Here is a 57,671-nt window from a genome sequence, read left to right as displayed (position 1 = left end):
ATCAGATCGAGATCAAGAAGTCCCGCTTCCTCACCGTGCTGCAACGCATCAACCACGAGGACGACGCCCAAGATCTCCTGGCCGATTTACGCCGCGAGTTCCATGACGCCCGTCACCAGTGCTCAGCCTGGGTTGTGGGCTCGGATCGCCGCATCCAGCGCTCCTCCGATGACGGCGAACCATCCGGCACAGCCGGCATCCCCATGTTGGAAGCCATCACCCAACGGCGGACCGGCGGGGGTGATTCACCCCGAGAAGAAGTCTCAGACCTGTCGGATGTGTGCGCCGTCGTCGTCCGGTGGTTCGGTGGAACGCTGTTGGGTGCGGGAGGTCTGGTACGGGCGTATTCGGACTCGGTGTCCCAAGCCCTGGACCGCGCGGAGTTTGCGCAGCGCGCCCGGCTGGGAGTCTATGAGGTCAATGCTCCGCTGGCTCAGGCGGCACGCTGGGAGAACGAGCTCCGCACCGCATCCGTCACCGTCATGGGAACCGACTGGTCCGCAAACGGGGCCACCTTGCGCGTGGCCACGGACGACACCGAGGAGGCCGTGGCCAAATTACGGGCCCATGTGGCGGAACTCAGCTCCGGGAATGCGTACCTGACCCCGGTGGGAACCGACTGGGTGGACCTCCCCTCCTCCCCCGCCGAATAGGCCGTTTGATCGCCGCTGAGCGTGTCAGGGGCGATCAAACGGCCTATTCGGCGGACAAGGGCGAGGAAAGTGTTCACTCGGCACGAGACGGGAGAGTCGCGCGCAGAGCCCGAGCTGACAAGGGGAAGGCCCCGTCATTCACCAGGAGTGACGGAGCCTTCGAGTCCGGTTGATCAGAAGATCAGTTGCCGGTCAGCTTCTCGCGCAGGGCGGCCAGAGCTTCGTCGGAAGCCAAGGTGCCCTCGTCCTCGGCCGGAGCCTCGGAGGAGTAGGAGGTCGGGGCGGCAGCGGTTGCCACACCGGCGCCGGCCACAGCGGCCTCGGCGTCCTCGTTCAGGTGACGGCGCACCTGCTCCTTGTGAGCTTCCCAACGGGTCTGGGCATCGGCGTACTGCTGCTCCCAAGCGGCGCGCTGCTCCTCGAAACCTTCGATCCACTCGTTGGTCTCGGGATCGAAGCCCTCGGGGTACTTGTAGTTGCCCTCTTCGTCGTACTCGGCAGCCATGCCGTACTGAGCGGGATCGAACTCGGTGGACTCGGGGTCAACACCTTCGTTCGCCTGCTTCAGGGACAGGGAGATCCGACGACGGTCCAGATCGATGTCGATGACCTTGACGAACAGGTCCTCGTTGACGCCAACAACCTGGTCTGCCAGATCCACGTGGCGCTGAGCCAGCTCGGAGATGTGCACCAGGCCCTCGATGCCGTCCTCGACGCGAACGAACGCACCGAACGGAACTAGCTTGGTGACCTTGCCGGGCACAACCTGGCCCAGGGCGTGGGTGCGGGCGAACAGCTGCCAGGGATCTTCCTGGGTGGCCTTCAGCGACAGGGAGACACGCTCGCGGTCCATGTCCACGTCCAGCACCTCGACCTTGACTTCCTGGCAGACCTCAACAACCTCACCCGGGTGGTCGATGTGCTTCCAGGACAGCTCGGAGACGTGCACCAGGCCGTCAACGCCGCCCAGGTCCACAAAGGCACCAAAGTTGACGATGGAGGAGACATGGCCGGAACGGACCTGGCCCTTCTCCAGCTTGTTGAGGAAGTCGGAGCGGACCTCGGACTGGGTCTGCTCGAGCCATGCACGGCGGGACAGGACCACGTTGTTGCGGTTCTTGTCCAGCTCGATGATCTTTGCTTCCAGCTTCTGGCCGATGTAGGGGGCCAGGTCGCGGACGCGGCGCATCTCAACCAAGGATGCGGGGAGGAAGCCGCGCAGCCCGATGTCGATGATCAGACCACCCTTGACAACCTCAATGACGGTACCGGTGACAACGCCGTCTTCTTCCTTGACCTTCTCGATGTCGCCCCAGGCGCGTTCGTACTGAGCACGCTTCTTGGAGAGGATCAGACGGCCTTCCTTGTCCTCCTTGGTGAGGACCAGGGCTTCGACCTCATCGCCCACGGTCACGACCTCATCGGGGTCGATGTCGTGCTTGATGGACAGCTCGCGGGACGGGATGACACCTTCGGTCTTGTAGCCGATGTCGAGGAGGACCTCGTCACGGTCAACCTTGACAACAGTGCCTTCCACCAGATCGCCGTCGTTGAAGTACTTGATGGTCGCATCGACGGCTGCGAGGAAGTCTTCCTCCGAGCCGATGTCGTTGACGGCAACCTGCGGGGTGGTGGTGGTCATGTAGTAGGGACTCCGATGAATTGATTATGGTCAGTGAAGCGTCCAAGGGCGGGAACCGCTGGGGCTTCGACGTCTGTGGACAGTGCGCGCAGAACACACACTCGGCTAGTTTAGGCCCCGCAGGGAGCCTGAATCAATACCATCCGGGCGTGTGTCAGCCAGAACACGGTGGGTCCAACCCACGGTGAACTCAGTGGGCGGCCGCGTTCCAATCCGGCCCCACGCCCACGTTCACTTCCAGCGGCACGGAGAGCTCAATGGCCGAGCCCATTTGCGTACGCAGGATCTCACTGACCTTCTCCACCTCACCGGTGGCAGCCTCCACCACGAGTTCGTCGTGGACCTGCATGAGCACCCGGGAACGCAATCCCTGGCCCTGGAACTCACGGTCCACCAGGATCATGGCCTTCTTGATGATGTCCGCAGCTGACCCTTGGATGGGCGCGTTCAGTGCCATGCGCTCGGCGGCCTGCCGCAGCTGGCGGTTGTCACTGGTCAAATCCGGCAAATAACGACGACGACCGTCGATGGTCTCCGTGTATCCGTTCTCCCGTGCCACATCCACCACACCGCGCAGGAAGTCGCGCACGCCGCCGAACCGCTTGAAGTAATCGGACATCATGGTCCGGGCCTCGTCCACGGAGATGTTCAACTGCTGGGAGAGTCCGTAGGAGCTCAAGCCGTACACCAGGCCGTAGCTCATGGCCTTGACCTTGGAGCGCATCTGGGCCGTGACGTCTTCCGGTTCCACGCCAAAAACCTTGGAACCCACGTAACGGTGGAGGTCCTCGCCGTCCCGGAAGGCTTCAATCAGGCCTTCGTCCTTGGAGAGGTGTCCCATCACCCGCATTTCGATCTGCGAGTAGTCGGCGGTCACCAAGGCCTGGAACTGGTCCTGACCATCCGTTCCCACCACAAAGGCACCGCGAATTTGGCGGCCCTCCTCCGAGCGCACCGGAATGTTCTGCAGGTTGGGATCCGTGGAGGACAACCGGCCGGTGGCAGCCACGGTCTGCTGGTAGTCCGTGTGAATGCGGTCATCGTCCTTGATGGCTGAGCGCAGCCCCTGGACGATCTGCTTGAGCTTGGTGGTGTCACGCCACCGGCGCAGAGCCAACAGGAACTGGGCACCCGGAGACTCCGGGTCCACCTTGGTCAACAGTTCCTCCAGGGCGGCTGCGGAGGTGGTGTAGCCGGTCTTGATCTTCTTGGTGGGCGGCAGCTCCAAGGTCTCGAACAGCACCGTCTGCAACTGCTTGGTGGAACCCAGCTTGATCTCCGGCTCACCCTCCTCGCGAGGCACCAGGGCCTGCGCGGCGTCCCAAGCCTGCTGGATGGGGCCCTCCAGGCTCTTGATCAAGGCATCCACGCGTTGCCGGTCCACGGCCACGCCGGTCAGTTCCATCTGCCCCAGGATCTTGGCCAGCGGAAGGTCCATGCCGGTCAGCAGAGCCGTCTGCCCATCATTCTCCAGCTTCCCGCGCAGGAACCCAGACAACTGCAGGGAGGCCACGGCCAGTTCTGCCTCACGGAGAGCAACCTCAGCAGAGGTCCTGGGGCCATCGGCGCTCTCCCCCGCAACATCCAGTGCCAACTGGTCATCCTTGGCCTGCGCGCCGGCATCCCCCAACGGGGCAACCTGCAGGTCCAGGTGATCTGCCAGCAGCGCTTCCAGCTCGTAGCTGCGGCGGGCGGGTTCAATCAGATAGGCGGACAACGCGATGTCATCCACCACGCCTTCAAGCTCCAGCCCCCGCAGGTGCAGAGACTTCCACAGATCCTTAAAACCCCAGACCACCTTGGTGTGCTCGGCATCAGCCAGCCAGTCGGCCAGAACTTGCTCCAGCTGGGAATCCGCGTCCATCAGATCCAGGTGGACAGCCGTGGCCGGATGCTCTTCAGCACTGCCACGCGCCAACAAGAGTTCGGTGACTTCCCGGCCACCTGGCTGCGGGGCGTCGTCGTCGTGGCGCAGGGGCCGTACCGCGGTCTCCCGTCCGGCCGCGGCATCAAGCCAGGCGGAAAGTTGCTGGGCAGATTCAACGGTTTCTGCCACCTCAAGACCGGAGACAGCCGTCGCGGGACCGGCCTCAGGGCCTGCGAAGGCCTCGAACACACGGCCGCGCAGCCCGGAGCCGAAGTCAAGGTCATCGAACAACGCGTTGACGGCGTCTTGATTAGGCGTCGGCAGTTCGGCCTGGTCCAGTTCGATCTTCAGGTCCAGACCCGTTTCCAACCGGTTGAGTTTGCGGTTGCGGCGCACCAGCTCCACGTTCTCCCGCAGCGCCTCACCTTTTTTGCCGGTGATCTTCTCCGCGTGCTCCAGTACGGATTCAACGTCTCCGTAGGCCTCGATCCACTTGGCGGCAAAGCCCGGACCCACACCGGGAACACCGGGCAAATTGTCCGCCTGCTCGCCGGTGAGCGCTGCCAGATCCGGGTAGTACTGCGGAGGGACCTTGTACTTCTCCATGACGGCTGCGGCATCCATCATCTTCAGATCAGACGGCGTGCGGCCCGGGTACACCACAGTCACGTGGTCATCCACCATCTGGAAAGCATCCCGGTCACCGGAGAACACCAGGACCTCAAAATCGGCAGCGGCACCACGACGGGCCAGGGTGGCCAGGACGTCGTCGGCCTCGTAACCCTCTTTGGTCACCACCGGAACCCCCAGTGCCTCCAACACAGCCTGAATGCGGGGCACCTGACCGTGGAAGGCCTCAGGGGTCTCATCCCTGCCGCCCTTGTACTCACCGTATTCCTGGGAACGCAAAGTGGGACCCTCAAGGTCGAACGAAACCACCAGGTGAGTGGGCTTCTGCTCACGCATCAGCTTGGTCATGGTGTTCAGGAAGCCGTACACCGCCTCCGTGTGCTCCCCGGATTCCGTGACAAAGGCCGGACCGTTGCCGTACTCAGCCGCACGGGACAGGGCGAAAAAGGCGCGGAAGGCCAGCGAATGGCCGTCAATCAACAACAGTTTGCGCTCCGGCCGGGACACGGGCACCGGCAACTGCACTTCCTGGGGATTCTCGGTCTTGGAACCGATCACGACGACGGCGGGCTTGGGCTGGCTCTGATCGCTCACGGACCCATCTTAGGGGTGGTCACCGACACCGTGACCGGAGACCACCCGAACCGCAAGATGTCAGGCGACCTGATTCAGGATGGCTTCCGCCACTTCCCGCATGGACAGACGCCGGTCCATGGAAGTTTTCTGAATCCAGCGGAAGGCCTCGGGCTCGCTCAGACCCATCTTGGTGATGAGCAAGGACTTGGCCCGCTCCACCATCTTGCGGGTCTCGAACTGATCCTTCATCTCAGAGACCTCGTCCTCCAGGGAAACGATCTCCTCAAAGCGGGACAGGGCGATCTCGATGGCCGGGATCAGGTCAGCTGCCGTGTAGGGCTTGACCACATAGGCCATGGCCCCGGCTTCCCGCGCCCGCTCAATGAGCTCCTTCTGGCTGAAGGCCGTCAGCAGCACCACCGGGGCAATGCGGTCGGAGGCGATCTGCTCGGCGGCGGTGATGCCGTCCAGAACCGGCATCTTGACGTCCATCAGGACGAGGTCCGGCTCAAGCTCGCGAGCCAGGTCAATAGCGCGCTGGCCGTTGTCGGCCTCCCCCACCACCTGGTAGCCCTCACCCTCCAGCATTTCCACCACGTCCATGCGGATCAGGGATTCGTCCTCAGCCACCAGCACACGCTTGCGCGTGCTGAAGGATTCCGGGGCACCGGCTCCCTTCATGGCTTCGGCCTCGGTCACGTCCACTGACTGACCCGTTCCCTGGGCGGACTGCTCGGGCTGACTGCTGTTCTGGCTCACTGCCGATGCTCCTTGAAAGCGTCTGGTGATGGGCTACGTGCTCACTGTCCAGCGTACAACCGGATGTGGGGTACACTTTTTCGCGTGCCTGGCCCAAGTGGCGGAATTGGCAGACGCGCCGCACTCAAAATGCGGTTCTTCGGAGTGTGGGTTCAAGTCCCACCTTGGGCACAAGAATCAAGACCCCTGGCAGGGCCGGTCACCGGCCACGCCAGGGGTCTCGTCAGAACCATGTCCTAGTGCTCGTCCAGGTACCAGTCAGCGCCACTCGGTGCCCCGGCGCTGGCCGGGTGCAGACGCTCCCACACATTGGTGGCAACGGTCAGCACGGCCAACCCCACCATGACTCCGGCCGCCGGAAGCCACGGAAGCCCCACGGCCAGCACCAGGCAGCCCAGAACGCCCAGGATCCTGGACCGGTGCAGCCGCCCCGTGACGGTGAAGCGCAGGTGTGTGAACACCGCGTAGAACGCCGTGGTTCCTCCCAACATGAGCAGTCCCACCACCACCGGCAGCGGTTTCAATGGCTCCAACAGGGATTCATGGACCCCGACGGCCACGGCGATGACCCCGCCCACGATCCAGAACTGGGTGTAGGTCAAGGCGCCCCGAACCGCCTCGAAGGTCACGGGTGCGGATTCCAGGTGCCTGCCCAGATACGTTGCGGAGTGGTCGAAGTACAACCACCACAGGGAGATCGTCAACACGAACGCCGCCGTGAAGGTGATGATCTCCGGAAGGCTGAATCTCATGGTCTCCGCCAGCGGTTCTCCGGTGGAGATGATGGTCTCCCCCAGGGCGATGATCACCAGCAGACCGAAGCGCTCCACGATGTGTTCGAGGTCGTAGACCAGGGTGCGCATCCTGCGGTGGTTCACCCGCGGTGCCAGGATTTCGGCCAGGGCCGCTGCCGCCCAGAGCACCTCCCGGTAGGGCGATTCCAGCAGGGCTCCGGCCACCAGCAGAGGTCCCGTTAGCAGAAGACTCACCGCGTACACGGGCCTCACGGCGGGCGTACGCCGGGCCAGGGTGACGAACACCAGCGCACGCCCGGACCAATAGGCCCCGGCGAACAGCAGACCGCGTTCCTCGAAAGCGGCGGGGATAGCCAAGGCCATCAGCAACGCGGTGAAGGTCAACCCGAAGATCACCAAGCGGTTGCCCGCCGTGCTCATCTGACGGAAGCTGGTCTGGATGGTGCTCAGCACCCAGAACCAATACATCATGGCCAGCAGGATGGCGGCCCGCAGCACCCCTGCGCATCGGGTTGCTCACGGATCAGTCCGGAGACTTCCGTGATGGCGAAAACGAACACCAGGTCGAAGAAGAGTTGGCTGGTGTCCACGGCGCGGTGCGGACCGTGATGTTTGGTGCCGGGCACCGATGTGGACGCGGAGTCAGCCATCTGGAAGGTCCCTTCGGTGTGATCCGCCTCAGAAGCAAGCGGTGGCTGCTGTCAGGTCCACGGTCGGAGGCGATGGTCAGGTGGGGTCGGGAGGCGGTCTCAGACCATGGGGGCTTCCCAGCCACCGCGGGTCTGCGCTCCGCTGGCGGCTGCCACGTCCTCCAGGCGGGACATTTCCGTGGGGCTGAGCTCAAGGGCTGCAGCCTGTGCTGCATCGTTGACCTGTTCCGCCTTGGTGACGCCGATGATGGGAATGGTGCCCTTGGTGATGGCCCAGGCCATGGCGACCTGAGGCACCGTGGCCTGATGGTCCTGGCTGATGGCGGACAGTTCCGCCAACACGGGGGTGAGCTTGGGCAGGATCGGGTTGTACGTCCTGCCCCTCTGGGAATCAGCGGGCATGGGGTGTTCGGCGTCGTACTTCCCGGACAGTGCGCCTTGTTCCAGCACCATGTAGGCGAAGAAGTCGATCCCCTCCTGTGCGCAGTACTCCACAATCCCGGCGTCTTCCGATGACCGGTACAACAGGCTGTAGTGGTTCTGGACGGCAGTGATCCGCACCCCGCTGGGTGCCAGGATTTCCTGGGCCCGCTGGAGTTGCTCCAGATTGTGGTTGGAGACACCGATGCGGCCGACCTTGCCGGTCTGCACCAGTTCCGCCAGGAACGGTGTCCAGCGTTCGACGTCGGAGGGGTTGTGGATCCAGTAGATGTCCACCGAATCCGTGTGCAGATTCTCCAGGGAGCCCTCCAGTAGGTCCCGGACCGAATTCTGTGACTCGGGTGCGATCTGCGGGGTGAACTCGGTGGAGAGGATGAGTTCTTCACGCGGATACCGGGAGGCCAGTCTTCCCAGGATCTGCTCGGAACTCCCGCCGCCGTAGACCTGGGCGGTGTCCCAGAGACGGAGACCCGCGGCCATGGCGGCGTCGAGCACCGGTTCCAGATCTGCGGTGTCCAGGTTGTTGCCAAAGATCTAGTCACCGCCGGCAGAACCTGCGCCCCAGGACCAGGTTCCCAGTGCCACGGGAGGAAGTGCCTTCGACATTTTCTCAGCTCCTTGCTGTGTTGTGCCAACAGCTGTAGCCGTTGGTGGGTGGGTGTTTCCGCGGGAGACTTCCAGGCGATCAATTGCCAGTCGGGAACGGTGTTCCACGTCAGCGCCATCCAGTCGAGGTGCAGTTCCCCCACCACGGGATGACGGAGGACCTTCATCCCCGATGTTCGCGGCGCAACGGCGTGAGCATTCCACCAGGACGCGAAGTCCGGGTCGATGGCCCTGAGCTCCTGCACCAGATGGCACAGCTCGGGGTCATCCGGTGTTGTTGCGTTCAAGGCGCGCAGTTGCTCCACGGAGATTCGCATGACCTCCTCCCTGTCCGCGTACAGCCCACGCATGGCCGGATCCGTGATGAGCAGGCGAATGAAGTAGCGCTGAAATTCGGGGATGACGGCAAAGTCCGTGATCATGGCTGCGGCCAGGTCATTCCACGCCAGGATCTCCGTCCTGGGCCCCACGACGAAAACAGGCGTCATGTGCAGGTCGTCGATGAAGGACTGCACCAAGGCCAACTGTTGTGCGTCGTGAACGGGCGGCGTGGCTGCGGGTGCCTGCGCTGTGAGTCCGGCAGTTGTGAATACGTAATCGGTGGTGGCGGCATCGAGCTGCAGGGCATCGGCCACGGAAGTCAGCACGGCGGCCGAGGGCTGGATCCGGCCCTGTTCCAGCCGCGTGTAGTAGTCCGTGCTGATGGCCGCCATCTGTGCCACTTCTTCGCGGCGCAAGCCGGGCACTCGGCGTCGTTGGGTGGGGGCGACGATTCCGAGCTCAGTTGTCCGCAGGCGGGCGCGCCGAGCTCGGAGGAAATCACCCAGTGAGTTCTCGGTCATGATCTGGAAAGTTAGCCCCGGGGCGCAACGGTATCGAGGAGAGATCTTCCCCCGTTGACTACGTGTCACGGCAAACCCGCCCCACGCGGTCACCCCGAGTGATCCGTTTCACGGGTGCAGCCGCGGGAACAGGATGTCCGCCGTGCCGTGGCACAGCTGCGTCAGGCCCGGTTCTTCCAGGTACTCACCGCCGCGGATTCGCTGGATGTTTGCTCGGACGGCTGCCGGTGGCGCATACGGCAGATCCGTGCCCAGCAGAATGTGGTCATCCGTGGTCAGGGTCCTTACCGCGGCGGCGGCCCTGGGGAAGGGCGCCGAAGACCCGACTTCGTAGAACAGTCCCTTCAGCGCCTGCTGAACATCCAGTTCGGATGGTGGATGCAGCACGTACTGTTGGAACAGGTGGACGCGGTCCGCCACGTCTGCCAACACCGCCCCGTTGTGCGGGACGATCCACCGGATGGCCGGGTACCTGGACAGCGTTGCGGTGAGAACCAGGTTGATGACGGCGCGCGTGGTGTCGAACAGGTACTCCACCAGCGGCGCGGGCCGCCCCATGTCCACGTGGGCGCAACCGGCCGGTGAGGTGGGGTGCACAAACACCACGGCCTCACGCCGGTTCAGTTCCTCCATCACGGGATCAAGACGGGCATCCCCCAGATACACCCCCTGGACGTGGGTCAGCAGGGCAAAACCGTCCGCGTTCAGGTCATCCAAAGCGTGGGCGATCTCTCGTAAGGATGCGTCGATCTCCGGAAGTGGCAAGGCAGCCAGGGGCCCGAAGCGCCCGGGATGCTCCGTCCGCTCGTCGGCACCGGATTCGCTGAGCAACCGCGCCCAGTACTCGGGGCGGCCATCCACCTCCACGCCGGGGCTGGAGGCAGAGAGCATGGCCGTGGTGATCCCCAGTTCATCCAGCGCCTCCACGTGCCCGGCCGCGGACCATTCCGGAATGGGTGAGCCATCGGGAAAGTTGATGCCTTGCTCCAGCAGCGCCTGGCGATAGGCCTGCGGCACAAAATGCGCGTGCACGTCCGTGAACCATGACGGCGTACCGGTCGCCTCCGTTCGGCCCGCACCCGGCTGCATCGTTCCCACGCCATTGCTTCCCCGTTGAACGAGTACGCGGTCACTACCGCGGACCCGCACCGTTTCCGTGGCACTGTATGACGATCTGGATGGTGACAGGGAAAGTTGCTCTCCCTCTCGGCCCCAGTCATGACGTTGCCCCGCCGGTTCCCAAGAACCCGCGGGGCAACAAGTCACAACGTCACTGACGGATCAGCGGTCGGCACTCCACGGACCCACGCTCTCGTGGTACTCCGGGGTGTCCTCAGCCACGGCACCGGCATCCTGCTGGTCACCGATCCGGTGGACCTTGACCAGGTTGGTGGAACCGGCCACGCCTGGGGGCGAGCCTGCACAGATGACCACCAGGTCCCCGGAACCGGCGCGGCCGGTGCGGTACATGTAGCGGTCCACCTGCTTGGTCATCTCATCGGTGTGGTCCACAGCCTCGGCCTGGACGGGCTCCACACCCCACAGCAGTGCGCAGAAGGCGCTGACCTTCTGATCCGGTGTGAAGGCCAGGATGGGCTGCGAGGGGCGCAGGCGGCACAGACGCCGAGCGGAGTCGCCGGACTGCGTGAAGGTTGTGATGTAGCCAATGTCCAGCTGCCGGGCGATGGTCACAGCGGCACGGGTGATGGCGCCACCGCGGGTACGCGGTTCGGACAGCAGGCCACCGATGCGCTCGGAACCGTGACGTTCCGTGGCCTCGATGATCCTGGCCATGGTCTGCAGAGCCTCGATCGGGTACTTGCCGATGGATGTCTCACCGGAGAGCATCACAGCGTCAGCACCGTCCAGCACGGCGTTGGCGCAGTCAGAGGCCTCGGCACGCGTGGGGCGCGGGTTGTCCATCATGGTTTCCAACACCTGTGTGGCCACGATCACCGGCTTGGCCCAGCGACGGGCCAACTCGATGGCGCGCTTCTGCACCACGGGAACTTCTTCCAGGGGCAGCTCCACGCCAAGGTCACCGCGGGCCACCATGATCCCGTCAAAGGAGTCGATGATCTCGTGGAGGTTCTCCACGGCCTGGGGCTTTTCGATCTTGGCGATCACCGGCAGGCGGATGCCTTCCTCGTCCATGATCTCGTGGACGCGGGAGATGTCGTCTCCGGTGCGCACAAAGGACAGGGCGATCAGGTCAACACCGGTCTGCAGTGCCCACCGCAGATCTTCCTCGTCCTTGTCGGACAGGGCCGGCACGTTCACGGCCACGCCGGGCAGGTTGATGCCCTTGTTGTTGGAGACCTTGCCGGGGATTTCCACCACGGTGGTCACATCGGTGTCGGTCACGGCGGTGGCACGCACGCGCACCTTGCCGTCGTCGATCAGCAGTTCATCGCCCACGCGGACGTCCTGCGGCAGGCCCTTGAAGGTGGTTCCGCAGATCTCCTTGGTGCCTTCCACCTCACGGCTGGTGATGGTGAAGACGTCCCCGACCTCCAGGAAGTGGGGTCCGTCCACAAAGGTGGTCAGGCGGATCTTGGGGCCCTGGAGGTCAGCCAGGATGGCCACGTTCTTGTCCAGGTCAGCAGCAGCCCGACGCAGGTTTTCGTACTGTATCAGGTGAGTTTCGTGGGTGTCGTGGCTCATGTTCAGGCGAGCGACGTTCAGTCCCGCCTGAATTGCTTCCGTGAGCTTCTCGTAGGACGAAATAGCCGGTCCAATCGTGGCAACGATCTTGGCTCGTCTCATGAGGAATGCCTTTCGGTCTAATACGGATGGGCCCATCAGGGCAACGTGCGCATCGACCCGTAACGTGCGCGGGATACAAGGGCCGACGCGGCGTCACTGCCAGGGCGTTCAGGCCGTGTCCGGCCTGCTTCACGTCCTACCCTACTCGCCTTGGGGCAGGGGCAGGGCAACGACGGCGGCGGGTTGCGTTGCTTTGCCCGCCGCCGTCGGTTTCACCGCAGGTTGATGGCCTGCGTGCTGGGGGCCACTGGGAAGGGCAGTCTGGTGCTGCCCGTGAGGAACTTCTCCACCGCTGATGCACACGCGCGCCCCTCAGCGATGGCCCAGACCACCAGGGATGCGCCACGGCCGGCGTCGCCGCAGGCGAACACTCCGTCAACGGTGGTCATGTAGGTGTCATCACGTGCCACGTTGCCGCGCTTGTCCAGATCGGTGTGGATCTGCTCCACGAGTTCATCGGATTCGTTACCGGTGAAACCCAACGCCAACAGCACCATGTCTGCGGGCACCACGCGTTCGGTGCCTTCCTTGGGCACGCGCCTGCCGTCATGCAGGTACTCGGTCTCAGCCACCTTCAGTCCGGTGACCCGACCGTTCTCCCCCAGGATCTCCACGGTGGAGGACAGATAGACTCGGTCCACGCCTTCCTCGTGTGACGAGGACACGTCCAAGACACGCGGGGTCATGGGCCACGGCTGGTCATCCGGGCGCTCCGCCGGCAACTCGAACCCGATGGCAATGTTGGTCACGGATGCTGCGTTCTGACGGTTGGCGGTGCCGATGCAGTCAGAACCGGTGTCACCGCCGCCCAGGACCACCACGTGCTTGCCATCGGCCCGGATCTGGTTGGGGACCTCGTCCCCGGCCGCCACACGGTTGGCCTGGGTCAGGTACTCCATGGCGTGGTGCACGCCGTTGAGTTCACGTCCGGGAACCCCGAGTTCGCGGGCCTCCAGGGCTCCGGTTGCCACGATCACGGCGTCGTACCGACGCCGCAGCTGGTCCCACGTGATGTCCTTGCCGATCTCCACACCGGTGCGGAAGCGGGTTCCCTCTGCGCGCATGACGTCCAGGCGGCGGTCCAGGATCTCCTTCTCCAACTTGAAGTCGGGGATGCCGTAACGCAGCAGACCACCAATGCGGTCGTCACGTTCGTAGACCGCCACCGTGAATCCGGCCTGCGTGAGCTGTTGGGCAGCGGCAAGCCCGGCGGGCCCGGAGCCCACCACGGCCACGGTCTGGCTCACCAGGCGGTCCGGGATGAACGGCTCCACAATGCCCTCGTCAAAGGCCATCTCACCGATCGCGTACTCCACCTGCTTGATGGTCACCGCAGGCTGGTTGATGCCGAGCACGCAGGCCGACTCGCAGGGGGCCGGGCACACACGGCCCGTGAACTCCGGGAAGTTGTTGGTGGCGTGCATGCGCGCCACGGCTTCACGGCTGTGGCCGCGCCACACCAGGTCATTCCATTCTGGAATCAGGTTGCCCAGGGGGCAGCCCTGATGGCAGAACGCCACACCACAGTCCATGCAGCGTGATGCCTGTTTCTTCAGGGTTGCTGAATCCGGAGCCGTCTGGACCTCGTTGAAGTCCATGATGCGTACCGGCACGGGCCGCTTGGGACGGTCCTGACGTTCGGTGTACTTGAGGAATCCGCGCGGGTCAGCCACGGGTGGTCACCTCCAGGATCTTGTTCCAGGTTTCTGTGCCGTCCGGGTCCATGCCGGCGGCTTGTGCTTCTGCTCGGATGCCCAACACGGCGGAGTAGTCGCGGGGCAACACCTTGGTCAGTCGACCCACCGTGTCCTCGAAGTTCTCCAGCAACGCCTGTGCGTGGGTGGATCCGGTTTCCTCCACGTGACGCTGCAGCAGCGTGCGCACGGTGTCGACGTCGCCTGCATCCAACTCCCCCAGCTGCAGTTCACCGGAGCTACGGGACTGCAGGTTCACGGAGGTCTCCGCCAGGTCCAGGACGTAGGCCACACCACCGGACATGCCGGCACCAAAGTTACGGCCGGTGGGGCCGATGATCAGTGCCAGACCACCGGTCATGTACTCACACCCGTGGTCGCCGATGCCTTCCACCACGGCGGTGGCACCGGAGTTGCGGACCAGGAAGCGCTCCCCCACACGTCCGCGTAGGAAGAGTTCCCCACTGGTGGCGCCGTAGCCGATCACGTTGCCTGCCACCACGTTCTCCTCGGCGGCAAAGCCGGCGTCACGCTCGGGGCGCACGATGATGCGTCCACCGGAAAGGCCCTTGCCGGAGTAGTCGTTGGCATCCCCCTCCAAGCGGATGGTGATGCCCTTGGGCATGAAGGCACCCAGGGACTGACCGGCCTGACCGGTCAGCGCCACGGTGATGGTGTCATCGGCCAGGTCATCGGTTTGGAAGGTCTTGGTGACCTGGTGACCCAGCATGGTGCCCACGGCACGGTCCGTGTTGATGATGGTGTGCTGCAGCGCCACGGGTTCCCGGTTGGTCAGGGCAGGGGCTGCTTCCTGGATCAACTGCACGTCAAAGTGCTGGTCCAGTTCATGGTTCTGGCCCTTGCCGGAACGCACCGCGCGTCCAGGCTGCTCCAGCACCGCCGAGTGCAGGATGGGGGTCAGGTCCAGGCCGTTGGCCTTCCAGTGGTCAATGGCCTTCTCCGTGCGCAACACCTCGGCATGGCCGATGGCCTCCTCCAAGGTCCGGAAGCCCAGCTGCGCCAGCAGTTCGCGCACTTCCTCCGCGATGAAGCGGAAGAAGTTGACCACGTGTTCGGCCTTGCCCGTGAAGCGTTCGCGCAGGACCGGGTTCTGGGTGGCCACACCCACGGGGCAGGTGTCCAGGTGGCACTTGCGCATCATGATGCAGCCCTCCACCACCAACGGGGCGGTGGCAAAGCCGAACTCCTCGGCACCCAGCAACGCTGCGATCACCACGTCACGTCCGGTCTTCATCTGACCGTCGGCCTGGACCACCACCCGATCCCGCAGGTTGTTGAGCATCAACGTCTGCTGGGTCTCGGCAAGGCCCAGTTCCCACGGCAGACCGGCGTGCTTGAGCGAGTTCAGCGGTGCAGCACCCGTTCCGCCGTCGTGACCGGAGACCAGAACGACGTCGGCACGGGCCTTGGTCACGCCACTGGCCACGGTGCCGATCCCGATTTCGGAGACCAACTTCACGTGCACCCGGGCCCCGGGGTTGGCGCGTTTGAGGTCGTAGATCAGCTGCGCCAAGTCCTCGATCGAATAGATGTCGTGGTGCGGCGGCGGGGAGATCAGCGAAACTCCCGGGGTGGAGTGACGCGTACGGGCCACCCAGGGGTAGACCTTCTGCGCCATCAGCTGACCGCCCTCACCGGGCTTGGCGCCCTGGGCCATCTTGATCTGGATGTCCTCAGCGTTGGTCAGATACAGGCTGGTCACACCAAAGCGACCGGAAGCCACCTGCTTGATGGCCGAACGCCGTGCGGGATCCATGAGGCGGTCGACGTCCTCACCACCCTCGCCGGTGTTGGACTTGCCGCCGATCTGGTTCATGGCAATCGCCAGCGTCTCGTGGGCTTCCTTGGAAATGGAGCCGTAGGACATGGCACCGGTGGAGAACCGCTTGAGGATCGCTTCCACGGGCTCGACGTCGTCAATGGAGATCGGTGAGCGGTTGGGATCAAAGCTCAACAGACCACGGATGGTCTTGAGCTCCTGCGACTGGTCATCCACCAGGCGTGTGTAGGACTTGAAGATGTCATAGCGGCCCGTTCGGGTGGCGTGCTGCAGGCGGAACACGGTCTCCGGGCTGAACAGGTGCGGTGCACCGTCCCGCCGCCAGTCGTACTCGCCACCGGTCTCCAACCCGATGTAGGGCTCCTTGACCCCGTCCGCCGGGTAGCCGCGACGGTGCCGTGCAGCGGCTTCCTCCGCGATCACATCAAGGCCCACGCCGTCGATCTGGGAGGGGGTGCCCGCAAAGAAGTCGTCGATCACGTCACGGGAGAGCCCCAGTGCCTCAAAGGTTTGGGCACCGCAGTAGGAGGAGACTGTGGAGATGCCCATCTTGGACATGATCTTCTGCACACCCTTGCCCAGGGCCTTGATCAGGTTGGCCACCGCCTGTTCCTCGGTGACACCGGCGATCTGACCGGTGCGCACCAACTCCTCGGCAGATTCCATGGCCAGGTAGGGGTTCACGGCGGACGCGCCGTAACCCACCAACAACGCCACGTGGTGGACCTCGCGGACATCACCGGCCTCCACCACCAGGGAGCAGCGGGTGCGGGTGGCCGAACGCAGCAGGTGGTGGTGGATGGCGCTGGTCAGCAGCAGGGAAGGAATGGGTGCCCACTGGCCGTTGGAGTCACGGTCGGAGATCACAATGAACTCCACGCCGCGGTTCACGGCGGCCGAGACCTTTTCGCAGATCTCAGAGATCCGGGCACGCAGCCCGGGGCCACCACCTTCTGGGCGGTAGAGGCCGCGGACCTTCAGGGCGATCGGCATGTCCTCGTCATCGTCCAGGTGCAGGATCTGATCCAGTTGATCGTTGTTGATCACCGGGAAGTCCAGACCGATCTGGTGGGTGCGCACCCGCTTGGTGGTCAGCAGGTTGCCCATGGGCCCCAGTGCCCCCTTGAGACTGGTGACCAGTTCCTCCCGGATGGCATCCAGCGGCGGGTTGGTCACCTGTGCAAAGGACTGGACAAAGTAGTCAAACAGCAGGTGCGGGCGGTCAGCCAGGACCGCCACGGGGGTGTCCGTGCCCATGGCGTAGATGGGCTCAGCGCCGGCAAGGGCCATGGGGCCCACGATCTTGCGCAGTTCCTCATGCGTGTACCCAAAGGTCTTCTGCCGCAGTTCGATCGAGCGGCGTGGGTGCACCATGTGCTCACGCTGGGGAAGGTCCTCAAAGCGCACCAAGTTGCCTTCGGTCCACTCCCGCCACGGCTTGAGGGTGGCCACCTCCCGCTTGAGTTCCTGGTCCTCGATGATCCGGCCCTCCACGGTGTCCACCAGGAACATGGTGCCCGGAGACACGCGGCCCTTACGCACAATGGTGCGATCGGAGAGATCCACCACGCCCACCTCGGAGGCGAAAACCACCAAACCGTCCTGGGTTTCCCAGAAGCGGCCCGGGCGCAGACCGTTGCGGTCCAGCACGGAGCCCACACGGCGGCCGTCCGTGAAGGCCACGGCAGCTGGTCCGTCCCACGGTTCCATCAAGGTGGAGTGGTATTCGTAAAAGGCCTTGCGGTCCGGATCCATGGTCTCGTGGTTCTCCCACGCTTCCGGAATCATCATCATCATGGCCTGGGTGATGGGCCGGCCCGAAAGCATCAGAAGCTCAGCCACCTCATCCAGTGACTGGGAGTCAGAAGCCCCTTCCGAGCAGATGGGGAACAGTTCCTCCGGGTTGCGGCCCAACAGCGGGGACTTCAGTTGGGACTGACGTGCCCGCATCCAGTTCCGGTTGCCCTTGACCGTGTTGATCTCACCGTTGTGCGCCAGGATACGCATGGGCTGAGCCAACGGCCAGGAGGGGAACGTGTTGGTGGAGAACCGGGAGTGGACCACGGCCAACTTGGTGGCAAAACGTTCATCGGAGAGATCCGGGTAGAACGGCTCCAGCTGGGCCGTGGTCAACATGCCCTTGTAAACAATGGTGGAGGAGGAGAAGGACGGGAAGTACACACCCAACCGGTTCTGGCTGCGCTTGCGCAGACGGAAGGCCTTCTGGTCCAGTTGCCGCTGGGCGGCCTCACCGGAGAGGTCATAGACCGGGATGTGCCCGGTGAAGGCCTCATCCGCATCCGGTGCTTCCCGTACGAACATCTGGGCAAAGTACGGCATCACGGAACGCGCTGCGGACCCCACGGCCGAGGCCTCGATGGGAACATCACGCCAGCCCAGGACCTCCAAACCTTCAGCTTCCGCGATCTTGGCCATGCCCGCCTTGATCTTCTCAGCCTTCTTGGTGCCCTGGGAGTCCGTGGGCAGGAACGCGGAACCCACCGCGTAGGAACCAAAGGCCGGCAGCTCGAAGTCCAGGACCTCCCGGAAGAATCCGTCCGGGATCTGCAGCAGGATTCCGGCACCGTCCCCGGTACCTTCGTCCCCGCCCACCGCACCGCGGTGCTCCAGGGCGCGCAGTGCAATCAGAGCCTTCTCCACGATCTCGTGGGTGGCCTCCCCCGTCAGGGTGGCAATCACGGCCAGACCGCAGGCGTCCTTCTCCTCCTGCGGCTTGTAAAGTCCCTGCTCCTCCGGAGCGGTGGAGAACTGACGGAACGGGGATTCCACCGTCTCCTGGGGCAGCGTGGTGTCCTGCTCGTCCGCGGATGCGGTCTGCGGCTGCTGTCCGGAATCGGGCTGCGTCATGAAGACTCTCCTCACTGGGTGGAACGTTGAAGGCCGGAATCACCGGCGTGGGGCGGGGCATCGGCAGAACGTGGTGCCCCCGGGGCCCGGTGCGACGGCGTGAAGCTCAGCCTCCAATCCAATCGCACACACACTACGACGACGACGTTGCGCGCTTGTTACACGGACGACATCTGAAGGTCACACACGTGCGACGTCGTCCTGGCCGGCATGGCTTCTGGCCCTAATCCGCCGCTGCAACCAGAGGAAAAGCAACAGACCCAACACAACGATGCCTGCCGCCGTGTAAACGTGAATGCGCAGACCCCACAGCATGAAGGAGGGATCGATCCGCAAGAACAGTTCGATCATCAACCGACCCAACCCGTACCAGATCAGATACAGGGCAAAGAGCCGGCCGCCATCGACCCTGTGAGCCGTGCGCACCGAATTGCTGAGCCAGATCAGAACTGCTGCCCCCAGCAGGTTCCACAGGGATTCGTAGAGGAACGTGGGGTGGAACAAAGTGTCGGCAGGGGTACCGGCCGGGAAGTTGCCAGAGGTGGTGGAGATCTCCAGCCCCCAGGGCAACGTGGTGGGTGAGCCAAAGAGTTCCTGGTTGAACCAGTTTCCCCAGCGACCAATGGCCTGGGCCACCAACAAACCCGGTGCCACACAGTCGGCGAATTTGGCAAAGGGCACGTTGTTGCGGCGGCAGATGATCCACACCGCCAGGGCCCCGAAGGCCACGGCCCCCATGATGCCCAGACCGCCGTGCCACAGCATGGGGATTTCCCGGAAACCATCCCAGGAGCCGAAGTAGTACGTGGGGTCCGTGATGGCCACGTGGTAGAGCCGTGCCCCCACAATGCCCATGGGGATGGCCAACAACGCGGCATCCAGAACGATGTCCGGATCCAGTCCGCGCTTCTCCCACCGGCGTCGGGTGATGAGCACGGCCGCCACCATTCCGGCCATGATGCACAGCGCATAGGCGTGAATGGTCAAGGGTCCCAGGTCAAAGCTGGACCAGGTGGGAGAGGGAATGGACTGGGGAAGGACAGGCATGCTCACAGATTCCGTTTCAGTTGCGCCCGGCGAGCTCAGCAGCCAGCTCGCCCACGGCGCGAGGGCCGCCGTCGGCCAGGGCCTTGACCAGGGCGGTGCCCACGATCACGCCGTCGGCATAGGCACCGATCTCCTCTACGTGCGCGCGCTTGGAGACACCCAGACCCACACACACGTTGGTCCCACCTGCGGCACGGGTTCGCTCCACCACACTGCGGGCAGCATCCGAAACCGAATCACGCGCACCGGTGACACCCATGACGGAGACCGCGTAGATGAACCCGCTGGAAGCCTGAACAGTCATCTCCATGCGTTCACGGGTACTGGAGGGTGCAACCAGGAAGATCCGGTCCAGGCCGTACTTCACCGAGGCGGCAAACCAGTCGGCAGCCTCATCCGGGATCAGATCAGGGGTGATGATGCCCGCTCCACCGGCCTCGGCCAGTTCTTGGGCGAACCGGTCCACGCCGCGCTGCATCACGGGGTTCCAGTAGGTCATCACGATCGGCACTGAGTTGGTGCGAGTGACGATGGCCTGCACCACGGTGAACGCGTCCGCCACCCGGAAACCATTGCCCAATGCCGTGGTCGTGGCGTGCTGAATCACGGCACCGTCCATCACAGGATCCGAGTAGGGAATGCCGATCTCAATGATGTCCGCACCGTTGTTGCCCAGCTCAACAGCCGCCTCAATGGATTCCTCCACGGTGGGGAACCCGGCCGGCAGATAACCGATCAGGGCGGGGCGGCCTTCAGCCTTGCATTGCTGGATGCGGTCCGCCAGGCGGGATTCGCGCGGCACCAGGGCCTCTTGAGGGATGATGCGTGAGGCCAGGTCCGTGGGCTGCATGACGGTCATCAGTGGGCCTCCTGCCCGATCTCTTCATGGTCCTGATCCACCAGTCCGAACCACTTGGCTGCCGTGGCAACATCCTTGTCCCCGCGTCCGGAAAGACAAACCACCACAACCTTCTCCCGTGCGGCCTCCCCCAGTTCCTGGGACCAGTTCTGCCCCAGCTTGAGGGCACCGGCCAGGGCGTGGGAGGACTCAATGGCCGGGATGATGCCTTCGGTGCGGGACAGCAGGCGGAAGGCGTCCATGGCCTCCGTGTCCGTGATTGCTTGATACGTGGCGCGGCCGGCGGCACTGAGGTAGGCGTGTTCCGGGCCCACGGCCGGGTAGTCCAACCCGGCGGAGACGGAATGCGATTCAATCGTCTGACCGTCTTCGTCCTGCATCAGGAACGTCTTGGCGCCGTGCAGAACACCCGGGCGGCCCAGGGAAATGGTGGCGGCATGGCGCGGGGTGTCTATGCCGTCGCCCCCGGCCTCAAAGCCCCACAGCGCTACGTCCTCATCATCCAGGAATCCGTGGAAGATCCCGATGGCGTTGGAGCCACCGCCCACGCATGCTGCCACCGCATCCGGCAATCGACCCACCTGTGCCAAACACTGCGCCCGGGCTTCCTCACCGATGGCCTGGTGGAACCACCGCACCATGGCGGGGAACGGATGCGGACCCGCTGCGGTGCCCAGCAGGTAGTGGGTGGTGTCCACGGAAGCCACCCAGTCCCGCAGGGCCTCGTTGATGGCGTCCTTCAAGGTTCGGGAACCGTTCTGCACAGCCACCACCCGCGCACCCAGCAACTCCATGCGGGCCACGTTGAGTGCTTGACGCTCCGTGTCCTCCGCACCCATGTAGACCACGCATTCCATGCCCATCAGTGCGGCAGCCGTTGCCGTGGCCACACCGTGCTGACCGGCACCAGTTTCTGCGATCAGGCGGGTCTTGCCCATGCGCTTGGCCAGCAGTGCCTGACCCAGGACGTTGTTGATCTTGTGGGATCCGGTGTGGTTGAGGTCTTCACGCTTGAGCAGCACCCGGCAGCCGGCAGCTTCGGAGAATCGTTTGGCTTCCGTGAGCAGCGAGGGCCGGTTGGCGTAATCACGGCTCAGGCGGCGGAAGTCCTCCAGGAACTCCTCATCCGCGCGGGACTTCTCAAAGGTCTCCTCCACCTGATCCAGAGCGGCAATCAGGGACTCCGGCATCCAGCGCCCGCCAAAGTCACCAAAGTACGGGCCTGGGGCATTGGCCCACTTGTGGCCCTGCGCGGCGGCTTCGCCTTCACTGCGCAAGGCAGCCCGGGCAGCAGCACCCACGGAGCGGAACACGCTGACAGTTCCCATGGGATCCCCGGCACGCACCAGTGCCTCACCGGTGAGCACGGCATCCGCCCCGTGGCTTGCGTAGAGCTCAACGTGGTCGGGTGAGGTCACACCGGACTCGGCAACGGTCACAGCGTCCTGTGGCAACAACTGTGCCAGGCGCCCAAACAGATCGGGATCGACCTCGAGCGTCTTCAAATTGCGGGTGTTCACACCCACGATCCGTGCACCTACGTTCTTGGCGCGCTCGATTTCCTCAGCAGTGTGCGCTTCCACCAGGGCTTCCATGCCCAGTGAGCGTGTAAGTTCCAGGAATCGCTGCAGAGTGTCATCATCCAGTGCCGCAACAATCAACAGGACCAGGTCAGCGCCGTGGGCACGAGCCTCCCAGATCTGGTACTCGTCCACCGTGAAGTCCTTGCGCAGCACGGGAATGCTCACGGCTGCGCGCACTGCGTCCAGATCCTGCAGGGATCCGTTGAACCGGCGTGCTTCCGTCAACACAGAGACGACGGCGGCCCCACCCCTTTCGTAGGCCGCAGCCAGAACGGCGGGATCAGTGATGGTGGCCAGCTCACCCTTGGACGGAGAGGACCGCTTGACTTCCGCAATCACTTCCAAGGAGTCGGGGTGGGGACCGCGCAGTGCCGCCACGGCGTCACGCGGGGCAGCAACAGTGGTCACCTTCTGCTTGAGATCATCCAGGAAGACCAGCTTCTTGCGTTCGGCCAGATCCTCCCGCACGCCGTCGATGATCTGATCAAGCACGGTGCCGGTGCGCTCTTCGGCAGGGAATGCGTGCTGTTGGGTCATGGTGGTCTCAATTCTGTGTGCTTGGCCGGCCGGTCAGCAGGGTGGTGAGAGCCCGTTGGTTGCCTTGAGGCGCCCACTCGATACGAACGACCAGTCCCCCAAGAAATCAGGGACTGGTCGTCACGCAGAAATCAGGGGTTCAGTGGCCGTGGCCACCGTTTTCTGCAGCACGGGCGGCATCACCTTCGTAACCCATGCCCATGCGCTTCATGACAAAACCAACCACCAGGCCCACACCGCACAGTGCAATGCCGACCCACAGCAGGATCATGACCTGAATGGTGAATCCCACGACGGCCAGCAACACACCCACCGTCAGAATGGCAATGCAGGTCCAGGCAGCGGGCGTGTTGCCGTGGCCCACGTAGCCCGTGTGGTCCAGCACGATTTCATTCTGGTTAGACATCTGTTCGGTCTCCCGTGGATCAGTGGTTCCAGCGGCGGCTGGTAACCGTTTTCAGTGAGCGCCCGTGCGCCCGGAGGGTCTGTGGTGCAATCACACGCAGTTGCTCATTCCATTGTGCCATTGTGGGCGCGCCATGACGTAGTCAACGCACCCACGGGATGGTCACCGACCTGTGGGATCTTCGCCATCGGAGAAGGCATCCCAGGTGTCAATCCCGTCACGACGAGCTGCATCAGGGTCATGCACACCCGTTGCAGGTGGCGCCTGTTGATCCGTCGCTTCCCGTTCACGGCGGTACTTGGTGGATCCACCGGCACTCCAACGGGGAATCACCACCAGGCTCCAGAGGCCGATCAACAGCAGCAGGATCGCCAGGACAAGGGCCACCCAGGGCCACAAGCTCTGGTCCGGAACCACCTCCGTGCCGACCACCCCGGCACTGTCCCCCACGGCAGTCTCCGTGGCCCGCTGCGGGTCACTGACAGCAGAAATCACGGAGAACAACACCCCGGCAGCTGCCAGTGGGATGACAACGGCCACTACCCAGCGCAGCACCCGCCCCGCGATGCTCAAGGCCAGAAAGGCCGCAGCCGCCACCAGGGACAACGCGGGCACAGCCGGGCTGGCTTCCGTGCCCCGCACACTCACCTGGATGTCCTGGACCGGGTTGGGCACCGTGACGTTGAACCACACCATGGAGGCTGCACCGAACAAGGCAGCGGCAATCACCAATCCGGTCAGGATCAGCGTGCTTTTGGAACGCAGAGCTTTCATCGCGGCGGGTCCTGGTCTTGTCCCTGGTTGTGTTGCTGGTCCTGGCCCGGGGCCGTCGTCGTATTCTCCATGCCGCCCACCGAGCGCAAGGTGCGGGCACCCAATGCGGCGCGCAAGGGTGCTGTGGCCTTGTTCAGCGATTCGGTGGCCTCGGTTTCCGGCACCGAATCGGCCACGATTCCACCACCTGCCTGGACGTAGGCCTTGCCATCCACCAACAGGGCGGTCCGGATGGCGATGGCCATGTCCATGTCTCCGGCAAAGTCCATGTAACCCACCACCCCGCCGTAAATGGAGCGACGGCGCGGTTCATAACGGTCAAGCAGCTGCAATGCCCGCGGCTTGGGGGCACCGGACAACGTGCCGGCGGGGAACGTGGCCGCCAGAACGTCGTAGGCCTCCGTGCCGGGGCGCATCTGGCCCACCACGTTGGAACACAGGTGCATGATGTGGCTGAAGCGCTCCACCTCCATGAACTCCGTGACATCCACCGTGCCGGGCACACACACCTTGGAGAGGTCATTGCGGGAGAGGTCCACCAACATCAGATGCTCGGCGCGCTCCTTGTCATCCGCCAGCAGATCCTTCTCCATCACCAGATCCTCAGCCGGAGTTGCGCCCCGAGGGCGGGAGCCGGCGATGGGGTGGGTCACCACTTCACGGTCGGTGACCGTCACCAAGGCCTCAGGGGAAGATCCCACCACGTGATAGTCCCGGCCTTTGACGTCCTCAAAGGCGTAGAGGTACATGTACGGGCTGGGGTTGATGCGACGCAGGGAGCGGTAGACGTCCAGGGGGGCTGCGGTGCAGTCTGTTTTGAACCGCCTGGAAATCACCACCTGGAAGATCTCTCCGTCCACGATGGCCTGCTTGGCCTCACCGATGGAGTCGATGAAGATCTCACGGTCCCAGGACTGTTCCACAATCGATTCCAGATCCGGCCGCTGGGTCGACTCACCAGAATCTGGCCCCGGTCCACGGGTCTGATCCTTCCCGCCGCCCTGTCCCATCGTGGTGGCCTGGCCCGTCAGGGTGGCCTGATCCGTCGTGGTGGCCTGATCCGTGACGCTGACCTGGGCCGTGGCTTGGGACAGGTTCTCCAGCATGGCCTCCACGCGGGAGACGGAGTCCAGATAGGCCTCCTCCACACGCTCGTCCGTGCCATCCACGTTGATGGCGTTGGCCACCAAGGTGACGGTCCCGGCCTGGTTGTCATGGACTGCCATGTCCGCCACCAGGTTCATGGCCAACTCTGGAATCCGAAGGTCGTCCTGCGGCGGGTTGGGCAGGTGCTCCCAGTGGCGCACAGCTTCCCATCCCACGAATCCGACCATGCCGGAAGTCAGTGGTGGTACGTCTGAGAACCTCTGGGTCTGCAACTCCCGCATGGTCTGACGCAAGGCCTCCACGGGAGAGCCAGAGGTTGGCACTCCCACCGGGGGTGTCCCCAGCCAGTGAGCCTGACCGTCATTGCTGGTTAACGTGGCACGGGAGCTGACGCCCACCCAGGACCAGCGGGACCACATTCCTTGAGCAGCGGATTCCAGCAAGAAGGTGCCCGCCGGCGCCGTTCCATCGGACCGGAGCACCAGGCTGCGGTACAGACCGATGGGAGTCAGGGAATCCGCCAGCACGGTGGTGCGTACGGGGATCACGCGGTGGTGCCGGGCGTGTTCCTTGAACTCTTCAAGGGACGGTGTGATGAGACCCAGAGTCTCCATGTCTGCTCCTGGTGACGGTGAACAACAAAAGGGTGAGGAGGCAGGGCCTCAGACGGTGCCAACTACTGCGGGTAGTTCTCCGCCGTCAAAACAGGTCCGGGTGTTGCGGTGGCAGGCGGCGCCAATCTGCTCCACTCGGATCAGGAGGGCGTCGCCGTCGCAGTCCAGGGCAACGGACTTCACGTACTGGCGGTGCCCGGAGGTGTCCCCTTTGCGCCAGTACTCTTGCCGGGACCGTGACCAGAATGTCACGCGCCCAGAGGTCAGGGTGCGGTGCAGAGCCTCATCATCCATCCAGCCCAACATGAGTACGTCATCGGTCTCATGGTCTTGGATGATGGCGGCCACCAGGCCGTGATCGTCCCGTTCGAGACGCTCTGCCAGTGAGGGTTCCAGTGGGGAGGCTTCCTGCGTTGATTCAGACATCACCGGACACTATAGGCAGGCGCGAGCAGAACTCACGAAGTGGATGGGGCTCACACGTTGCCACGTCCTCAACGAACCGGGTGACCTTCAGCCCTCAGAGCAGCCTTGACCTCGGCGATGGCGCCCACGGGGCCGAAGTGGAACACGGATGCGGCCAGCACCGCATCAGCACCGGCAGCCACGGCCGGTGGGAAGTGTGCAGGCTCCCCCGCGCCGCCTGAGGCGATCAGCGGCACCGTGGTGGCAGCTCGCACCTCACGAATCATCTCCACGTCAAAACCATTGCGCGTGCCATCGGCGTCCATGGAGTTCAGCAGAATCTCCCCCACACCGCGGCGCTCCGCCTCAGCCGCCCAATCCACTGCGTCCACCCCGGTCAACTGTCTGCCTCCGTGAGTGGTCACCTCAAAACCGGAGACCGTGTTACCCGTGCGTTTGGCGTCGCAGGAGAGCACCAGAACCTGGTTACCGAACCGCTGGGTGATCTCATTGATCACTTCTGGTCTGGCAATCGCGGCGGTGTTGATGGAGGCCTTGTCCGCACCACAGCGCAGCAGGCGGTCGACGTCGTCCACGGTCCGCACGCCACCACCCACCGTCAGCGGGATGAACACTTGCTCCGCGGTCCGGGCGACGACGTCGAACATGGTGGCCCGGGCCCCGGAAGATGCGGTGACGTCCAAGAACGTCAGCTCATCTGCACCAGCGCGGTTGTAGCGCTCCGCGAGTTCCACCGGATCTCCGGCATCGCGCAGGTTCTCAAAGTTGACACCCTTGACCACGCGGCCGGCATCGACGTCAAGGCAGGGAATCACACGTACGGCTACGGTCACGGAGGCGGTTCCTTTGTCACAGGGACGCTGTGAGCGGCGTGGCGCCCGCAGCGCATGGGTTGAGGCGGCGGATCAGATACGGGCCGCGTGAATGGGGGAAACCAGAATGGCCCGGGCACCTGCGGCGTAAAGCGCGTCCATGACCTTGTTGGTGTCAGCGCGGCGCACCATAGCGCGCACGGCCAGTGAATTGCCGTGGCCCAGCGGGGAGATGGTGGGGCCCTGCATTCCCGGTGTGATGGCGGTGGTGGCCTCCAGGTTCTCCTCCGCAACGTCGTAGTCGATCATCACGTACTGGCGGGCCACCAGAACACCCTGCAGACGACGACGCAGCACCGCCAAGCCCTCGGGTTCGATCTCATGGCGGGACCGGATCAGCAAGGCTTCCGATGTCATGATGGGCTCTGCAAATACCTCAAGTCCTGCTGCGCGCAAGGTGTTGCCGGTCTCCACCACATCGGCAATGGCATCCGCCACGCCCAAACGGATGGAGGACTCCACGGCACCGTCCAGACGCACCACCTCGGCCTGAACACTCTGCTGGGCAAGGTAGGTGCGCAGCAATTCGGTGTAGCTGGTGGCGATCCGCTTGCCCTGCAGATCCTGCAGGGATGAGAACTCCCCCGCGGGTCCGGCAAACCGGAAGGTGGAACGGGCAAAGTCCAGTGCCAAATCTTCATCGGCCGGAGCTGCGGAATCCAGCAGCAGGTCACGGCCTGTGATGCCCACGTCCAAAACGTCACCGCCCACGTACACGGCAATGTCCCGGGGCCGGAGGTAGAAGAACTCCACGTTGTTCTCCGGATCCACCAGAACCAACTCCCGGGAATCCCTGCGCTGGCGGTAACCCGCCTCACGCAGCATGGTGGTCGAGGCTTCGGACAGTGCTCCCTTGTTGGGGATGGCAACGCGCAGCATTCAGATTCCTGTTCTTGGATCGGTTGGTGTCTCCACCAGGGAACTCACACGGTCATGGACGCGGTTGGGCAGCTCGATTCGACCGGGGCCAGGGATACCACTGGTGCGCTTGGGCAGGCCCTGTCCAGTGGGTCACAGATGCCGGTAGACGTCTTCCAGGGTGAGTCCTTTGGCAACCATCATGACCTGCAGGTGGTAGAGCAGCTGGGAAATCTCCTCAGCAGCTTCATCGGAGGTTTCGTACTCACAGGCCATCCAGACCTCGGCGGCCTCTTCAACCACTTTTTTGCCGATGCCATGGACACCACGGTCCAGTTCAGCCACGGTGGAGGATCCCTCCGGCCGGTCCGCGGCCTTCTGGGAGATTTCGGCGAACAGTTGCTCGAAAGTTTTCACTGCTCCAGCTTATCGGCCGCAGCAGACCCCCAAGAAACGGCGGGTGCGCACAGCATGATCAAGCCGCCGGCCAGCACCACCCAACCCAGCAGAGGGGGCCCGGCAGTTGCCACGGTCCACATGCCGATCACCAACAAGGCGGCACCCAGGATCAGGAAGGCGTAGAACAGGGGCTTGGTCATGGTGGGTTTCCTCGCTAAGACGTCGTTGTCCAACCGCCAGAGTGCATGAGTCATGCTGTTGGCGTAGATGTGTTGTCCGACAAAATATGCCCCAGGCCCGGCCCCGGCATATGGGCGGGACCACACCGGAACTGGAGGTGCGTCACACGAACCAGGCATGGACATGAGAAATCCCCGCGCACTGTGCCGTGCGCGGGGATTTCCGGTCAGCCCATCAGATGACTGGCCATCAGGTCAGTGTGCGTGCTCGCCGGTGCTGTACTCGTACACCAGCCCCAGGACACCCACAATGGCGAACGGAACAGCCAGACCCACGATCCACCAGTCGATGGCCAGACCCAACACCAGGATGGTGCAGGCGCCACCGATCAGCAGCGGCCACCATGACCACGGGGAGAAGTGTCCGTAGTCACCGGCTGCCTGGGCGATTTCGCCCTCCAGGTCGTCCTCCGGCAGCAGGGCCTTGGTGGAGCGCAGCACCAGCATGAAGTACACGGCCAACATGAAGCACATGGCGGCGGTGGCCAGCAGTGCCGGGAAACCGGCCCATTCGTTGAAGTTGGTCACAAAGCCGTAGACGATCCCAGCACCCATGACGAAGATGCCGACGATCCACAGGGAGTAGATAGTTGCCTTCATACGTGGATCAACCCTTCATGCCTGCGTGGGTGGTCATGGACTGCTGAGGTGAGGCCTTGGCCAGCTCAGGGTGGTGCAGGTCAAGTGCCGGGCGCTCCGAACGGATGCGGGGCAGGGACACAAAGTTGTGGCGCGGGGGCGGGCAGGAGGTTGCCCACTCGAGCGATCCACCGAAGCCCCAGGGGTCGTCAACCTCAACCTTGGGAGCGTTCTTGTGCGTGGTGTAGACGTTCCAGAACCAGGGGATCATGGACACGGCCAACAGCATGGCGCCGATGGTGGAGACTTCGTTCATCCACGCAAAGCCGTCCTCCGGCATGTAGTCCGCGTAACGACGCGGCATGCCGATGACACCGAGCCAGTGCTGGATCAGGAAGGTCATGTGGAAGCCGACGAACAGGATCCAGAAGTGGACCTTGCCGATGCGCTCGTTGAGCATCTTGCCGGTGAACTTGGGCCACCAGAAGTACAAAGCGGCGAACATGCCGAACACCAGGGTGCCGAAGAGCACGTAGTGGAAGTGGGCCACCACGAAATACGTGTCCGACACGTGGAAGTCCAGCGGCGGGGTTGCCAGGATCACGCCGGTCACGCCACCGAACAGGAAGGTGAACATGAAGCCCAGGACCCACAGCATGGGGGTCTCAAACGTCAACGAACCCTGCCACATGGTGCCGATCCAGTTGAAGAACTTCACGCCTGTGGGGACCGCGATCATCATGGTCATGAAGGAGAAGAAGCCCAACAGCACGGAGCCGGTGACATACATGTGGTGAGCCCACACGGTCACGGACAGCGCGGCAATGGCGATGGTGGCGAACACCAGGCCCTTGTAGCCGAACAGCGGCTTACGGGAAAACACCGGCAGGATCTCCGAGATGATGCCGAAGAACGGCAATGCCAGCACGTAGACCTCGGGGTGACCGAAGAACCAGAACAGGTGCTGCCACAGGATCGCTCCACCGGCCTCGGCGTCAAAGATGTGACCACCCAATCGGCGATCCATGCCCAGTGCGAACAGGGCTGCGGCCAGCGGCGGGAAGATCATGATGATCAGCAAGGCCGTGACCAAGGTGGTCCACACGAACACCGGCATACGCCACATGGTCATGCCCGGTGCGCGCATGCACAGGATGGTGGTGATGAAGTTCACACCACCCATGATGGTGCCGAAGCCCTGCAATGCGAGGCCGAAGACCCATAGGTCACCACCAACTCCCGGGGAGAAGGTGGTGGAGTTCAGCGGCGCGTAGGCGAACCACCCGAAGGATGCCGCACCCTGCGGGGACAGGAAGCCGGCCATGGCCACCAAGGAGCCGAACAGGAAGAACCAGAAGGCCAGTGCGTTCAGACGCGGGAAGGCAACGTCAGGAGCACCGATCTGCAGCGGCACGATCACGTTGGCCAAACCGACGAAGAACGGGGTGCCGAACATCAGCAGCATGATGGTGCCGTGCATGGTGAACAGCTGGTTGTACTGCTCCTTGGTCTCCAGGATCTGCATGCCCGGAGCAAACAACTCGGCGCGGATCAACAGCGCCATGACACCACCAACGCAGAAGAACACGAAGGCTGAGATCAGGTACATGTACCCGATGGTCTTGTGATCGGTTGACGTCAACCAATCAACGATGATCTTGCCCTTGGAGCGCGGCACCACTGCGGGTGCCACTGTCCGGGTGTCATCGGCTGAGTACTCGAGAGTAGTCATCTTCAGCCCCTCTTAGTTTTCGTCGTCGTAGCTGGAGCCAACAGGGTTCTCACGCTGGATCGGACCGCTTTCGTCAAGGTTGACGTTACGGCCGTACTCGAGACCGAGCTGGCCGGTGTTGCCCTGGTCGCGCAGCTGCTGCATCTGGTTGTCGTACTCCTCCTGGGAGACGACCTCAACGTTGAACAGCATCTCTGAGTGGTACTCACCGCACAGCTCAGCGCACTTGCCCTGGAACGTGCCCTCACGCTCCGTGTGGATGCTCATGTAGTTGGTGCGGTTCGGGATCATGTCGATCTTCTCCAGGAAGGCCGGAACCCAGAAGGAGTGGATGACGTCTCGGGAGGCGACCTCGATCTCGATGTCGCTGTCCACCGGCAGGTACAGGGTCGGCAGAGTTTCCTCAACGCCCTCGGAGCCGTCGGTGTTCAGGTGGGCCTGCGTACCGGAGTAGTAGACGTCGTCGTCAACGTAGTTGAAGTCCCACGCCCACTGCTTGCCCACAATCTGAATTGTGGTGTCCGGGTTGTCGTACCTGGGGATGATCTGCGCCAGGGCACGCTCCGAGTAGAAGAACAGAGAGACGATCAAAGCGATCGGCACGATCGTGTAGAAGATCTCTAACGGCAGGTGGTAGGCCACCTGGCGGGGGTAGCCGACCTCGTTCTTGCGGCGGCGGTAAGCGATCATGCACCAGAGCATGAGGCCCCAGGCCACCAGGCCCACAGCCAAAGCCGCAATCCAGGAGCCGATCCACAAGTTCAAAATGCTCTGCGCGTTGTCCGTGGGAGCGGAGTCGCCAATGGGCATCCAGCCGTTGCGGACTTCTTGCGTACAGCCCGTGAGAGCCAGAACGGCAACGGCCCCGAGGCCGGATAGCTTCAAAGCCCTGGTGCTACGGCTGTCGGTTCGGGAGTGCGAACTCACAGACGGCCCTTCCTCTTTTTTGGTGGTGCGCCCGGTGCGGAGATATGGGACTGCTCCAGTTCTGGGCATGCTGTTTCCTGACCGAGCTTACCCCCTGTGATCCGGCTGTGCTGACACTGTGTCAGTCAGTGTGTCCGCGTGCCGGTATGACTCGGAGGTGATGTGCCCGACGGAACAAACACCCAGACCTGAAAAACCCCGCATACCCATTGGGGTATGCGGGGTTTTCGGGTTCCGCTCGGCCTCCAGGTGTGGGATTCCAGCACCAGCGGTCACGCTGGGTCGGTGCCGTCAGGAGTCAGAAACTGGTGGCAACTTTTGCCGCACCCGGGAACGTGGGAGGCCCAAAGACCGTCAGTGAAAGGAATCCCCGCAGGCACAGGAGCCCTGCGCGTTGGGGTTGTCAATGGAGAAGCCCTGCTTCTGGATGGTGTCCTCGAAGTCGATGGTGGAACCTTCCAGGTACGGCACGGACATCTTGTCCACGATCACTTCCACGCCGTCGAAGTCCTTGACGGCATCCCCGTCCAGAACGCGCTCGTCAAAGTAGAGCTGGTAGATCAGACCGGAACAACCGCCCGGCTGGACTGCCACGCGCAGGCGCAGGTCCGTGCGCCCTTCCTGCTCCAGCAAGGAGTTGACCTTCTGTGCCGCCACGTCAGTCAAATTGACGCCGTGGGTGGGCAGCTCTTGGGTGGTGGCGTTTTCAGCGGTGACGCTCATGAGTTGCTCTCCTTTCGTGGTCGCCTGCTTGCGACCCCAGACCTTCTGCATGCTCGAACCACGCGAGCAGGATCTTCATTCCCGTGCTCGGCGATGCGGAGGCAGGCCTCCTGCACCACTGACCGCAGGACCATGCACTTCCTTCAGGCTACGCCCGACCCCCGGCGCACCGCGCCAGCCACAGGGCCTCGGCCAGGATCACCTGCCGGAAGTCCTCCACGTGCAAGGACTCATCGATTCTGTGCGCCCGGGTGTCCGGATCTTCCACTCCGGTGATCAGAATGGTGGCCTCCGGGTAGGCCTCTTGGAGCAAAGCGGCAAACGGGATGGAACCACCCATACCTGCCTCCAACGGCTCTCGGTCCCAGGCTTGGCCAAGAGCCCACAACATGTCTTGAGCCGCATCCGAATCGGTGTTGGTGCTGAACGGAGGACCCTGTTCATCAATCTCAACCTGAACTTCAGCTCCGAACGGAGCATTGTGGATCAAGTGCTTCTTCAGACTTTCAGCGGCGACGGCGGGGTCCTCCCCCGGCGCGATCCTCAACGACACCTTGGCTCGGGCAGACGGTGAAATGGTGTTAGAAGCCACATCCACGGCGGTGGCGTCAATGCCCGTCACGGAAATCGCAGGCTGCGCCCACAATCGAGACGTGATGCTTCCACGCCCAGCCAGCTCGACACCGTCCAGCAAACCGGCATCCGCCCGGAACTGTTCTTCCGGGTAATCGATGGCAGGTTCTGCCGCGTGTTTCAGACCGGTCACGGCAACCGCGCCGTCGTCGTCGTGCAGCGTGGCGATCAAACGAGCCAGCAACGTGGGGCCGTCCAGGATGGGGCCGCCGTAACCACCGGAGTGCAGGGCATGCTTCAGCGCGCGCACGGTGACTTCGGCCCCCACCACGCCGCGCAGGCCGGTGGTCAGAGTGGGAGCACCCACCTCCCAGTTGGCTGAATCGGCGATCACAATGGCGTTGGCTGCCAGTCTCTCACGGTGACGCTGCAGGAACTCGGCAAAATGCGGAGAGCCGGCTTCCTCCTCTCCCTCGATGAACACCGTGATGCCCAGCCCGTGGTCCTCCCCCATGACCTCAGGCAACACGCGTACCGCACCGATGTGCGCCATGACCGCGGCCTTGTCATCCGCAGCCCCCCGCCCGTACAACCGGCCGTCACGCTGCACAGCGGTGAACGGTTCAGAGCTCCAGGAGTCCAGATTCCCAGGAGGCTGAACGTCGTGATGGGCGTAGAGCAGCACGGTGGGTTTTCCCTCCGCCGCAGCCTTGTGGGCGATGACGGCGGGGTGAGCCGCGTTGCCGTCAGCGGGCAGGATCTCCAGCGAGTCGAAACCTTCAGCGGCCAGGAGGTCGGCCACTGCATGTGCACTGCGCTTGAGTTCTGCTTGGTCAAAGGAGTCCCAGGCGATACCCGGGATGGAGACCAGATTCTTCAGATCACTCAGCACGGCATCAAACCTGCGCTCGGTGACCTCCCTGAACTGCTGGAGATCGATCTGCTGTTCCTGGTGGGAATTCGCATCCATGTTGGTCATGGTTTGAGCTTAAACACGAGCCGCACCGAGTGGCCAAAGGTTGGCCGCGATTCCGCGGCGCACGGAGCAGTGTGGACTCCGGTAAACTCTGGCGGGTGTTTGGACGCAACAAGAAGACTGAGACCGCTGACCCGCAACCCGTCAACGATCCCGCGCTGGAGGAATCCGCGGTGACTCGTCCGGGAACGACCCAGGGCAAGGGGCGTCCAACACCCAGCCGCCGGCAGCAGGAGTCGGCGCGTCACCAACCTCTGGTCCCCAAGGACCGCAAGGCAGCCAAGGTGGCCGATCGCCAGAACCGCCGCGAACAGCGTCTTCACGTCCAGCAGCGCATGGCCTCAGGAGACGAGCGGTATCTGCCGCAACGTGACCGTGGCGCCCAACGAGCGTTCGTGCGTGACTGGGTGGATTCCCGGTTCTGCATGGCGGAGCTGCTGATGCCGATCGCCATTTCGGCGTTGATCTTCATGCTGATCCCCACCGGGCTGCAGGAACTGGTCATGGCCATGTTCTACGCCCTGTTGATCGTTGTGATCCTGGATTCCGTGCTGTTGGTGACGGGAGCCAAGCGCGCTGTGCGCAAAAAGTTCGGTGAAGTCCAGTCCGGTACCGGCTTCTACGCCCTGACCCGAAGTATCAACTGGCGCTCCACCCGTATGCCCCGCCCGCGCGTGGGCCGTGGCCGCCGCCCCGTCTGATCGGTTCCACACCACCCGTGAGATCACCGGTAATTGATGAGATGACACCCCGTTGTGGGTGATCTCATCAGTTACCGGTGATCTCACATCTCAGCGCGAAGCACGCAAACCCTTGACGATGCGCGCCGCCCAGAACGGCCCTTCGTAGAGGAACGCCGTGTAGCCCTGCACCAGGTCAGCGCCTGCTGCCAGAACTTCTTGGGCGTCACATGCTGTGGTCACGCCGCCCACACCGATGATGGTCAGCTCCGGCCCAACGTGTTCGCGCAGCAGGCGAATGACCTCCAAGGACCGGATGCGCAGCGGGGCACCGGAGAGTCCCCCCGCGCCGCATGCTTCCACCTCAGAGGAGGGGGTATTCAAGCCGAGCCCCTCACGGGCGATGGTGGTGTTGGTGGCCACGATTCCGTCCAGCCCCAGTTCCAGCGCCAGGTCCCCCACGGCGTGGATGTCCGGCTCGGCCAGGTCCGGCGCGATTTTGACCAGCAACGGAACATGACGTCCCGTCACTGCGGTGGACTCCTCCCTCACTGCGGTCAGGATGGGCCTCAGGGACTCAACGGCCTGTAGTTCCCTCAAGCCCGGTGTGTTGGGTGAGGACACGTTGACCACCATGTAGTCCGCATGAGGGGCCAACGCACGCGTGGAGATTCGATAATCCCCCTCAGCATCTTCAAGCTCCACCACCTTGGTCTTGCCGATGTTGACACCCACCACGGGACGGACCGTGCCGGACCAGCCCTTCTCGATTTCCGCCCTGGCCTGCTGGACACGGGCGGCCACGGTGGCTGCGCCGTCGTTGTTGAAACCCATGCGGTTGATCACGGCACGGTCTACCACCAGGCGGAACAGGCGAGGCTTGGGATTACCCGGTTGCGCTTGCCCCGTGACCGTGCCGATCTCCACGTGGCCAAATCCCAGATCAGCCAAAGCGGCCACGCCGGTGGCACCTTTGTCGAACCCAGCCGCCAACCCGAAACGGGACGGGAAGGTGATGCCCATGGCCTCCAGGGCATCACCCGGACGAGCCGCGGTGAACCGACGCAAGACTCGGGAGACCCCCACCTTGCGGCACAGCTTGATGCCCAGGAATCCCAGGTGATGAGCTCGCTCCGGATCCATCCATGAGAAGGCGACGTTGAAGAACATAGGGTAGAAACGCATGGGTGCATTTTCCCACGGCGACCCGGCAGGAGGTGGTGACGGCATGGAGTGGACCGAGGACGTTCTGGGCCCGGATTTCAGCATGTGCCAGATTCCGGTGACCGGCCGGGGCGCGCACACCACCATGAGTCTGATGCGGTTCAACACACCGCCGTCAACTCCGGTCCGCGGCACCGTGCTGTACGTTCACGGTTGGTCCGACTACTTTGCCAACCCGGAACTCGCCCAGGCTGTGGTGGAAGTCGGCTTCCACTTCTATGCGATGGATTTGCACGGATACGGCCGCAACCTCACCCCGGAGATCCTTGCCACCGGCGAAATCCCCGGCATGGCAGCTGACCTCGCCGAATACCGAGAGGACTTTGACGCCGCGCGCCACGCCATCCTTCAGGACGGTAAACCGGTGGATCCCCAACACCTTGTGGTGGTGGCCCACTCCACCGGTGGGCTCACCATGTCCCTGGTGCTGATGGAAGAGCCGGGAGAGGTGGCGGGCCTGGCATTGGCCACACCGTGGATCGCTCCCCAAGGCCACCCGTGGGTGGACCGGCTGATCACAGCAGTCGCTCCTCTGGTTCCAGCCCGGTGGCACGCAGTCCGCATCCCCGTACCGGTCAACACCAACTACCACCGCACGCTCTCAGCCGACCGGGAGGGCAGCTGGAGCGTGGATCCCCACTGGCGCCCCAAGGAGTCCTTCCCCATCACCGTCAACCTGCTGGCCTCCACGGCACGTGCACGGCTACGGATCCTGGAGCTCGTAGGCCGCGGACAGGGCGTCGGCGCTCCGGTCCTGCTGCAGATCTCCCGACGCAGTCTGTTGGTTCCTTGGTGGGAGAACCGCATGCATCAGGTGGACACCGTGCTGGACGTGGGTGCCATTCGGCGTCGCATCGGCTTGCTGAGCCGCACCCCGCGGGTGATTTCCTACGACGGCGCCCTGCACGACGTTCACCGCTCAGCGCCTGCCATTCGGCAGAAGGCCTTCAAGGACCTGCAGGACTGGCTGCGGCAACTGCCCACTGGTTGACGTGCCGGTCAGCGATCACTGAACTTTGGGTTGATCCACCGCCCCGCCGTAACGACGATCCCGGCGTGCGTACTCCTCAACTGCTGCCCACAGTGTCCTGCGGTCAACGTCTGGCCACAGGACGTCCTGGAACACCAGTTCCGCGTAGGCCGATTGCCACAGCAGGAAGTTGGAGATCCGTTGCTCCCCGGAGGAGCGCAGGAACAAGTCCACGTCCGGTAGATCTGGTTCATCCAGATAGGCCTGCACCGTGGATTCGTCGATCTTCTTGGGGTTGATCTTGCCGGCTGCTGCATCACGCGCAATGGCTGCTGCGGCGTCGGCAATTTCTGCCCGCCCACCATAGTTCACGCACATGGTCAGCGTGGCCACGTCATGGTCCCGGGTCTCGCGTTCGGCGATCTCCAGGCGGTCAATCACTGAGCGCCACAGACGCGGACGCCGTCCGGCCCACCGAATCCGAACGCCCCAGTCGTGGAAAGTGGCAAGTTGGCGCTCCATGACCTCGGCGGTGAAGTTCATGATGAAGTTGACCTCTGAGGGGGAGCGCTTCCAGTTCTCCGTGGAGAACGCGTAGGCGGAGACGTAGGGAATGCCCATCTCGATGGCCCCGGCCACCACATCCACCAGGGCACGCTCCCCCGCCCGGTGGCCCTCATTACGGGTCAGGCCACGTTCATTGGCCCAGCGTCCGTTGCCATCCATCACCACGGCCACGTGCTGAGGTACGAATTTGGCGGGTATGGCAGGTGCTTTGGCACCGGAAGGATGTGCCGGAGGCGGCGTGAAGCGGGACATGTGCCGTCAGTTCCTTTCAACCAGAGCAAGTGCCCGCACGGTTCGCTCCAGATGGAACTGAACGTAGCCGGCCACAATCGCCGACGCCGCGCGGGCCACGCGTGCAGGGGCAGCATCCACGTGTTCCCAGTTGCCGTGCAACAGGGTTTCCAAATACTCCAGGGTGCTGGCATCCGGAGCAAGCGCCCCCGGAGGCCTGCAGTTGGCGCACACCACCCCACCCAGTTCAGCGCTGAAGGACCGGTGCGGGCCCGGCTCACCACACCGCGCGCACACGGTGAACGACGGCGCCCACCCTGCCACGGAGATGGCCCGCATCAGGTAGGAATCCAAGATGGCGGCGGGATCATGCAGCCCGCGTGCCATGGCAGACAATGCACCGGCCACCAGGAGGTAGTGCTGGCCGGATTCGGCGTCGTCGTCCTCCGTGATCTTCTCTGCGGCCTCCACGACCGCCGCTGCCGCGGTGAACTTGGCGTAATCCGCGGCAATCGGTGTGGCCCACCCCTTGCGGCCCACGGCTTGGGAGACGATGTCCAAGTTGCGTCCGTGGACCAACTGGAGGTCAGAGACGTTGAAGGGTTCCAACCGCGAACCGAACTTGGATGCGGTGCGACGGATCCCTTTGGCCACCGCCCTGACCTGACCGTGCTCACGGGTCAAGAGCACCACGATGCGATCCGCCTCCCCCAGCGGGTAAGTGCGCAACACCAGCCCCGTGTCCCGGTAGAACTTGGAGGCAAATGATGTGGCGCGGGGCATCAGCGGTGCTCCTGACCGTCAGCCATGCAGCAGCTCAGTTCTGCTGAGAATCGCGAATGGCGCGGTTCACGGCGGAGACGATGGCCTTCAGGGAGGACCGGGTGGTGGAGGAGTCAATGCCCGCCCCCCACAGCACACGTCCGCCCACGGCCAGCTCGACGTAGGAGGCCGCTTGGGCATCTGCAGCTGCCGAGAGCGTGTGCTCCGTGTAGTCCAGCAGACGCAGGTCGATGCCCTCGTTCAAGAACACCTGAATCATGGCATCGATCGGTCCGTTGCCAGTGGCTGTGCGCTCCACCCGGTGACCGTCGATCTCCAGGCCGATGTCCAACCGGGTGTCACCGTCAGCCTCAGAGGTGGTGCTGATGGTGCTGACCCGGTACTTGCCCCAACGGTGTGCGCCGTCTTCAGCGGGCAGGTACTCGTCCCGGAAAATCCCCCACAGATGATCGCCGCTGACCTCCGTTCCGGTGGTCTCTGTGTGCTTCTGCACCACGCCGGAGAATTCGATCTGCGCGCGACGCGGCAGGTCCAGACCGTGATCGGCCTTGAGCAGGTAGGCCACACCACCCTTGCCGGACTGCGAGTTCACACGGATCACGGCCTCGTAGCTGCGGCCCAGGTCCTTGGGGTCGATGGGCAGATACGGAACCCCCCATACGAGTTCCTCCGTGGACTTGCCCTCCGCCCGGGCCTGCGCCTCCATGGCTTCAAAGCCCTTCTTGATGGCGTCCTGGTGGGAGCCGGAGAAGGCGGTGAACACCAAGTCTCCGCCGTAGGGAGAACGTTCCGGAACCGGCAGCTGGTTGCAGTGCTCCACGGTGCGGCGGATTTCGTCAATGTTGGAGAAGTCGATCTGCGGATCCACACCCTGGGTCAACAGGTTCAGACCCAGCGTCACCAGATCAACGTTACCGGTGCGCTCACCGTTGCCGAACAGACAACCCTCAATGCGGTCCGCCCCTGCCAAATAGCCCAGCTCGGCTGCCGCAACACCCGTGCCTCGGTCATTGTGCGGGTGCAGGGAGAGGATGGTGGCATCCCGGTTGTAGAGATTGCGGGTCATCCACTCGATGGAATCCGCGTACACGTTGGGAGTGGCCATTTCCACAGTGGCCGGCAGGTTCAGGATCATCTCCCGGTCTCCGCCGATCTCAAAGGTCTCAGCCACCTCGTTGGCGATCCGAGCAGCGAACTCCACCTCCGTGCCGGTGAAGGATTCCGGGGAGTACTCGTAGGTCACCCGGGTGGCCTTCAACTGCTCCTCGTACTTCATGCACAGACGCGCGCCAGTCAGCGCAATGTCCACAATGCCGTCCTGGTCCTCACGGAACACCACCTTGCGCTGCAGCACCGAGGTGGAGTTGTAGAGGTGCACGATCGCCCGCGGGGCGCCGTCGATCGCCTCAAAAGTACGTTCGATCAGATGTTCCCGGGACTGGGTGAGCACCTGGATGGAGACATCCTCCGGGATGCGGTCCTCTTCAATCAGACGGCGGACAAAGTCGAAATCGGTCTGGGAAGCGGACGGGAAGCCGACCTCGATCTCCTTGTAACCCATTCCCACCAGCAGCTCGAACATCCGCAGCTTGCGGCTGGAGTCCATGGGGTCAATCAGTGCCTGGTTGCCATCGCGCAGATCCACGGCACACCACCGCGGAGCTTGGGTGATGACTTTGTCCGGCCAGGTGCGCTCCGTGAGCTCGAACGGCAACTGCTGGTGGTAAGGGACGTACTTGTGGATCGGCATGCCGGAGGGCTGCTGGCGATTTTCCATGGCGGGGACCTTTTCTTTCCTGTTCCCAAAAGGCGTCACCGTGAAGTATTGACGGAACCGGCCGTTGAATCCTGCGTTTTTCAGGAGTACGTCGGATCTCCACGCTGATCACTTCCCGTGATCAGCTGTCACGGATGACGGGCCGGGCACCACAAACTCCGCAACGGGAGTCCGGCCCACTGTGGTGGATGTCAGGACCCGTTGCGGCACCTAAGCAGAAGCATCCGGCGCGTGCGCATACAGGCAAGTTATCACTTGAGAGGTCGTGTGACCCATTCAACTCACTGCTGGCAGGTGAACTGCTCAGCAGTTTGACCGGAGAGGCCTTCCGGCACCGCGCTGTCCATGCTCATGCGGTCTCCCTCCGTGAAGTCCTGGCCGATCACCAGCTGCACGGTGGTTTCTGGATCACCGGCTGGCACCAACTGCGCCTGCGGAATGCCCAATTCGTCAGCCACCTGCTGGGCTGCTGACTGCCAGCCCGGGCCGTAGAGGATCTGGGTTCCAGGCAGGACCTCGGAGGAGTCCTCCCCCTGGGTGGTCTGGGTGTAGTCGGCGTCTTCCAGGACCTTCATGAGCTCCTTGGCACGACCGTTGGTCTCGGAGGCATCCACCACCTCAATGGGGATGTCACCAGGGGTGAACAGCAGCACGGACGGATCATCCGAACTCTGCTCGGCGGGCTGCGTGCTCTCCCCCGAGTCCGCGGGAGATGCCGAGTCGTTCGGGGAGGCCGTGTCCGTCGCTTCACCCGTGACAGCCTGCTGATCCGTCAGCGAGCCGTCCTCACGCAGGATCTGGAAAAGCTCCTCCGCACGCGGCTTGTCCAGCTGGAGGCGGTTGGGATCCAGCGGGTAGACCTCACTGGGTGCGGTCACGAACACCACGTTGGAGAGATCCACCCCGGACATCATGCCGGCGATGCTCACAATCCGAGTGATGTTGCCCAACTGCTCGTCCACGTGCAGGTTGCTGGTCATTACATCAGCAATCTCGTACAACTTGCCCGGGTTGGTCAGCGTGCCCTCTTCCTTGACCTTGCGGGCCAAGGAAGCCATGAACTGCTGCTGGGAACGGATACGGGATTCGTCACCACCATCACCGAAAGCGGCACGGGAACGCAGGAAGGCCAGAGCCTGATCACCTTCAATGGCGGACACGCCGGCGGGCAGGTCGAGTCCGGACTTGGGGTCATCCACGGCCTGGTTCACGCACACCTCAACGCCACCCACGGTGCTGGAAAGCTCCGTGACGGCATTGAAGTCGGCCAACATGAAGTGGTCAATGTTCAACCCGGTCATCTTGTTGATGGTGGCCACCGTGCACCCGGGACCGCCGTTCTCCGCAGCGGTGTTGAGCATGGCATCGTCCACAGCCTCGTAGACCTTACCATTGGTGGGATCTGTGCACTCGGGGATGTCCACAATCAAGTCACGCTGGAAAGAGACCACCGTGACGTTGTCCCGGTTCTCTGAGATCTGCAGCAACATCATGACGTCCGAGCGGCCGTCACCGTTGCCCTCCTCCACCTCACCGTACTGTTCGTTGCCGACACCCCGGCGGGTGTCCGAGCCCATGATCAGGATGTCCATGGGACCGTCATCAACGGTCTGCTCGTCCCCCAGGTTCAAGGGGCTGGTCATCAAGTTCTGCTGGAGGCGATAGATGCCCAGACCGCCGATGCCCAGCAGCACCACCAAACCCATGGCCAGGCTGATCAGCGCCCAGCGCATGGCTCGGCTCCGGCCCGCGGTTGCACTCCAGTGCCGACCCGCTTGGCGGGTGTCGGCCCACGGTGTGCGCTCACCGGTTGAGGTGCTCTGCTTCACGAATAGGGCTCCAGTGGTTGTTGGCTGCCTGGTGATCATGGCCCGACGGTGATGACGGCCAGATTGTGATCACGGCCGGTTGGTGGACTCCCGCCCACAAGATACGGTCTCAGAGATTACGCGTCCGCGGCCACGCGGCTCTAACCGGAGGCCCACTTTCATGCATTTCCGGGCAGATTACAGGTCACATGTCGGTTTGGACATGACGGGGCTCACCTGGTGCGGCCCGCGGATCAGAACCCGAGTCGAGAGAGTTGCCGGGGGTCGCGCTGCCATTCCCTGGCCACCTTGACGTGAAGGTCCAGATAGACCTTGGTTCCCAGAAGCTTTTCGATCTGCTTGCGGGAGGTCGCTCCGATCTCACGCAGCCGCGCCCCGCCCTTGCCAATCACAATGGCCTTCTGGGACGGTCGCTCCACGTACAGGGACACGTGGACGTCAACCATGGGGTCGTCCTCCGGACGCCCCTCACGTTCGATCATGTCCTCGCACACGGCGGCCAAGGAGTGTGGAAGCTCGTCCCGCACACCTTCCAGGGCAGCTTCCCGCACCAGCTCCGCAATCATGGTCAGCTCGGGTTCATCAGTGAGTTCACCCTCCGGATACAACGGAGGTGAGACCGGCATGTGGGAGATCAACAGCGCACCCAAGGCCTCCACCTGGAACCCGTCCACGGCACTGACCGGAATCACGTCCGTGAACCCCAGATCAGTTGGCACTTCCCGGGGAGAGTAGGACTTGCCCTTCTTCTGCGCCCGGATGCCTTTGCGTCGTTCAGTCTCCGTGAACTCGGCCGTCAGAACCTCCCGCCCCAGAGCCTCCACGGCCATGAGTTGTTCCGCCAGCTGCTGACGGCTGACGGTGTCCGCCTTGGTCACGATCGCCACGATCGGCCGACCACCCGTCTGGGCCAGCTGCTCAGCCACGAACTTGTCTCCGGGACCGATCTTCTCGTTGGCTGGAATGCACAGCCCCAGGACATCGACCTCACTGAGGGTCTCTGCCACCAGGTCGTTGAGGCGTTCCCCCAACAGGGTCCGGGGCCGGTGAACACCCGGGGTGTCCACAAGTACCAGCTGTCCGTCCGCACGGTGCACAATCCCGCGGATCGTGTGGCGTGTGGTCTGCGGCCGGTTGGAGGTGATGGCCACCTTCTCCCCCACCAAGGCATTGGTCAAGGTCGACTTGCCCGCATTGGGTCGGCCAACCAGCACGGCGAACCCGGCACGGAAGTCTGCGTCAGTGGGTGAGAACTCAGTGCCCACCATGGGCTCCTTTCGCAGGACGATCAGTGTTTTTCACCGGAGGGACCACCGGTCAGTGCATGGTTTCCATGGGGGCCGGACGGCCCAGAAAACTGGTGAGGAGATCACGTTGCAAGGCGAACATGACCTCACGTTCGTCCTCCTGCGCGTGGTCATGGCCCAACAGATGCAGGATGCCGTGGACGGTCAACAGGAAATACTCGTCTTCCGTGGAATGCCCGGCAGCCTCAGCCTGACGGGCAGCCACGGCAGGGCAGAGCACAATGTCACCGAGGGTCCCCTCCGTGAGCTGTTCTGGGGTACCGTCCCGCAGCTCATCCATGGGGAATGACATCACGTCCGTGGGCCCGGGCAGGTCCATCCACTCCACGTGCAGTCTTGCCATCTCCTGCTCATCCACCACGGCAATGGACAGCTCCACGGACTCGGCCAGGTGCAAGGTGCGGAAACAGTGGCGGACCAAGGCCAGTTGGCGTTCGGGCCGGTAGGCCTCCCAGGCCGCGGCATCCTTCTGTTGGTGGGTCGGCAGCTCATTGACCTGGTACTGGAGGTCGATGTCCACGTTCATGACTGGGCGCCCTGCTCGTCTTGCCCGTCCGCACCTGCAGCTGCGCGTGCGTCCGAAGTTTCCTGGACAGATGCAGCGGCGTCTTGCCGCTGTTGCTTGCGCTGTCGGCGTTCACCGCGCAGGCGGTTGGTGGCATCAAAATGCCCGTATGCGTCCACGATCTTGCCCACCAGCTCGTGGCGCACGACGTCGTCGCTGCTGAGGGTGGGGAAGGCGATGTCCTCCACGCCCCGGAGAATGTGCTCCACCTGACGCAGTCCGGAGGACGTGCCCCCTGGCAGGTCCACCTGGGTGATGTCACCGGTGACCACGATCTTGGACCCAAATCCCAAACGGGTGAGAAACATCTTCATCTGCTCAGGTGTGGTGTTCTGGGCCTCGTCCAGAATGATGAAGGCATCATTGAGAGTCCGCCCGCGCATGTAAGCCAGCGGTGCCACTTCAATGGTTCCGGCTTCCATGAGTTTGGGAATGGTCTCAGGATCCAACATGTCATGCAGGGCGTCGTAGAGCGGACGCAGATAGGGATCAATCTTGTCCGTGAGCGTGCCCGGCAGGAACCCCAGCCGCTCCCCTGCCTCCACGGCGGGGCGGGTGAGGATGATCCGGGAGACTTCCTTGGCGTGCAGTGCCTGGACCGCCTTGGCCATGGCCAGGTAGGTCTTGCCGGTGCCGGCCGGACCGATGCCGAACACCACCGTGTTCTGGTCAATGGCATCCGTGTAGAGCTTCTGGTTCACGGTCTTGGGCCGAATGGTGCGACCGCGGGAAGAGAGAATGTCCTGATTGAGTGCTGCGGACGGGCGGGCGGCAGCATCACGGGCCAAAATCCCCAACAGTTGGGCAATCACCTGGGGGTTCACCAGTGTGCCCTTGCGCGCCAGGGTCTGCAGCTCGGCCAGCAGAGCCACGACGACGTCCGTGTCCTCCGGCTTGCCCTCAACGACAACTTGGAGGTCCTTGGCATAGAGCTTGGTGCCGGGACGGGCCAGCTCGATCTGCGTCAGTGCGGCGTCGGCCTCTCCCAAGCACCGGACCATGGTCTCCCGGTCAGCAAAAGTCATCACGCGTCGGTCTCGGCTTGATCGCTGCCCCGCGGCGGCGCTGGGGGTGCGAACGGACGATGAAGTGGGATGGTGCATGGCTGTGGCGGTGAGGCCAGAACTCGCTTTCCTAGATCGGGTGCTGGACCAAGCGTACCGCCGGTGCACAAGATTCCGATTTGGTATCGGTCCGCCCGGCGGCACCTCATGGGCGTGACGGGTGACCCGCCCATGTGATTCGGTGGTGCGCTGTGTGTCCAGTTGGCTGAGCTGCGCACCCAGGATCGTGATGAAAGGAGGACGCCGTGTTCGCACTTCGTACACCCCGCAGGGTGACCCAGACCGTTGTGGGTGCAGGATTGGCAGTCTTCCTCACGGTGGTGGCGTGCAGTCATTCTGACGGGACCCCCACCACCACCGCCGGCGGAACCGTGGACCTGCGCTCGGACCGCCTGACCGGCGACCAGGCCTGGCAGAGCGTGGTGCCCGTCTGCTGGACCGGCAACGGCGATCAGGCACAGCGGCTGTTCCGGGAACCGGTTCGGGTGAGAACCTCCGCCACCGCCGATCCCATTGAATCTTCCGTCATGGCCATGACCCAGGCCCAGCCTGCGGACACGGACTACGGATCCATGTGGTCCCCGATCACGTCCTTGGGAACATCGTTCTCCCGCGGCGTGATCACCCTGGATCTTCCCAGCACCGCCGTGTCCCAGAGCCTGGATGCAGACCGCGCCGAATTGGCAGTCCAGCAGATGGTACACACCGCGGTGGCGGCCGCACAGTCCTCCGGCCTGGTCACCGGCGGGGACCTGCCCCAGGTGCGGATCCTGGTGGACGGTGAATCCGGTCAGGAAGTTTTTGGGTCCTATTCCCTGCCGGACAAGCTCTCCGCCGATCCCGCCGCTCTTGCGGGTGTGAGCCTGGAACCGGAGCGCCTTCAGGTGGAACCTGGGGTGCTCACCGTGTCGGGCCGCGTCACGGATCCCGTTCACGACGTCGAACTCACCGTTGAATCACTCGATGGTGAAGCCGAGGTGCTCCAACGCATGGCCGTGAACCAGGACTACTCGCGCGCGGAAACCGCCATGTCCGGGGTGGAGGTCACACGCACGGTCACTCTTGAAGCGGGTACCTACCGGGTGACCATCACGGCCACGGATGCCGATGGCAAAGCGCTCTCCGATGACTTTGTGGTGACGGTGGCCGAGCCCGAGTGATCCGCGGTCTTGCTCTTGGACTCAGGCCCAACGCCCCGTGAAGGCGTTGATCAGCACCACCGCAGCAGCGCCGGCAGTCGATGACCGCAAAACCTCAGGGCCCAGGAGCACGGGACGGGCGCCGGCCGCCGTCAGCTGATCCAGTTCAGCTTCACTGATGCCACCTTCAGGGCCAACCACGATCCCCACCTGGCCACCGGGTGAAATCCCACCCTCTTGATCGGAACCACGCAACACGGAAGTCAGTGTTCGCTGTGCCTGCTCGTGCAGGATCAACCACTGAGTCTGGGGAGAATCTTGAACCAGGCGCACCAGTGCTCGCGTGTCCACGGGAGCACCGAGCACCGGCCACAAGCTGCGCCGGGACTGTTTGGCAGCTGTAGTGATGGTGTTACGCCACTTCTCCAGCTGTTTGTCCTTGCGCTCCGCTCGGAACCGGGCCACAGAGCGGTCAGCCTGCCACGCAATCACATGATCCACGCCCAACTCGGTGCAGGATTCGACCGCCTGGAGGTCCCGGTCTCCCTTGGCCAGGGCCTGGACCAAGGTGATTTCCGGGGCTCGATGTTCAGTGGTTTCCAGGGATTCGACGGTGAGGACCACCTGATCCTTCTGGGCTGAAACCACGCCACAGGTGAGCCGGTGGCCGTCTCCATCCACCACGTCCAGCATCTCGCCAGGGCCCAGGCGTTGCACGGTGGCAGCGTGGCGTGCCTCCGGGCCGGTGAGAACGTACTGCTCACCGGTCCGGAGGTGCGACACCGAGGATTCGGCCTTGAAAACCGGCAGGCTCACTGGTCTGCGAATCGATCCCGCAGGCGGGAGAAGAACCCACCGCCCTGACCGCGCTCGTGCGTGGTGCTCACCGCAGTCCCGGTGTGCTCCGACTCACCGCGCAACTGTGCCAGTTCGCGCAGCAGGTCACGCTGGCGGTCATCCAGATCCGTGGGCGTTTCGATCTCCAGGTGCACCACCAGGTTGCCTCGGGCGCCGTCGCGACTGTTGAGCTTGCCTGAGCCCAAACCGTCCACCACACGGGTCTGGCCGGATTGGGTTCCGGGGGCCACGCTGACTTCCTGAGGGCCGTCAAAAGTGTCCACCTTCAAGGTGGTGCCCAAGCTGGCAGCCACCATGGGTACCCGGACCACCATGTGGAGGTCATCGCCATCGCGCCGGAACGTGGGATCGTTCTGAACCCGGGTCTCCACGTAAAGGTCGCCGTTGGGGCCACCGGCGGTACCGGCCTCGCCCTGACCGGAGAGCCGGATACGGGTTCCGGTGCGAACACCGGCAGGGATCTTGACGTTGAGTTGACGCTTGTCCCGGACGCGACCCTGCCCGTAGCACTCCTGGCACGGGCTCTTGATCACGCTGCCGAATCCGTCACAGTTGTGGCAGGGTGCCACGGTCATCACGGTGCCCAGCGGGGAGCGGATGGGCTGACGGACCTGGCCGGCACCACCGCAGGCATTGCACTGTTCCGGATGGGTGCCCGGCTGGCAGCAGGTCCCCTCACACGTGGGACAGGTGACCGCCGTGTCAACGGTGATGCGTTTGTCCGTGCCGAACACGGCCTCCTGCAGGGAGATCCGCTCCGTGATCAGGGCATCCTGGCCCTGCCTGGTCCGGGACTTGGGGCCCTGCTGGCCGCCGGCACCCTGGAAGAATGCGTCGAAGATGTCACCAAAGCCACCGAATCCTCCGGCGCCGCCGAAGCCACCACCAAATCCTCCGCCGAAACCGGCTTGACCGTTCTCATCCCCGGTGGCGTCGTAGATCCGGCGCTTCTCAGGATCGGAGAGAACGTCATTGGCATGGGCCACACGCTTGAACTCTTCGGCAGCCTCCGGTGACGGGTTGACGTCAGGGTGAAGGGTGCGTGCCTTCTTGCGGTAGGCGCGCTTGATTTCCTCAGCGCTGGCATCCCGGGCCACACCCAGTGTCTGGTAGTGATCGCTCAACGATTAGTCCGTTCCGTGTTCTTGATCAATTCATGCATCCAGCACCCGGGACAGGTAACGCGCCACTGCGCGCACTGCCGCCATGGTGTGCGGATAATCCATCCGTGTGGGGCCCAGGACACCCACCTTGGCTGATTCCTGTGGGCCGTACCCGGTGGCCACCACTGAGGTCTCCACCAGAGGGTCGGAGGCGTCATCCGCGCCGATCCGCACAGCGATTCCACGGTCGTCCTGCTGCATTTCCGAGAGCAGTCTCAGCAGGGCAACCTGTTCCTCCAGGGCTTCCAACACCGGCCCGATTGTACGAGCAAAGTCACCGGTGGAGTGGGCAAGGTTGGCTGTTCCGGCCATCACCATGCGCTGTTCAGAGCTGGAAGCGGCAAGTGCCTGCAGCGCTTCAGCCACGGCCATCAACAGCGGCCGCTGCTCCACGGGTGCCTGCAACGCGCTGGTGCCCAACAACGACGCCGCCTCCAACACCGCCCGAGCAGTCACGGCCCCCAGAACGCGGGCCCTGGTATCCAGCACCACGTGCTCGTCCACGGGTGCCGACAGGGCGATCGTCCGTTGGGACACGCGACCATCCGCAGGGATCAGCACCACCAGAACGTGATGTTCATCCATACGCACCAATTCCACGTGACGGATGGTGACCACGGCCGCGACCGGGTACTGCACCACAGCCACCTGATGCGTCAGTTGGGCCAGCAGGCGAACGGAACGCTCCATGACGTCGTCGATGTCCTCAGCGCCCTCCAGCAACGTGCGGATGGCCCGGCGCTGCGGTGAATTCAGGGGCTTCAAGGAGGTGATCTGGTCCACGAAGGTGCGGTAGCCCTTCTCCGTGGGAATGCGCCCAGCACTGGTGTGCGGGGCCATGATCAGCCCCTCCTCCTCCAACACACCCATGTCATTGCGCACGGTGGCAGAGGAAACGCCCAAGTGGTGGCGTTCCACCAGTGCCTGAGAACCGACCGGTTCACGGGAGTGGACGTAGTCCTCCACAATCGCTTGCAGCACTTGCTGGCGGCGTGGGTGGTCCACGGTCTCCTCCTCCCCGGTTGGCAACGGCCGTCTCCTGACCGATTCACGATGTGGCGGTGCCTGAGCTCAGCTGCGAACAATTGGTGTTGCCATTGGCACTGTCACCGGCACAGTGCCAACGATTCTAACGGCCCCGCCAGATCTCAGCACCGGCGCCCCGTGCTTGATACGCTCGCGGCTGATTCGCGTGCCCGCGGCCCGCCGCCAGCAGATGGCACGCCTTCTTCCACCACACGAACCCAGGAGCACCATGTCTGATTCGTCTTGGGGACCCGCCAGCCTGGATGAGCTCAACCAGCGTCGTCGTCCCCCGGAGGCCAAGCCGCTGCCGGTGGCCCGCGGGATGGTTCTGGAGGAGGTCTCATCGGGCTGGGTGGGCGCTGTGGTGCGGCTGGAAACCATTGGTGGCATGCGGGTGCTCAGCCTGGAGGACCGGCACGGCAAGATTCGCGCCTTCCCCCTGGGACCGGGATTCCTGTTCGAAGGCCAACCGGTGATTGCCGCTGAACCGCGGCGGGCGCCCGCCGCCCCCGCCCGGCGTCGGACGCGTTCCGGCTCCGTGGAGGTGGAGGGTTTCAGGGCCCGGACGGCGCAGGCCTCCCGCATTTGGGTGGAGGGAAAGCACGACGCCGAACTGGTGGCCAAGGTCTGGGGCCATGACCTGGCGGTGGAGGGCATTGTGGTGGAGCCCCTGCACGGCGTGGATGATTTGGCAGCCGCCGTGAAGCAGTTCCAACCGAGCCCCACGCGCCGTCTGGGCATTCTGGTGGATCACCTGGTGGAGGGCTCCAAGGAGTCCCGTCTTGCCGCCCAGGCCATGCAGGTTCCTGCTGCGCCCGGCAACGTGCTGATTCTGGGCCACCCGTACATCGACATCTGGCAGTCGGTGAAACCATCCGTGCTGGGCATTCCGGCTTGGCCCCATGTGCCCCGCGGTCAGGACTGGAAGACCGGGATCTGCCGGGGACTGGGGTGGCCCCACGCCACGGCCGAGGACCTGGGCAAGGCGTGGAGTCACATCCTCTCCCGCGTCAACACCTACGCGGACCTGGAACCACAATTGCTGGGACAGGTGGAGGAACTCATCGATTTTGTGACCGTTCCCGGCAACGCGGCCACCGCCAGGTAAACTCTGCTCTGACCATGGCGCTGCTTCCCCCCGGGCGGCATTGCGCAGCCCCGACCAAGTGACCGCACCAGGGGTGCAGTCCTGATCACAAAGGTGACCCGTGGCCGTTTCGACCAACAGCAGCCGAGGACCCCGCGAAGAAGATCCGAACCCCGGATCCACTTCCGGCCAGGACCAGAGCAGCACCCCCTTTGAAGGTGTCTCAGCCCGGCCTCGCCCCATGAGCGTGTCCGATGACCAACAAATGGCCACTCTGGCGCACATGCTCGGCATTGCCGGTTGTCTGCCGGCCATCGTGATGCACCGGTGGTCCCGTGGCCGCGCCCGCTTCACGGAGCAGGAATCCCTGGAAGCAGCCAACTTCACCCTCACCCCCAGCCTGGTGGTCCTTGCAGGCGTGCTGCTGGCCTTCATCCCCTACGTCGGGTGGATCTTTGCCCTGGTGGCCGCGGCAGCGTGGTTGTTCCTGGCAGTCTGCTCGCTGCAGGCAGCCATTGTGGTCAACAAGGGTCGGCCGTTCGTCTACCGCTTCAACTGGTACCTCTATGACGTCGTCACCCGACGTCGTGCCGAACGCAAGGCGGCCCGCATGGCCTCCGGCCCCATGACCTCCACCGGTGAAATCGTCAGTGTCAGGCAAGCCCAAGGGCGTTCTCAGGAGAGCTGAGGGACAAGGCGGCGCACCACGGCATCGCCCAGCAAACGTCCCTTCAGGGTCAAGACCACCTGACCTGCGATGGCCGCACGGCCTTCAATCAAGCCCTCGGCCACAAGTCCCGCCACCTCGTGGCGTTCGGATTCCTGCAGAACTGAAATCGGCAGACCATCAACAGTCCTGGTTTCCAGCATGATGCGTTCAAACAGCTGAGTGCCGGCATCCAAGGATTCGCGCCCGGCGGCCGGTGAGATCCCGTCACGCACCGCATTGGTGTACGGCACGGGGTGTTTGCGGTTCCACCACCGAACACCACCCACGTGGCTGTGGGCACCGGGACCGATCCCCCACCAGTCCTGATTGTGCCAGTAGGCCAGATTGTGCGCGGAGCGATTCTGCGCCGCCGTGCGTCCCTGTGCCGCACGGGACCAGTTGGAGATTTCGTACCACTGATAGCCGGCCTGACCCAACAGTGCATCGGCACGTTCGTACTTCTCGGCCTGGTCATCAGGATCGATCATGGGGATCTCACCGCGGCGCATAGCGGCAGCCATCTTGGTCCCGTCTTCCACGATCAACGAATAGGCGCTGATGTGTTCGGGCTCATAAGAGATGGCCTCCTGCAAGGACTGCTCCCAGTCGGCCACTGACTCCCCCGGGGTGCCGTAGATCAGATCCACACTCACGGACAGGCCGGCTTGTTTGGCCCATTGCACCACAGGTCCCACATTGCGCGGATCATGCGTCCGATCCAACGTTTCCAACACATGGGGCACGGCCGACTGCATGCCGAACGACACCCGGGTGAAGCCACCATCGGAGAGGGTTTGCAGGTCCTCGAGCGTCACGGAGTCGGGGTTGGCCTCGGTGGTGACCTCCGCCGTCGTCGTGATCCCAAAGGTTTCCCGCGCCGTGGTCAGCACGCTGACCAAATCCGCTGCTGCCAACCGGGTGGGCGTGCCCCCGCCGAAGAACACGGTGCTCAAGGCCCGCCGCGGCGCGCCAGTTGCGCGCAGAACCGAATCCGCGAACCGGATCTCCTGCTCGGCGTCCCGGTGATAGGCCTCCTGGGAGACGTCCTGCCCCAGTTCCAAGGCCGTGTACGTGTTGAAATCGCAGTACCCACAACGGACCGAGCAGAACGGGACGTGCACGTAGAGGCTGAACTGGCGTTCGGCCGCACCGGCCACCGCAGAGGGTGGGAGCAGGCCGTCGGCGGGTGCGGGTTCGCCGTCGCGAAGAGCGGGCATGGCGCAGCTCCTGTCCGTGAAGTGGTGGGAGGTTACTTCTTCTTCTCGCCGGAGGAGTCCGAGGACAGTGCGGCCACAAAGGCCTCCTGCGGCACCTCCACACGACCCACCATCTTCATCCGCTTCTTGCCTTCCTTCTGCTTCTCCAGCAGTTTGCGCTTACGGGAGATGTCACCGCCGTAACACTTGGAGAGCACGTCCTTGCGCATGGCCCGGATGTTTTCGCGGGCAATGATCCTTGACCCAATGGCAGCCTGGATGGGGACCTCGAACTGCTGGCGCGGGATCAGGTCCTTGAGCTTGCCGGCCATCATCACACCGTAGGAGTAGGCCTTGTCCTTGTGGGTGATGGCGGAGAACGCATCCACACGCTCCCCCTGCAACAGCAGGTCCACCTTGACCAGATCGGCAGCCTCTTGGCCTTCGGCCTTCCAGTCCAGGGAGGCGTAGCCCTTGGTGCGGGACTTCAACTGGTCAAAGAAGTCCAACACGATCTCGGCCAACGGCAGCCGGTAGCGCAGTTCCACGCGGTCTTCGGACAGGTAATCCATCCCGCCCAGCTGCCCGCGCTTGGACTGGCACAGTTCCATGATGGCGCCCACGAACTCAGACGGTGCCAGCACCGTGGCGCTGACCATGGGCTCGCGGATCTCCTTGATCTTGCCTTCCGGGAACTCCGAGGGGTTGGTCACCACGGTCTCCGTACCGTCCTCCAACGTGACGTCGTAGGACACGGACGGTGCCGTGGAGATCAACGCCAGGTCGAATTCGCGCTCCAACCGCTCGCGGGTGATTTCCAGGTGCAGCAGGCCCAGGAAGCCGCAGCGGAAACCAAAGCCGAGCGCCGCGGAGGTCTCCGGCTCCCACACCAGGGCAGCATCGTTGAGCTGCAGTTTCTCCAGTGCGTCACGCAGCGCGGGGTAGTCGGAACCGTCAATGGGGAACAGACCGGAGAACACCATGGGCTTGGGGTCCTCGTAACCCCCGAGCTCCTCCGTGGCCCCCTTGTGGGCAGCGGTCACGGTGTCACCCACGCGGGACTGGCGGACATCCTTCACGCCGGTGATCAGGTAGCCCACCTCCCCCACACCCAGACCCTTGGTGGGCTTGGGCTCCGGGGAGATCACACCGATCTCCAACAACTCGTGTTCCGCTCCCGTGGACATCATCTTGATGCGCTCGCGCGGCTTCAGGTCCCCGTCCACCACACGGACGTAGGTGACCACGCCACGGTAGGTGTCAAAGACGGAGTCGAAAATCATGGCGCGGCTGGCTTCCCCGGCATTGCCCACCGGTGCGGGGATTTCCTCCACAATCCGATCCAACAGTGCTTCAACGCCCTCACCGGTCTTGCCGGACACGCGCAGCACGCGGTCAGGGTCCTCACCGATCAGGTTGCCCAGTTCCTCCGCGTACTTCTCCGGCTGAGCGGCCGGCAGATCGATCTTGTTCAACACCGGGATGATGGTGAGGTCGTTCTCCATGGCCAGGTACAGGTTGGCCAGCGTCTGGGCCTCAATGCCCTGAGCCGCGTCCACCAGCAGCAGCGCACCCTCGCACGCGGCCAGCGAGCGCGAAACCTCGTAGGTGAAGTCCACGTGGCCCGGTGTGTCGATCATGTTCAGCGCGTAGTCCGTGCCACCCATCCCCCAGGGCATGCGCACGGCCTGAGATTTGATGGTGATCCCGCGCTCGCGTTCAATGTCCATGCGGTCCAGGTACTGGGCCTTCATCTCCCGCGGGGTCACCACACCGGTGGCCTGCAGCATGCGGTCAGCCAGGGTGGACTTGCCATGGTCGATGTGCGCGATGATGCAGAAGCTGCGCAACAGCGACGGGTCCGTGCTCGCGGGCACCGGCGGGACAACGGCCTGTGGGGACACAGCGGGCCTTTCATGACGGTCAGCAATTCCAGGGCCCGGATGGCTCGCCTCGCCTTTTCACGACGACGCCGCACCATCCGGCCCGGATGGATCAGTCACTTAGTCTCTCATGCGCGCGGGGTCTCTCTGGAGCACCGGGTGGCTGCCCCCGTGACGGAACCCCGCGGGCGTCGTCGTCCCCCTCCTCCCCCGCCTGACTGCTGGTCGCTTCTTGGACCGTTGCTGAGTTCCGCCTCCATGTACGGTTACGCCACGCCGGAGTTCGGATTCGCCAGTAGAAGGTCCCTGGAGTGGTCGAGACCGAACACAGAGGTGACAGAACCGGTCACCGCAGGCCAGGTCCTCTGTACTTCTCCCTCAGATCACCCTGTGGATAACTGATGTACGCACCCCTGGGGTGTTTAGCGTGACTGCATGCCGACATTTCACTACCCGCAGCGACAGCCGCGACCCGTTGTGGCCACCACAGCGCACTGGAATCTGCGCAAACGGCAAATGGACGCACTGCCCGAATTTGCTGAAGTGCTCAGAGGCATCTGGGCTCGAGGCACCCCGGGTCTGGCACCACTGAACTCCGTGGAAACTGCCGCTCTGGCCCAACAGCACTTTGGCACCAACTTCCGGGTGGCAGGCTTTTCGGCCGCACAGATGTTCGGCCTGCCTGTGGGGCACACACCGGTCTGGATACGTGATGGTCTCACGCTGCCCCGTGCGCCGCGTGCTCAGGACCTGGAGCAGGAACTGCGCAGGCCGCACTTGTCCTATTCGGGAACACGCGGACATCAGCACAGATCGGACCTCTTGATCACCAAGGGCTCGGACGGAGCGGCCCTGACCGGACTCTGGGACTCTCAGACGGTGAATCTGGTGGAAGCCCTTGTCTGGGCTGCACCTTTTCTCACGGACTGGAGAATCGTGGCCTGCCTGGACCACTTGATGGGCATGCACGTTCGGGTCGGGGCCAAACGCTACGGTCCGTGTACTGCGCAGCAGATCGCGGCAGTACTCGAATCCAATCTCGTCAGTTCGATCGGCTCGACCCGGATCAGGGACCTGTTGCCGCTGGCTCAGGCGCGGACGTGGTCGCCCATGGAAACGTTGGTGCGCATGATGGTGAGGCGCGCCGGGCTGCCGGCCCCGACGATGAACCTGACCATCCAGGTGGACGATCACGGAAGGATGCGGACTGTGCATCTTGACCTCGCATGGGAGGAAGCTCGAGTTGGAATCGAGTACAACGGCGCCGTCCACGCGAGCGACCGACACACGTATGGAGATGAAATGCACCGCCTGGACCTGCTCCGCGATGACGGTTGGGATCTGCGAGTTCTGGTCACCCGTGACGTCCAGGATCCGCGCCGGGCGGAGGCGTGGCTGAGCTGGCTCGCCCAGCGCTTGGTTTGAGCCCTCCAGCGTGGATCCGACCCGCGCACGCTCGGAGGATCGACCAACCCGCGCGAACCCTCAGAACGGTTGCGCCCACTCCATGTTCGGTTCCGCCACGAATTGTGCCTATCGGTGGTCGAAACCGAACACCGAGCCGGCTCAACCGAACTCGATGCCCTGCTGACCCGTCCCGGATGCGTTGAGGACGGCGCAACGCGTACCGGGCAGCTTTGGCTGCGGGTGGGCGTTTGAGGGGCCCGGGGCCCGGGCTCAGGGGCGCGGGGGTTAAAGGCCTAAAGGCCCAGGGGGTCAAGCGGTCACGCGGGAGTAGATCAACAACATGGTGACGGCAAAGCCCACCACGTAGTTGATCCACAAGAAGCGCTTCCAACCCAGGTTGGCGGTTTCGCAGGCGGCGTCGTGGATGCGCAGGAACGGCACCAGGTTGGCCACATAGGGCAACACGAACAGCGCAGCCACCCGTGTGGGCCAGGCGGTGAACAGCAGCAGGATGCCAGCCGCCAGATACATCCCGGCAGCCACCCACACGGTGCTGCGCGCACCCAGGACCGTGGCGATCGAGGAGAGGCCACCGGCTCGGTCCGCCTCGACGTCCTGAACGGCGCCGAACGCCTGGGAGGCCATGCCCCACAGGAAGAACGCACAGGTCACCGCCATCATGCTCCAGCTCCACGGCACTCCCGCGATCACCAGGCCGTAAACCATGGGCGAGACAAAGTGCGTGGCGGAGGTGGCCGAGTCCAGGAAGGGGATCTCCTTGAACCTCAAGCCCTCGAGGCTGTAGGCCACCACGGCAAACAGGCTCACTGCCATGACGATCCCGGCCGCCAGATCGCCCGAAATCAGCAGGTACAGCACGAACGGCAGGCTGATGAGCACCGATGCCACCAGGATCCCCCGGTGCTGTGACCGGTCAACGAGGGCACCCTCCACCCCACCCTTGCGAGGATTGCGGAGGTCGGATTCGTAGTCGAAGACATCGTTGATCCCGTACATCATCAGGTTGTACGGGATCAGGAAGAACAACGTGCCGATCACCAGGACGTCGTCCACGCGCCCCGTGGCCAGAAAGTAGGCAGCCGCAAACGGGTAGGCCGTGTTCACCCAGGAGATGGGCCTGCTGGTGGCGAACCACGTGGTGACCTGGCCCCACACGTGCCCCGGACGCCGCAGCGCCCACCACAGGGCCGGCAGCAACAAGGCACCGGCCACCACGTAGGACAGGTCCTCGATCGGAGCCTTCCACAACATGATACCGCTCAGCGTGGCCTCGCCGTACTCCACGAACCCCGCTGCAATGATCAGGGAGTCAAAGATCACCGTGAGCACCACAAGGATCGCCAGAACGACGACGACCGTGGTCACCTTTCGCTTGCCGTGGCGCGTCCCGGAGCCCACCAGAAGCGCCAGGGGCAGGGCCGCCAGAGCACAGAAGATGACAATCAGTTCCCAATACGTCACGACACATCACCGCCCGCGTTGGCAGACCGGTCCGAGTCGGACCGCGCAGTAGGTACCGACTGCCGCTCTGGCCGGTTCTGCAACCACTCCAAGAGTCGTTCCACCAGTGCCACCAAGTTCATGGTCAGGTAGCACAGGAATGTCAGGAACACGACTTCCTCCAGTGGCATCTCCGGCCCCAAGAGGATCCCTGTGTCCAGGTCGGAGGCGCCGTGCAGGAAGATTCCGTGCACAATGCCGGCAATGTCCCACAGCAGGAAGAACGCCACACCGGTGACCGTGACAACCGCGGCCCGCAGCGGTGCGTGGAAGAAGAACAGCTTGTGCCGGGCGTCCAGAATGATCATCCCGGCCAAGCTGAACAGCAGGAAGCCCAGGTGCGCAAAGTTCATCCAACTCAAACGGTCGGCTCCGGCAGGGGCCCTGTGGAGGTGTCCCCCCTGAAGTCCTTGAGCACGTTCTCCGCACTGATCAGGCACATGGGCAGACCGATCCCCGGAATCGTGGTGGACCCGCAGTAGTGCAACCCCTCGATGTGGCGGCTGCGCATCCGCCCACGCAGGAACGCGGACTGCCGCAAGGTGTGGGCCGGGCCCAGCACATTGCCAAGCCAGGCGTGGTAGTCCTTGGCAAAGTCCTCTGGGCCGATGGTGCGCCGCACCACCACCCTCTCCGACAGATCCGCCACCCCCGCCCATTGGCCGATCTGTTCGATCACGCGGTCGGCCACAGCTTCCACCTGGGGGGACCCGGCGCCGTCGTCGTTGCCGTGGCCAATGCTGACATCCGCGGGTACGGGAACCAGCACGAACAGGTTTTCGTGGCCCTCCGGCGCCACGGAGGCATCCGTTGCGGAGGGCTTGCACACGTAGATCGACGCCGGATCCGGCACCCGGGTGGGTTGGTCAAAGATCGCGGAGAAGTTGGTGTCCCAGTCCCGGGT

49 protein-coding genes, 1 tRNA gene and 1 pseudogene (2 of these 51 cut by a window edge) are annotated in these 57,671 nt (G+C 63.7%); 8 read left to right on the top strand and 43 right to left on the bottom strand.

What is annotated here, in order from left to right; translation table 11 throughout:
• Nucleotides 1–653: the 3' portion of a YigZ family protein gene (locus GTW58_RS02280; RefSeq protein WP_119933031.1), read on the top strand. The gene continues 46 nt to the left of window position 1, outside the view; the window shows 653 of its 699 coding nt (coding positions 47–699); its start codon lies beyond the left edge, outside the window; it ends in the stop codon at nucleotides 651–653.
• Nucleotides 654–834: 181 nt separating this feature from the next.
• On the opposite strand, the gene rpsA is transcribed toward GTW58_RS02280, so the two are convergent.
• The 3 genes from rpsA to GTW58_RS02265 form a co-directional block, all read right to left on the bottom strand.
• Nucleotides 835–2,295 (bottom strand): 30S ribosomal protein S1, encoded by a 1,461-nt coding sequence (gene rpsA, locus GTW58_RS02275; protein WP_119933032.1) that lies wholly within the window; start codon nucleotides 2,293–2,295, stop codon nucleotides 835–837.
• 190 nt (nucleotides 2,296–2,485) lie between these two features.
• The gene (gene polA / locus GTW58_RS02270) at nucleotides 2,486–5,386 is read right to left on the bottom strand and encodes a DNA polymerase I (protein ID WP_047690924.1); all 2,901 of its coding nucleotides are present in this window, start codon (nucleotides 5,384–5,386) and stop codon (nucleotides 2,486–2,488) included.
• Between the two features lie 60 nt (nucleotides 5,387–5,446).
• Nucleotides 5,447–6,049, bottom strand: a complete 603-nt coding sequence (locus GTW58_RS02265) for an ANTAR domain-containing response regulator (RefSeq protein ID WP_052209639.1) — start codon at nucleotides 6,047–6,049, stop codon at nucleotides 5,447–5,449.
• Nucleotides 6,050–6,218: 169 nt separating this feature from the next.
• Here GTW58_RS02265 and GTW58_RS02260 point away from each other — a divergent pair.
• Nucleotides 6,219–6,298, top strand: a tRNA-Leu gene (locus GTW58_RS02260).
• 65 nt (nucleotides 6,299–6,363) lie between these two features.
• Here the strand turns inward: GTW58_RS02260 and GTW58_RS02255 are convergent.
• The 24 genes and pseudogenes from GTW58_RS02255 to GTW58_RS02140 form a co-directional block, all read right to left on the bottom strand.
• Nucleotides 6,364–7,353, bottom strand: coding sequence for a low temperature requirement protein A (locus GTW58_RS02255; RefSeq protein ID WP_156125474.1), 990 nt, complete (start codon nucleotides 7,351–7,353; stop codon nucleotides 6,364–6,366).
• The gene (locus GTW58_RS02250) at nucleotides 7,350–7,532 is read right to left on the bottom strand and encodes a hypothetical protein (RefSeq protein ID WP_047690931.1); all 183 of its coding nucleotides are present in this window, start codon (nucleotides 7,530–7,532) and stop codon (nucleotides 7,350–7,352) included. The genes GTW58_RS02255 and GTW58_RS02250 overlap by 4 nt, the downstream gene beginning before the upstream one ends.
• 99 nt (nucleotides 7,533–7,631) lie before the next feature.
• Nucleotides 7,632–8,492, bottom strand: coding sequence for an aldo/keto reductase (locus GTW58_RS02245; protein ID WP_342453287.1), 861 nt, complete (start codon nucleotides 8,490–8,492; stop codon nucleotides 7,632–7,634).
• A gap of 173 nt (nucleotides 8,493–8,665) precedes the next feature.
• Nucleotides 8,666–9,421 (bottom strand): annotated as a pseudogene (locus tag GTW58_RS02240) (helix-turn-helix domain-containing protein); the annotation flags it as partial.
• 108 nt (nucleotides 9,422–9,529) lie between these two features.
• Nucleotides 9,530–10,510 (bottom strand): amidohydrolase family protein, encoded by a 981-nt coding sequence (locus tag GTW58_RS02235; protein WP_119933033.1) that lies wholly within the window; start codon nucleotides 10,508–10,510, stop codon nucleotides 9,530–9,532.
• Nucleotides 10,511–10,702: 192 nt separating this feature from the next.
• The gene (gene pyk, locus GTW58_RS02230) at nucleotides 10,703–12,187 is read right to left on the bottom strand and encodes a pyruvate kinase (RefSeq protein ID WP_047690937.1); all 1,485 of its coding nucleotides are present in this window, start codon (nucleotides 12,185–12,187) and stop codon (nucleotides 10,703–10,705) included.
• A gap of 212 nt (nucleotides 12,188–12,399) precedes the next feature.
• Complete coding sequence (locus GTW58_RS02225) at nucleotides 12,400–13,860, bottom strand: glutamate synthase subunit beta (protein WP_047690940.1); 1,461 nt, start codon at nucleotides 13,858–13,860, stop codon at nucleotides 12,400–12,402.
• Nucleotides 13,853–18,550 (bottom strand): glutamate synthase large subunit, encoded by a 4,698-nt coding sequence (gene gltB / locus GTW58_RS02220; protein ID WP_047690942.1) that lies wholly within the window; start codon nucleotides 18,548–18,550, stop codon nucleotides 13,853–13,855. The genes GTW58_RS02225 and gltB overlap by 8 nt, the downstream gene beginning before the upstream one ends.
• 180 nt (nucleotides 18,551–18,730) lie before the next feature.
• On the bottom strand, nucleotides 18,731–19,597 hold the full coding sequence (gene lgt / locus GTW58_RS02215; protein ID WP_047690945.1) for a prolipoprotein diacylglyceryl transferase: 867 nt from the start codon (nucleotides 19,595–19,597) through the stop codon (nucleotides 18,731–18,733).
• 16 nt (nucleotides 19,598–19,613) lie between these two features.
• Nucleotides 19,614–20,447 (bottom strand): tryptophan synthase subunit alpha, encoded by an 834-nt coding sequence (trpA, locus tag GTW58_RS02210; RefSeq protein ID WP_232818044.1) that lies wholly within the window; start codon nucleotides 20,445–20,447, stop codon nucleotides 19,614–19,616.
• An 8-nt stretch (nucleotides 20,448–20,455) separates the two neighbouring features.
• Nucleotides 20,456–22,576 (bottom strand): tryptophan synthase subunit beta, encoded by a 2,121-nt coding sequence (gene trpB, locus GTW58_RS15075; RefSeq protein WP_119933035.1) that lies wholly within the window; start codon nucleotides 22,574–22,576, stop codon nucleotides 20,456–20,458.
• A gap of 139 nt (nucleotides 22,577–22,715) precedes the next feature.
• Nucleotides 22,716–22,982, bottom strand: a complete 267-nt coding sequence (locus GTW58_RS02200) for an HGxxPAAW family protein (protein ID WP_119933036.1) — start codon at nucleotides 22,980–22,982, stop codon at nucleotides 22,716–22,718.
• A gap of 162 nt (nucleotides 22,983–23,144) precedes the next feature.
• Nucleotides 23,145–23,756 carry a Trp biosynthesis-associated membrane protein gene (locus GTW58_RS02195; RefSeq protein WP_119933037.1) on the bottom strand — a complete coding sequence of 204 codons (612 nt, stop codon included), beginning with the start codon at nucleotides 23,754–23,756 and terminating at the stop codon, nucleotides 23,145–23,147.
• The gene (locus GTW58_RS02190; protein WP_119933038.1) at nucleotides 23,753–25,477 is read right to left on the bottom strand and encodes a chorismate-binding protein; all 1,725 of its coding nucleotides are present in this window, start codon (nucleotides 25,475–25,477) and stop codon (nucleotides 23,753–23,755) included. The genes GTW58_RS02195 and GTW58_RS02190 overlap by 4 nt, the downstream gene beginning before the upstream one ends.
• Before the next feature lie 48 nt (nucleotides 25,478–25,525).
• On the bottom strand, nucleotides 25,526–25,903 hold the full coding sequence (gene hisI / locus GTW58_RS02185) for a phosphoribosyl-AMP cyclohydrolase (RefSeq protein ID WP_052209634.1): 378 nt from the start codon (nucleotides 25,901–25,903) through the stop codon (nucleotides 25,526–25,528).
• A gap of 68 nt (nucleotides 25,904–25,971) precedes the next feature.
• A complete protein-coding gene (gene hisF, locus GTW58_RS02180; RefSeq protein ID WP_119933039.1) occupies nucleotides 25,972–26,736 on the bottom strand; it encodes an imidazole glycerol phosphate synthase subunit HisF in 765 nt (254 codons plus the stop codon).
• Between the two features lie 72 nt (nucleotides 26,737–26,808).
• On the bottom strand, nucleotides 26,809–27,654 hold the full coding sequence (hisG, locus tag GTW58_RS02175; RefSeq protein ID WP_047690951.1) for an ATP phosphoribosyltransferase: 846 nt from the start codon (nucleotides 27,652–27,654) through the stop codon (nucleotides 26,809–26,811).
• 132 nt (nucleotides 27,655–27,786) lie between these two features.
• A complete protein-coding gene (locus tag GTW58_RS02170) occupies nucleotides 27,787–28,050 on the bottom strand; it encodes a phosphoribosyl-ATP diphosphatase (RefSeq protein WP_047690954.1) in 264 nt (87 codons plus the stop codon).
• On the bottom strand, nucleotides 28,047–28,286 hold the full coding sequence (locus GTW58_RS02165) for a hypothetical protein (protein WP_157980495.1): 240 nt from the start codon (nucleotides 28,284–28,286) through the stop codon (nucleotides 28,047–28,049). Before GTW58_RS02165 ends, GTW58_RS02170 begins: the two co-directional genes overlap by 4 nt.
• A 180-nt stretch (nucleotides 28,287–28,466) precedes the next feature.
• On the bottom strand, nucleotides 28,467–28,871 hold the full coding sequence (locus GTW58_RS02160; RefSeq protein WP_119933040.1) for a cytochrome c oxidase subunit 4: 405 nt from the start codon (nucleotides 28,869–28,871) through the stop codon (nucleotides 28,467–28,469).
• Between the two features lie 7 nt (nucleotides 28,872–28,878).
• Complete coding sequence (gene ctaD / locus GTW58_RS02155; RefSeq protein WP_119933041.1) at nucleotides 28,879–30,582, bottom strand: aa3-type cytochrome oxidase subunit I; 1,704 nt, start codon at nucleotides 30,580–30,582, stop codon at nucleotides 28,879–28,881.
• 12 nt (nucleotides 30,583–30,594) lie between these two features.
• The gene (gene ctaC, locus GTW58_RS02150; protein ID WP_232818041.1) at nucleotides 30,595–31,509 is read right to left on the bottom strand and encodes an aa3-type cytochrome oxidase subunit II; all 915 of its coding nucleotides are present in this window, start codon (nucleotides 31,507–31,509) and stop codon (nucleotides 30,595–30,597) included.
• 354 nt (nucleotides 31,510–31,863) lie between these two features.
• Complete coding sequence (locus tag GTW58_RS02145; RefSeq protein ID WP_119933043.1) at nucleotides 31,864–32,232, bottom strand: HesB/IscA family protein; 369 nt, start codon at nucleotides 32,230–32,232, stop codon at nucleotides 31,864–31,866.
• Nucleotides 32,233–32,380: 148 nt separating this feature from the next.
• Nucleotides 32,381–33,775 (bottom strand): dipeptidase, encoded by a 1,395-nt coding sequence (locus tag GTW58_RS02140; RefSeq protein WP_119933044.1) that lies wholly within the window; start codon nucleotides 33,773–33,775, stop codon nucleotides 32,381–32,383.
• Nucleotides 33,776–33,879: 104 nt separating this feature from the next.
• On the opposite strand from GTW58_RS02140, the gene GTW58_RS02135 reads away from it, so the two are divergent.
• Nucleotides 33,880–34,482 carry a DUF3043 domain-containing protein gene (locus GTW58_RS02135; protein ID WP_232818042.1) on the top strand — a complete coding sequence of 201 codons (603 nt, stop codon included), beginning with the start codon at nucleotides 33,880–33,882 and terminating at the stop codon, nucleotides 34,480–34,482.
• 90 nt (nucleotides 34,483–34,572) lie between these two features.
• On the opposite strand, the gene GTW58_RS02130 is transcribed toward GTW58_RS02135, so the two are convergent.
• Nucleotides 34,573–35,646, bottom strand: a complete 1,074-nt coding sequence (locus GTW58_RS02130; RefSeq protein WP_168023448.1) for a quinone-dependent dihydroorotate dehydrogenase — start codon at nucleotides 35,644–35,646, stop codon at nucleotides 34,573–34,575.
• Between GTW58_RS02130 and GTW58_RS02125 the strand changes: the two genes are divergently transcribed.
• The gene (locus tag GTW58_RS02125) at nucleotides 35,645–36,676 is read left to right on the top strand and encodes an alpha/beta hydrolase (RefSeq protein ID WP_119932398.1); all 1,032 of its coding nucleotides are present in this window, start codon (nucleotides 35,645–35,647) and stop codon (nucleotides 36,674–36,676) included. The genes GTW58_RS02130 and GTW58_RS02125 overlap by 2 nt on opposite strands.
• A gap of 15 nt (nucleotides 36,677–36,691) precedes the next feature.
• Here GTW58_RS02125 and GTW58_RS02120 read toward each other — a convergent pair whose 3' ends face one another.
• The 7 genes from GTW58_RS02120 to GTW58_RS02090 all read right to left on the bottom strand — a co-directional run bounded on the left by GTW58_RS02120 (nucleotide 36,692) and on the right by GTW58_RS02090 (nucleotide 44,739).
• The gene (locus GTW58_RS02120) at nucleotides 36,692–37,474 is read right to left on the bottom strand and encodes an isoprenyl transferase (protein ID WP_119932399.1); all 783 of its coding nucleotides are present in this window, start codon (nucleotides 37,472–37,474) and stop codon (nucleotides 36,692–36,694) included.
• A gap of 6 nt (nucleotides 37,475–37,480) precedes the next feature.
• Nucleotides 37,481–38,236, bottom strand: coding sequence for a DNA repair protein RecO (recO, locus tag GTW58_RS02115; protein WP_119932400.1), 756 nt, complete (start codon nucleotides 38,234–38,236; stop codon nucleotides 37,481–37,483).
• A gap of 34 nt (nucleotides 38,237–38,270) precedes the next feature.
• The gene (leuA, locus tag GTW58_RS02110; RefSeq protein WP_119932401.1) at nucleotides 38,271–40,013 is read right to left on the bottom strand and encodes a 2-isopropylmalate synthase; all 1,743 of its coding nucleotides are present in this window, start codon (nucleotides 40,011–40,013) and stop codon (nucleotides 38,271–38,273) included.
• A 281-nt stretch (nucleotides 40,014–40,294) separates the two neighbouring features.
• Nucleotides 40,295–41,842, bottom strand: coding sequence for an LCP family protein (locus GTW58_RS02105; protein ID WP_232817961.1), 1,548 nt, complete (start codon nucleotides 41,840–41,842; stop codon nucleotides 40,295–40,297).
• Between the two features lie 233 nt (nucleotides 41,843–42,075).
• Nucleotides 42,076–43,110: a GTPase Era gene (locus tag GTW58_RS02100; RefSeq protein ID WP_119932403.1), complete on the bottom strand. Its 1,035-nt coding sequence runs from the start codon at nucleotides 43,108–43,110 to the stop codon at nucleotides 42,076–42,078.
• 49 nt (nucleotides 43,111–43,159) lie between these two features.
• Nucleotides 43,160–43,675, bottom strand: coding sequence for an rRNA maturation RNase YbeY (gene ybeY, locus GTW58_RS02095; protein WP_119932404.1), 516 nt, complete (start codon nucleotides 43,673–43,675; stop codon nucleotides 43,160–43,162).
• The gene (locus GTW58_RS02090; RefSeq protein ID WP_232817962.1) at nucleotides 43,672–44,739 is read right to left on the bottom strand and encodes a PhoH family protein; all 1,068 of its coding nucleotides are present in this window, start codon (nucleotides 44,737–44,739) and stop codon (nucleotides 43,672–43,674) included. Before GTW58_RS02090 ends, ybeY begins: the two co-directional genes overlap by 4 nt.
• Nucleotides 44,740–45,050: 311 nt before the next feature.
• Between GTW58_RS02090 and GTW58_RS02085 the strand changes: the two genes are divergently transcribed.
• A complete protein-coding gene (locus GTW58_RS02085; protein WP_119932406.1) occupies nucleotides 45,051–45,938 on the top strand; it encodes a GerMN domain-containing protein in 888 nt (295 codons plus the stop codon).
• 21 nt (nucleotides 45,939–45,959) lie between these two features.
• On the opposite strand, the gene GTW58_RS02080 is transcribed toward GTW58_RS02085, so the two are convergent.
• The 3 genes from GTW58_RS02080 to hrcA are packed head-to-tail and all read right to left on the bottom strand — an operon-like array spanning nucleotide 45,960 to nucleotide 48,943.
• Nucleotides 45,960–46,733 carry a 16S rRNA (uracil(1498)-N(3))-methyltransferase gene (locus GTW58_RS02080; protein ID WP_119932407.1) on the bottom strand — a complete coding sequence of 258 codons (774 nt, stop codon included), beginning with the start codon at nucleotides 46,731–46,733 and terminating at the stop codon, nucleotides 45,960–45,962.
• Nucleotides 46,730–47,899, bottom strand: a complete 1,170-nt coding sequence (dnaJ, locus tag GTW58_RS02075) for a molecular chaperone DnaJ (protein ID WP_047690992.1) — start codon at nucleotides 47,897–47,899, stop codon at nucleotides 46,730–46,732. Before dnaJ ends, GTW58_RS02080 begins: the two co-directional genes overlap by 4 nt.
• Before the next feature lie 30 nt (nucleotides 47,900–47,929).
• On the bottom strand, nucleotides 47,930–48,943 hold the full coding sequence (gene hrcA, locus GTW58_RS02070) for a heat-inducible transcriptional repressor HrcA (protein ID WP_119932470.1): 1,014 nt from the start codon (nucleotides 48,941–48,943) through the stop codon (nucleotides 47,930–47,932).
• Nucleotides 48,944–49,193: 250 nt separating this feature from the next.
• Here hrcA and GTW58_RS02065 point away from each other — a divergent pair, with 250 nt between their 5' ends.
• Together GTW58_RS02065 and GTW58_RS02060 are read left to right on the top strand one after the other, a co-directional pair.
• Entirely contained in the window at nucleotides 49,194–50,072 is an 879-nt protein-coding gene (locus GTW58_RS02065; protein ID WP_119932408.1) for a DUF3097 family protein, read from the top strand.
• 100 nt (nucleotides 50,073–50,172) lie between these two features.
• On the top strand, nucleotides 50,173–50,739 hold the full coding sequence (locus tag GTW58_RS02060; RefSeq protein ID WP_342453286.1) for a DUF4870 domain-containing protein: 567 nt from the start codon (nucleotides 50,173–50,175) through the stop codon (nucleotides 50,737–50,739).
• Here the strand turns inward: GTW58_RS02060 and hemW are convergent.
• Together hemW and lepA are read right to left on the bottom strand one after the other, a co-directional pair.
• Nucleotides 50,727–51,977 carry a radical SAM family heme chaperone HemW gene (gene hemW / locus GTW58_RS02055; RefSeq protein ID WP_119932409.1) on the bottom strand — a complete coding sequence of 417 codons (1,251 nt, stop codon included), beginning with the start codon at nucleotides 51,975–51,977 and terminating at the stop codon, nucleotides 50,727–50,729. The two genes, GTW58_RS02060 and hemW, sit on opposite strands and share 13 nt — an antisense overlap.
• Nucleotides 51,978–52,009: 32 nt before the next feature.
• Nucleotides 52,010–53,860 carry a translation elongation factor 4 gene (gene lepA, locus GTW58_RS02050; RefSeq protein ID WP_119932410.1) on the bottom strand — a complete coding sequence of 617 codons (1,851 nt, stop codon included), beginning with the start codon at nucleotides 53,858–53,860 and terminating at the stop codon, nucleotides 52,010–52,012.
• A 414-nt stretch (nucleotides 53,861–54,274) separates the two neighbouring features.
• Between lepA and GTW58_RS02045 the strand changes: the two genes are divergently transcribed.
• On the top strand, nucleotides 54,275–55,264 hold the full coding sequence (locus tag GTW58_RS02045; RefSeq protein ID WP_157980437.1) for a hypothetical protein: 990 nt from the start codon (nucleotides 54,275–54,277) through the stop codon (nucleotides 55,262–55,264).
• 291 nt (nucleotides 55,265–55,555) lie between these two features.
• Here the strand turns inward: GTW58_RS02045 and GTW58_RS02040 are convergent, their stop codons facing one another.
• The 3 genes in view from GTW58_RS02040 to crtI are tightly spaced (at most 5 nt apart) and all read right to left on the bottom strand, a layout consistent with a single transcriptional unit that may run on beyond the window.
• Nucleotides 55,556–56,728, bottom strand: coding sequence for a prenyltransferase (locus GTW58_RS02040; protein ID WP_119932412.1), 1,173 nt, complete (start codon nucleotides 56,726–56,728; stop codon nucleotides 55,556–55,558).
• Nucleotides 56,725–57,120 carry a lycopene cyclase domain-containing protein gene (locus tag GTW58_RS02035; RefSeq protein ID WP_047690164.1) on the bottom strand — a complete coding sequence of 132 codons (396 nt, stop codon included), beginning with the start codon at nucleotides 57,118–57,120 and terminating at the stop codon, nucleotides 56,725–56,727. The genes GTW58_RS02040 and GTW58_RS02035 overlap by 4 nt, the downstream gene beginning before the upstream one ends.
• Nucleotides 57,121–57,125: 5 nt before the next feature.
• Nucleotides 57,126–57,671: the 3' end of a phytoene desaturase family protein gene (crtI, locus tag GTW58_RS02030; RefSeq protein ID WP_168023447.1), read on the bottom strand. The gene runs 1,086 nt beyond the window's last position; the window shows 546 of its 1,632 coding nt (coding positions 1,087–1,632); its start codon lies beyond the right edge, outside the window; it ends in the stop codon at nucleotides 57,126–57,128.

This window comes from Kocuria subflava, assembly GCF_012163155.1.
GTDB classification, from domain to species: Bacteria; Actinomycetota; Actinomycetes; order Actinomycetales; family Micrococcaceae; genus Kocuria; species Kocuria subflava.
Note: the sequence above shows the minus strand (reverse complement) of the source record. Positions and strands in the feature narration are given on the sequence as shown.

Bases quoted from the DNA above. Each gene is read 5' to 3' on its own strand.
- rpsA (WP_119933032.1), bottom strand. From the start codon at position 2,295: ATGACCACCACCACCCCGCAGGTTGCCGTCAACGACATCGGCTCGGAG.
- GTW58_RS02265 (WP_052209639.1), bottom strand. From the start codon at position 6,049: ATGAAGGGAGCCGGTGCCCCGGAATCCTTCAGCACGCGCAAGCGTGTG.
- GTW58_RS02255 (WP_156125474.1), bottom strand. From the start codon at position 7,353: ATGATGTATTGGTTCTGGGTGCTGAGCACCATCCAGACCAGCTTCCGT.
- GTW58_RS02250 (WP_047690931.1), bottom strand. From the start codon at position 7,532: ATGGCTGACTCCGCGTCCACATCGGTGCCCGGCACCAAACATCACGGT.
- GTW58_RS02235 (WP_119933033.1), bottom strand. From the start codon at position 10,510: ATGCAGCCGGGTGCGGGCCGAACGGAGGCGACCGGTACGCCGTCATGG.
- pyk (WP_047690937.1), bottom strand. From the start codon at position 12,187: ATGAGACGAGCCAAGATCGTTGCCACGATTGGACCGGCTATTTCGTCC.
- gltB (WP_047690942.1), bottom strand. From the start codon at position 18,550: ATGACGCAGCCCGATTCCGGACAGCAGCCGCAGACCGCATCCGCGGAC.
- lgt (WP_047690945.1), bottom strand. From the start codon at position 19,597: ATGCCTGTCCTTCCCCAGTCCATTCCCTCTCCCACCTGGTCCAGCTTT.
- trpA (WP_232818044.1), bottom strand. From the start codon at position 20,447: ATGCAGCCCACGGACCTGGCCTCACGCATCATCCCTCAAGAGGCCCTG.
- trpB (WP_119933035.1), bottom strand. From the start codon at position 22,576: ATGACCCAACAGCACGCATTCCCTGCCGAAGAGCGCACCGGCACCGTG.
- GTW58_RS02200 (WP_119933036.1), bottom strand. From the start codon at position 22,982: ATGTCTAACCAGAATGAAATCGTGCTGGACCACACGGGCTACGTGGGC.
- GTW58_RS02195 (WP_119933037.1), bottom strand. From the start codon at position 23,756: ATGAAAGCTCTGCGTTCCAAAAGCACGCTGATCCTGACCGGATTGGTG.
- GTW58_RS02190 (WP_119933038.1), bottom strand. From the start codon at position 25,477: ATGGAGACTCTGGGTCTCATCACACCGTCCCTTGAAGAGTTCAAGGAA.
- hisI (WP_052209634.1), bottom strand. From the start codon at position 25,903: ATGTCTGAATCAACGCAGGAAGCCTCCCCACTGGAACCCTCACTGGCA.
- hisG (WP_047690951.1), bottom strand. From the start codon at position 27,654: ATGCTGCGCGTTGCCATCCCCAACAAGGGAGCACTGTCCGAAGCCTCG.
- GTW58_RS02165 (WP_157980495.1), bottom strand. From the start codon at position 28,286: ATGACTCATGCACTCTGGCGGTTGGACAACGACGTCTTAGCGAGGAAA.
- GTW58_RS02160 (WP_119933040.1), bottom strand. From the start codon at position 28,871: ATGAAGGCAACTATCTACTCCCTGTGGATCGTCGGCATCTTCGTCATG.
- ctaD (WP_119933041.1), bottom strand. From the start codon at position 30,582: ATGACTACTCTCGAGTACTCAGCCGATGACACCCGGACAGTGGCACCC.
- GTW58_RS02145 (WP_119933043.1), bottom strand. From the start codon at position 32,232: ATGAGCGTCACCGCTGAAAACGCCACCACCCAAGAGCTGCCCACCCAC.
- GTW58_RS02140 (WP_119933044.1), bottom strand. From the start codon at position 33,775: ATGGATGCGAATTCCCACCAGGAACAGCAGATCGATCTCCAGCAGTTC.
- GTW58_RS02125 (WP_119932398.1), top strand. From the start codon at position 35,645: ATGGGTGCATTTTCCCACGGCGACCCGGCAGGAGGTGGTGACGGCATG.
- GTW58_RS02130 (WP_168023448.1), bottom strand. From the start codon at position 35,646: ATGCGTTTCTACCCTATGTTCTTCAACGTCGCCTTCTCATGGATGGAT.
- GTW58_RS02120 (WP_119932399.1), bottom strand. From the start codon at position 37,474: ATGTCCCGCTTCACGCCGCCTCCGGCACATCCTTCCGGTGCCAAAGCA.
- recO (WP_119932400.1), bottom strand. From the start codon at position 38,236: ATGCCCCGCGCCACATCATTTGCCTCCAAGTTCTACCGGGACACGGGG.
- leuA (WP_119932401.1), bottom strand. From the start codon at position 40,013: ATGGAAAATCGCCAGCAGCCCTCCGGCATGCCGATCCACAAGTACGTC.
- GTW58_RS02100 (WP_119932403.1), bottom strand. From the start codon at position 43,110: ATGGTGGGCACTGAGTTCTCACCCACTGACGCAGACTTCCGTGCCGGG.
- ybeY (WP_119932404.1), bottom strand. From the start codon at position 43,675: ATGAACGTGGACATCGACCTCCAGTACCAGGTCAATGAGCTGCCGACC.
- GTW58_RS02090 (WP_232817962.1), bottom strand. From the start codon at position 44,739: ATGACTTTTGCTGACCGGGAGACCATGGTCCGGTGCTTGGGAGAGGCC.
- GTW58_RS02065 (WP_119932408.1), top strand. From the start codon at position 49,194: ATGTCTGATTCGTCTTGGGGACCCGCCAGCCTGGATGAGCTCAACCAG.
- hemW (WP_119932409.1), bottom strand. From the start codon at position 51,977: ATGCCCGCTCTTCGCGACGGCGAACCCGCACCCGCCGACGGCCTGCTC.
- GTW58_RS02045 (WP_157980437.1), top strand. From the start codon at position 54,275: ATGCCGACATTTCACTACCCGCAGCGACAGCCGCGACCCGTTGTGGCC.
- GTW58_RS02035 (WP_047690164.1), bottom strand. From the start codon at position 57,120: ATGAACTTTGCGCACCTGGGCTTCCTGCTGTTCAGCTTGGCCGGGATG.